The organism is Agrococcus casei LMG 22410 (assembly GCF_900163565.1).
Lineage (GTDB): Bacteria > Actinomycetota > Actinomycetes > Actinomycetales > Microbacteriaceae > Agrococcus > Agrococcus casei.
Map to the genome: position 1 here is coordinate 1 of NZ_FUHU01000010.1, position 56,442 is coordinate 56,442.

Genomic DNA, 56,442 nt, shown 5'->3' on the forward strand with positions numbered 1-56,442 from the left:
CAATTGAATACGCAAAAATGAACAAGCAACTGTCCGCCTAACTAGGGCAAGTCCAAAGCACACCACATCAAACACTGGTCACACGGAGGCACAACCGACCTCGACAACGGCATCAACCTCTGCAATTTTCATCATCACCAAGTCCATCTCGAGCACCTGAAACTGACCCGCGACTCCCGAACCCAGAAATGGAAAGCAACCAGGAACATCCGAAGATGATGCCCGCGCTGCAGTGCATTGCTTCACGCATTCGCCCCGCGACCGCTTCACAGTGCTGGATGGCCCGGGAGCTCTGTCTGCAGACTTCAGCGCCGGCGGGTTCAGCCCCCTGCCGCACCCACCACGCCATGCATGTGCTCGGCAACAGAATCTGGGGCCTCATCTCTGAAGCGTGCGGCGAGGACTACGAGTTCAACTGCGCCCTTGACCTCATCAGCCGTCAGCCCCGAGGTTGCCGCTGAGGCGTCCGTGCAGGGCGGAAGCCGTGGGATTCAGACCCTCGATCCGCACGTCCTTCTCAAAGCGGCCGTATTTGGTGACCACCGCATCCAGCGCCGCGACAGTCGAGGCATCCCACACATGCGACGCACTCATGTCGATGACCACCCGGTCGGGGTCATCGGTGTACCCGAACTGCGTCGTCAGATCATTGCTCGACGCAAAGAACAGCTCGCCGTCGACCGCATAGTGCGCAACCGCATCCTCGCCCACACCCTTCACAGTGCGCTTCACGGTCACGAAGTGCGCAACCCGGCGAGCGAACATCACCATCGCAGTGATGACGCCGAGCCCCACGCCGATTGCGAGATTGTCAGTCCACACCGTGGCAATCACCGTGATCAGCATCACGGCAGTCTCGCTCTTCGGCATGCGACGCAGCGTGCTGGGCTTGATGCTGTGCCAGTCGAAGGTGCCGACAGACACGATGATCATGACCGCCACCAGAGCAGCCATCGGAATCACCGCAACGATGTCGCCCAGCACCAGAACGAGCACCAGCAGAAACGCACCCGCCAAGAACGTCGAGATGCGAGTGCGCGCACCCGACACCTTCACGTTGATCATCGTCTGGCCGATCATCGCGCAGCCGCCCATGCCGCCGAATGCTCCCGAGAGCACGTTCGCAACACCCAGGCCGAACGCCTCACGCGTCTTGCGCGAATGCGTGTCGGTGATGTCATCGACGAGCTTCGCCGTCATGAGCGACTCGAGCAGACCGACGGCAGCCATGCCGAGGGCAAACGGAGCAATGATCTGCAGCGTCTCGAGCGTGAACGGAACATTCGGAATGAACAGCCCCGGCAGCGTCTCGGGCAGCTCGCCCTGGTCCCCGACTGTCGGCACCGTCCACCCGAACGCGACAACGGCAGCAGTCAGCAGCACAATCGCAATCAGCGGCGCGGGAACCGCCTTCGTCAGCTTCGGAAACAGCACGATCACCAGCAGCCCGACAGCGACGAGCGGATACACGAGCCACGGAACACCGATCAGCTGCGGCACCTGCGACACAAAGATCAGAATCGCGAGCGCATTCACAAACCCGACCATGACCGACCGGGGAATGAAGCGCATCAGCTTCGCGACACCGAGCAGCGCAAAGACGATCTGCAGCAGTCCGGCAAGCAGAACCGTGGCGATCAGGTAATCCATGCCGTATTCGCGCACGAGCGGCGCAATCACGAGCGCCACAGCCCCCGTGGCAGCAGTGATCATCGCAGGACGGCCGCCGAGAAACGCAATCGAGACTGCCATCACGAACGACGAGAACAGCCCCACACGAGGGTCGACCCCGGCAATGATCGAGAACGCAATCGCCTCGGGAATCAGCGCAAGAGCCACGACGAGCCCCGCCAGCACTTCACGACTCAGCAGCCGCGGGCTGCGCAGAGCCTGCAGCACCGTCGGCTCGATCCGATACCGAGAGGGTCTCAAGGGCGCGGATGCGGGAGTCGGCTGAGTCATGGGGCCTCCGTGGCTGAGTCGGCGCCAGACAGGGCGCCCCATAGACTCTACGCGAGCATCAGCTGGCGACCGCCTTGCGAACGAGCGCGCGCAACTGCTGCTCCACCGCATCCGTCACTTCGAGAACGGCATACGAGATCGGCCACCACTCGCCGTCGTCGACATTCGCCTTCTCGCTGAAGTTCACAGTCGCGTACCGTGTGCCGAACTTCGCAGCGGGTTGCACAAACAGCACGACCTCGCCATCGGAAGCATACGACGGGAATCCGTACCAGGTCTTCGGCTCGAGGTCGGGCGCCTCTTCGCTCACGATCACATGAAAGCGCTCGGCAACCTGCCGGTCAGACCCTGCAAGCTCTGCGATCGCATCGAGGCACGCCTGAAACTCGCGCTGACGCTTGGCGACACCCTTCACACCCTTCATCGACTTGAGCTCTTCAGCGGGCTGCTGCATCGCAGCACGCTCTGCGTCGCTGAAACCTGACTTCGTGTCCTTGGTCATGACAGCCCCCTTTTGCTATGCAACGATCGTGGCACAGGCGTACCCTGTTCGCATGAGCACTTCACTGAAGACTCAGCAGGTTGTATTCGCACTCGACTGTCCCGACGCCCGAGCGCTCGCAGACTTCTACGCTCGACTGCTCGGCTGGCAGATCGGGCCGGCCAGCGAAGACTGGGTGAACGTCGTCCCGCCCGAAGGCACGACAGCCGGCTTCCACATCGCATGCCAGCAGATCGACGACTACCGGGCACCCGAGTGGCCGACCGGCAGCACACCCCAGCAGGCGCACATGGACTTCTACGTCAATTCGATCGCAGAAGCCGAGCCGCTGGCAATCGCCAGCGGGGCCATCAAGCACACGGTGCAGCCGAGCGACGACGGGCAGTTCGCCGTGTTCACCGACCCTGCCGGCCATCCGTTCTGCCTCTGTGAGCACTGACTCTTGAGCCCCATGAGAATTGGTTTGCCCGCCAATGCTTTGAAGAGTCATGCAATAATCAGCCAGTGAAATCCTTGCTGCACAGGGACGCCCTCATGCCGTGGGCACGTTCAGGCGGCCTCGCAATTCTGCTGATCATCACCGTTGTCGCCTGGGCACTGCTGTTTCGGTCGCACAGCATCGCCCCGGAAGCCACGCACACACCGGCGCCGAGCATCCAGCCACCTTCGTCATCGCCGACCGAAGCAGCTGCCGACAGCAGACCGTCGTCAGACACCGACGAAGACTTGCCGGTCGCAGTGTTCGTCGGCGCCTCATACGCAACCGGTGCCGGCGCAACATTCCCCGAGAGCCGCTGGACAGCCTTGCTCGCAGAGCAGCAGGGCTGGGATGAAGTCAACCTCGCTCAGGGAGGCACTGGCTACCTCGCCTCCCCAGTCGTCGACGGCGCCGAGCGTCTTGCATACGGCGACCTTGTCGACCAGATCATCGCTGCTGAACCTGACGTCGTCGTGATCTCCGGCGGCCGTGACGACGTGGGCGAGCCTCCCTTCGAGATCCAGCAGGCCGCGACAAGCTTGTTCGGACAGCTGACGCAAGCGCTGCCGAACGCCCAGATCTTCGTTGTGAACCCCTGGTGGGACGCCACCGAGCAGCCGATCGGACTCGCTGAAGTGGCAGGAGCCGTCGAGGCAGCAGCGTCGCAGACTGGCGTCACCTACATCGACACTGGGCAGCCCCTGTCTGACCCGGCTCTGCTCTCTGAGAACATCGTCGACCCCAACGACCAGGGCCACCTCGCTCTCGCAGAAGCGGTCGCTCAGGCCATCTCGGGTTAGCAGCTCAGAACTTCAGAGCGCTCTCGTCGCGCATGCGCGGTTCGGTGCGGTATTCCGGTCGCACACCCGTCTTGTCTGCGTAGAACTCCCGAATGCGATCCATGTCCGATGACACATCGCCAGTCAGTCGGATGGTCGGTCCGAGTCCCGCAGACTTCGTGCTGCCGTCTGCGAAGCCGAGGGTGACCGGCAGGTCTGCCCCCATCGCAATGCGGTAGAAGCCGCTTCGCCACCCCTTGCCGCTTCGCGTGCCCTCAGGCGTCACGACCAGCAGGAACCGCGCATCCTCCCGTGCCCGCTCGACGACCTCTTCAACAACCCCCGCTGCATTCTTGCGGTCGACGGGAATGCCGCCGAGTCCGCGCATGATCGGGCCCGCAATGCCTTTGAACAGCTCTTTCTTGCCGAGCCAGTGGATGTTCATGCGAGCGTCCCAGGCGATGCCGAGCATCAGCACGAAGTCGAAGTTCGACGTGTGCGGTGCACCGAGCAGAATGCGCGGCCCCTCGACCGGCTTGTCTTCGCGAACGAGCTTCCATGGCGACAGCTTCCAGAATGCGCTGGCAACGCCCTTGCGAACACGTACGAGGATCATGTCCACACTGTACTGGCCCGAACTTGGACGCAGGAGCCACAGGCTTGCGCTTGACGCGGCGTCAACCTGTAGACCTGAATCATGACACACACGCAATGGACGATTCAGGAGGTCGCACAGGCCACCGGCATCTCGTCGCGCACCCTCAGGCACTACGACCAGACCGGGTTGCTGGAGCCGACCGACACGATCGCCGGCGGGATGCGCACCTACGACCAGCGCGCCCTGCTGCGCCTGCAGCGCATCCTGCTGCTCCGTGACACCGGAATGCGTCTCACGACCATTGCCGACGTGCTCGACGGCAGCACCGATGACGCCGAGGCGCTGCGCGAACACCGCACGCACCTCGTGCGGGAGCGCACCCGCGTCGACGACCAGCTGGCCGCAGTCGACGCAACCATCAAGGCCATAGAAAAAGGAGACACAATCATGCCGAACCAGATGTTCGACGGATTCGACCACACGAAGTACGACGCCGAAGTGCGAGAGCGCTGGGGCGGCGAGGCAGCAGACCGCAGCGACAGTTGGTGGAGCGACCTGGGAACGGATGGGCAGCACGACTTCCGCAAGCAGCTCGACGAGCTCAACGCTCAGTGGGATGCCGTGATCACCGAAGGGGTCGACCCCGCGTCAGACCGGGCGCAAGAGGTTGCGAAGCGGCACGTCGGCTGGATGACAGCATCATGGCAGGGCCAGCAGCTCGAAGCCGACATGCTCAAGGGCATCTCACAGATGTACGTCGACGACGAGCGATTTGCCGCCAACTACAACCGAGTCTCGCCCGAAGGACCTGCGTTCGTGCGCGACGCTCTGCACGTCTACGCCGATCGCAACATATAGACGGGCCCTGTGACACGTCCTGTCGACACGCCGGGAGTCTCAGATTGCACTGAGTGCATCGTTGCACTTAGTATACCCAAGTGACCGCTGAGACTCCCGCACCCGATCGCCGCCTGGCGCAGAAGCAGCGCACCCGCGAGCAGATCCTGGCCGCGGCTGCCGCACTCATTGAGGGCGATCTCCCCGGCCGGTTCTCGGTCGACGAGCTCGTCGAGCAGGCCGATGTCTCGCGCCGCACGATCTTCAACCACTTCGAGTCGCTCGACGAGATTCTGATCCACGTGGGCGTCGAGCGGCTCTTTGTCTTCAGCGACGCACTCGAGACCTCGCTCGCCAACGCAGCCGAGCCGCTCGATCGCAGCGCAGTGCTGGCGATCTTCGCAGACGTGCTCGACACCGACGTGCTTCCAGAAGTCATCGCCTACTTCATGAGCACAATGGGCATGAAGCCGAGCTACACGGCACACTCCCACCAGCTCTTCCACGGAGCCTTCACACACATGAGCGAAGAGATCGTCGAGCAGATCGTCAGCGCAAGCGACGTGCTCGACCGCTTCGACGCCGACCTCATCATCGCCACAGTCATCGCAGGAATGGAGACCGTCGCAAAGCACTGGCTCAACGCAGAGCCCCTGCTGCACACCGACGGCGCTTCGATCACACCCGAATCGCGCATCCGGTTTCACGCGCTGTTCGCTCGCCTCGCCGCCACCTGGCGCGCAGGCGAACCTCCTCACTTGCACGAACACTGACTCCATTCAAGAGAAAGAGACACTGTGGCAGAACTGCTCTACAAGCTCGGCCGCTTCTCCGCGAAGCGCGCCTGGGTTGTCATCGCCTCATGGCTGATCCTGCTCGGACTGGGCGTGGGTGCATTCCTCGCATTCGGCGGAACACTCGTATCGACGGTGAACATTCCCGGCACCGAGACGTCGAAGGTCACCGACAAGCTGGCAGAAGAGATTCCAGACACATCGGGAGCCACCGGCTCGATCGTCTTCCAGACCGAAGACGGCAGCGAGTTCACGCAGGAGCAGAGGGATGCGCTCGGCACGCTGCTGGCAGACGTTGAAGAACTCGACGGGGTCGAGCAGGGCATCGACCCGTTCGACACGCAGGCGCAGCTCGAAGACCAGCGCACACAGCTTGAAGACGGTCGCGGCGAGCTCGCCGACGCCCGCGAACAGCTCGACAGCGGTCGCGAAGAGCTCGAAAGCGGTCAGGAGCAGCTCGACGACGCACGCCAGCAGCTCGAAGACGGACAATCCCAGCTCGACGATGCGAAAGCTCAGGCTGAGGCCGCCGGCATCGACCCCGCGATGGTGCCTGAACTCGCAGCTCAGCAGGAGCAGCTCGACCAGGGGCTCGCTGAGCTCGAGTCGCAGCAGGAGCAACTTGACCAGGGCCTCAAGGAGATCGAAGACGGCGAAGCCGACTACGAGACAGGACTGCAGCAGCTCGAAGACGGCAGCGCACTGCTCGACCTCGCCTCCGAGATCCGTCAGGTATCTGAAGACGGATCCACAGCAGTCGGCTCGGTCATGTTCACCGACTCGCTCTTTGACATCACTCCCGAGACCAAGGAACCCGTTGTCGAGATGATCGAGAACGGTCTTCCCGAGGGCGTCACCGCTGAGTTCTCGAACGAGCTCACGATGGCGATCCCTGAAATCCTCGGTCCGGGTGAGGCAGTCGGCGTGGTCATCGCCCTCATCGCCCTGCTGGTGCTGATGCGCGCGATCCTCCCCGCAGTGGTGCCCATCCTCTCGGCAATCGTCGGAGTCGGCATCGGCACGACCGCAGCGCTCGCACTCTCTGGAACCATCGAGATGATGTCGGTCACACCGGTGCTCGGCGTCATGCTTGGGCTGGCAGTAGGCATCGACTACTCGCTGTTCATCATCAACCGCCACCGAAAGCAGCTGAAGGACGGCTACGACCTGCACGAGTCGATCGGCCTCGCCAACGGCACTTCGGGCAACGCAGTCGTCTTCGCCGGTGCGACCGTTCTGGTGGCATTGCTTGCCCTCAACGTGTCAGGCATCGGGTTCCTCGGCCTGATGGGCAACGTCGGCGCACTCTGCGTCGCAGTGGCCGTGCTCATCGCAATCACCCTCACCCCGGCCATCATGGGACTGATCGGGATTCGCGCACTCAGCCGCAAGGAGCGTCGCGCAGTCGAGGCGGGCACCATCGAACGCGTGTCGTCGGCTTCGGTGAAGCCGATGCGCACCGGCCGCGCCGTGCTCACAGGCGTGCTCAGCGTCATCCTACTGCTGGTCATCGCGATCCCAGCGCTCTCCATGCGCCTCGGTATGCCCACTGGCGCAGCCGAGCCCGCAGACTCGACGCAGTACAAGGCGTACACGGCAATTGACGAGAACTTCGGCGCCGGCATGAACGGCACGCTGTTGGTCGTGGCCGATACCCATGAAGCGGTGAGCGACGACGACCTGGTATCGCAGCAACTCGAGATCGCGCAGCAGCTCGGCGACCTCGACGACGTGCGCGCAGTCGCACCGATCGCCACCAACGACGACCAGTCGGTCATCGCCTTCCAGGTGATTCCTGAAGAGGGGCCGTCGGCAGAGTCGACCGAGCAGCTCGTGCACACGCTGCGAGACATGTCGCCGCTCGACGGTGACATCGAGATCGGCGTCGCTGGCACAGCAAGCGGCAACATCGATGTGTCAGAGAAGCTGGCGGATGCGCTTCCCGGCTACCTGGCACTGGTCGTGGGGCTCTCGTTCGTGATCATGGTGTTCGTGTTCCGCTCGCTGCTGGTGCCGCTGACTGCGACGATCGGATTCATCTTGTCGCTGTTCGCATCGTTCGGCGCCATCACCGCGATTTATCAGTGGGGCTGGCTGGCGGATCTGTTCGGGGTGCACGCTCCTGGCCCGGTGCTGAGCTTCCTGCCGACGATCCTCATCGGTATCCTCTTCGGACTCGCGATGGACTACCAGCTGTTCGTCGCATCCGGAATGCGTGAGGCGTACGCCCACGGCAACGACGCACGCAAGTCGGTGCAGCTGGGCTTGCGCAACGGACGCGCTGTCGTGATCACCGCGGCGATCATCATGATCTCGGTCTTCGGCGCGTTCATCTTCAGCGATGCGTCGATGATCAAGCCCATGGGCTTCGGTCTCGCGGTCGGTGTGCTGTTCGACGCCTTCGTGGTGCGACTGCTGCTGATTCCGGCGGTCATGCACCTGCTGGGCAAGTCAGCCTGGTGGATTCCGAAGTGGCTCGACCGCATCCTGCCGAACGTCGACGTCGAGGGAGCAAAGCTCGAGCTGCGCCACCCCGGCACCGGTCCGGTCGAGACTGTGGATTCTGAGGATGGCGAGAAGGCAGACACAGCCGACGCGAAGAGTTGACCGGCTGCAACTCCAAAAGGAGTTCAGCAGGACGACGGATGCGCTGTGCGGGTTCTAGAACTCCTCGTGCGTCGCCGGGTCCCACTCGGGATGCACGGGCTTTGCCAGCGTGGCGACGCTCGCGAAGTCCTGCTCGGTCAGGTCGAAGCCGAACACATCGAGGTTCTGCTTCTGTCGTTCAGGGCTGCTCGACCGGGGGATCGGCAGGATGCCCTGCTGGGTGTGCCAGCGCAGCATCGCCTGTCCGAAGCTGACGCCGTGCTCTTCGGCGATGACGCCGAACACCTGGCGAGTGTCGTCACCCAGGCCGTGCAGACCGCCGATAGGACTCCACGCCTGGGTGAGCACACCCATCCGCTCGTGCTCTGCACGCCATTCGTCGCGCGGCAGATCGGGTGAGACCTGAATCTGGTTGAGAGCAGGCGTCACGCCTGTCTCGTCGATGACCCGCTGCAGGTGCTCGGGCATGAAGTTCGACGTGCCGACCGACCGCAGCTGGCCATCAGCCCTGGCGTCGATCATGGCCCTGAACGACTCGACGTACTTGTCGATGCGCGGCAGCGGCCAGTGGATCACGTAGAGGTCGATCTGCTCGAGGCCGAGGCGCTCGAGCGACCCTTCGATCGAGCGCCTTGTCTCGTCGTAGCCGTGATCGCGACCGGGCAGCTTCGTCTGCAGCGTGATCTCGTCGCGGCGCACGGCACCCGACTGCACGGCATCGCGAATCGCGCGGCCGACAGGCTCTTCGTTGTCGTAGCGCATCGCGGTGTCGAACAGGCGATAGCCCATCGCGATCGCACTGGTCACCGCGTTGTACGCATCGTCGCCGAGCAATTCGGCAGTGCCGAAGCCGACAGCGGGAATCTCGAAGTCGTCGTTGAGTCGATATACGGGAATGCTCATGCCGCCAGGCTATCTGGCAGCAGCATCCGTCCGCTGTCGCCCGTACGTCAGTCTGCGCAACAGCACCTCAGCCGGGCCGCGAGCGCCGCGCGACTCGAGCAGCACTGCCAGCAGCACCGAGACGATCCAGACGAGCACTGCGATCCCGAGCGCCCCTGCAGTGCCAACCGAGCCTCCCAGCCCGAACCCCCACGCCGAGAACAGCGGCGCGAACACCAGCGACTGCAGCAGGTAGAAGGTTAGCGACCGCTTGCCGACCGCAGCGATCCAAAGCGCGACAGCAGGCGGCGCACTCTGCCAGCGGGCCGCGATCAGCCCAAACAGCGCGACATAGCCGAGCGCTCCGGCTGCCCCGAGCACGAAGTCGACACCAGAGAACGCCCACGAAGGCAGCCCAAACACCCCAAGATGCGTCAGCGCCGTCGGCATGCCGCCGAGCAGCCCGACAGGGATGCCGACTACGGCGACGCGCGTCAGCAGACGACGATGACGGGCAGGGTCGTCGAGCACACCGTGACGCGCAGCCAGCCAGCCGAGCAGAATGCAGAGCGGAACAGCACTGAAGAAGCCCTGCACGACTCCGATCGACGCCCACATCATGAGCCTGCCGCCGATGCTCGCGAGGTAGCTCTCTGTCGCAACCGTGAGATCGCGTGAGACGTCCGCAGACTCGAGTGCTCCGGTCGGCATGAATACCGCAGCGGCAATCCCGCCAACCAGACTGAAGACCGCAAACAGCGCCATGAGACCGGCCAGCACCCACACGCAGATCGTCAGCGTGCGATCGGTGCGATCGAAGAATATGCCGACCAGCACGAGTCCAACCAGTCCGTACGCGCCGACGATGTCACCCATGAACAGCAGCGCAGCGTGGGGCAAGCCGAACGCTAGCAGCATCGCCCAGTGACGACGTCGCAGCATCCGCCGCACTTCGCGATACTCAATGCCGCGCGCAATCCTCGAGCGTGTGAACTGCACCATGCCGTAGCCGAAGAGAAACGCGAAGAGCGGATACGCCCTTCCGTCGACAGCGATCATCATGAAGGCTTGCAGCGCCCGGTCGAGCGCCGTGCCATCCAGCGGATGCGCGCCGGCCATGCCGAAGTCGCGTCCGTACAGAAACCAAGACACGTTGGCCATCGCGATGAGCAGCAGCATGAACCCGCGAGCGAGATCAGGCGCAAAGGCACGGGCGACGGGTGCAGGAGTGTTCATCACGAGTTCACGTCCCTCGGAGGGTCTCGACATCTCAACAGAGAATGCTTGGGTCGTCCCATATTCTGCCCCATCAGGAGGATCCACCGTGCTTGCATCCGCATCCAAGTGGCGTCGTACAGCGCAGGTCGCGCTGGCCGGTGCCTTGGCTGTCGGTCTGGCCGCACCGCTGACTGGCATGGCATCGACGGGCGCAGCAGCGCTCACACCGACGCCCGCCCTCGACGTGCCGACCGACCAGACATCGCTCGTTCTCAACTACTTCAACGACTTCACGCTCAACAACGTGCGCGACGCCGACGACCCCATCCCCACAAGCACTCGCGTCTACGTGCAGGATGCAGAAGGCACGCTCTGGAACACCGCAGCAGGCTCGAACGAGCTGGTCGTGTTTCCCGACATGGCACCCGGCGAAGCCAAGATCCTCTACTCGGGCGGCGCAGTCTCGGGCAAGGTCGCAACCGATGCCGACGGCAACCGCCTCGCGGTCGAGGCAGGTCCAGGCCAGGTCGAGACCCACAAGATCGACGAGGAGACCGGCGAGGTCGTCGTCAGCAACCTGAACCTGACGGGCAACTACTACACCGCATCGGTCACCCTCGCAGAGGGCCAGGTCACCGAGCACCAGGCCGCCGTCTCGACCACCAAGAGCCAGGCGACCGTCTCGATCGTCGACGCTGAGGGCACCGTCATCGACGCCGACCCGAGCATTGACTTCTCGTTCACCAACGGCGCCGCAGAGCTTGCAGCCGAGCGCTGGGCCAACAACTCCCCCGGTCGCTACAACGCGGTCGACGCATCGGGCAGCGCCTCAGGCATCTCAGCACCTGCCCTGACCGTGCATGCACCCGAGGGGTACGCGATCCACTCGGCCACCGCATCCGCCGGCAACACGCAGCTGCCCGTCACGACTGACGGCACATCGGCAACCGTGCAGGCGGCAGACCTGCCCCGTCGCACCGGCACGATCGCCTGGACGGTCGCGTTCACCGAGCAAACTGAGCCGGTCGCCTCGACCGAGCTCAACGTTCGATACTGGGCCGACCGCGTCGTCGACGGTGTCTACGACACCTCGGTCACCGACGAGTCCGGGCGCACGGACGAACTGCCCGCCACGAGCGGAATCGTCTACGTCATCGACGCAGACGGCGAGTACTGGAGCACCACGGCAGGCGAAGACGGCCTGCTCTCGTTCCCCGGTATCGCAGCCGGCGAGGCGAAGGTGCTCATGGGTGTGAGCAACGAGCAGATGACGGTGCAGGACGCCGCGTCTGACCGCAACCTGCCTGTGACCCGCGAGCATTACACACACCCCGTGACCTACATCGACCCCGCGACGGGCGAGCACCGCGAGTCGCGCGTTGGCGGACAGCTGCTGTTCGAGGGCACCGCATTCGTGGCCGAAGAGGCCGTTGAGGGCGAGACCGCTGACTTCCGCACGAGCCTCGTGCGCACCAACGCCGAGATCACGCTCGACGGCGAGGCTGTCGGCAGCGACTACGCATCGGTCGAGTTCGCGAACAACGACGAGTGGTTCGCAACCGGCATCGGCGGCAACGGCACCTACATCTACCCGCTGCACGGCACTGACGATAGCCGCGCTCAGTCGCTCGGCGCCCACACAGTGAGCGTGAAGGTCGAGGCAGCCGAGGGCTATCGAGTCGATTCGGTCACCCCGGCCAACGGCGGCGATGAGATGACCGTCACAGAGGCCAACGGCGTCTACACGGTGCAGACGACTGAGCTGACGACAAGCTTCGACATCATCAAGTGGAACATCGTCATCGCAGAGCAGCCCGCAGGCGCCGAGGCGACCGTGCAGTTCTGGAACGACCGCGTCGTCGACGGCGTCTTCGACACCTCGGTCACCGACGAAGACGGACGCACGGATGCGCCCAGCACCGGATACGTCTACCTGCAGGATGCAGACGGCAAGTGGTGGAGCACCACCGCTGACGACAACGGCGAGTTCGGCTTCGCAGGCATCGCCGAGGGCGAGGCACGCGTGTTCTTCACACTGTCGAACGACCGCGGCACCGTGCAGAACGCCGACGACCAGCACCTGGCTCGCACCACCGAGCCTCGTGGGACGACCGGCGTGACGTACATCAGCCCGTCGACCGGCGTGCTCATCGAGAACACCCGCATCCCCCAGTCGGGCACCTTCTTCGAGGGCACCGTGACGGCTGGCGCAGATGCTGATGCATTCGAGTTCCGCAGCGCGATGGTCATGACCAACGCAACCGTGACTGTCGACGGCGAGACGGCCGACGCCGACCTCGCTGAGGTGTCGTTCTTCAACAACGGCGACGCATTCGAAGCTGTTCGCAACAGCAGGGGACTGCACTACCCGAAGCAGAGTGCCTCAGAGACGGCACAGCAGGCATTCGGCGCCCACGACTTCGGCCTCTCGGTCGCAGTCGCCGAAGGCTACGAAGTCGTCTCGATCACCGCATCCGACCGTGACGACGCCGTTGCATTCACCGAGGCAGACGGCACCTACACGGTGTCGACGACCGACCTCGGCTCGAACTTCGACGTCGTGCGCTGGAACATCGAGATCGCACCCGTGCCGCCGGTCACCGAACTGACCGTGCAGTACTGGAACGACCGCGTCGTCGACGGCGTCTTCGGTGAGGGCGACCGCCTGAACGACTCGGGCTACGTCTACCTGCAGGATGCAGACGGACAGTGGTTCAGCACGAGCGCCGACGAGAACGGCCAGTTCACGTTCACCGGCGCAGCCGAGGGCGAGGCGAAGGTGTTCTTCACCCTGGCCAACACCCGCGGCACCGTCCAGAACGCTGACGACCAGCACCTCGCACGCACGACCGAGCACGGCGGACAGCCCGTGACCTACGTCGACCCCGCAACGGGCGAGACGACGGATGCGCGCATCCCGTCGTCCACTCCCCTGCTGCAGGGCACGGCCACAGTGTCAGAGGCTGGCGTCGAGACCGACGTCGAGCAGTTCCGCTCGACGATGATCCACACCAACGCCACCGTGTCGGTCGACGGCGAGACTGCGGCTCCCGATGCTGCACAGCTCGTGTTCGCCAACAACGGCGACGTCTTCGAGACCGCATCGAACGCATCCGGCACTCAGTACCCCGTGCACCCCGGTTCGTCGAGCCAGCAGGCATTCGGCGCACACGCGTTCAGCCTGACGGTCACACCGGCCGCCGGGTACGAGATTGCATCGGTCACTGCCACCAGCAGCGGCAAGCCGGTCGACCTCGCCGCGTCGGGCAGCACCTACAACGTGCAGACCGAGCCCCTCGGCTCGAGCTTCGCCGTGGTGAGCTGGTCGGTCGAGCTGGTCGAGATCCAGACCGAGGCAAGCGTCGAGTTCTGGAGCGACCGCGTCGTCGACGGCGTCTACGACACTTCGGTTCGCGACGTCTACGGATACACGGATGCGCACAACACCGGATACGTCTACCTGCGTGATGCAGACGGCAGCTGGTTCAGCACCACGCTGAACGCAGACGGCCTGCACACCTTCACCGGTGTCGCTGCAGGACCGGCGGATGTGTTCTTCACGGTTCCCGGCGGCGGCGCAACCGTGCAGGGTGCTGACGACCAGCACCTGCCGACGACTCGCGAGCACCGCGGCCAGACCGATGTGACCTACATCGATCCGGTCACGGGCGAGCAGACGCCCGGCGGCGTGATCCCCGCGATCGACCTGTACGCAGGAGCCATCACCGTGGCCGAGGCCGGCGAGAGCTCGGCTGCAGCCGAGTTCCGCAGCTCGACGGTCGAGGTGATCGCCGAGATCACGGGCAAGGGTCGCGGCAAGGCGAGCGTCGCCTTCTTCAACAACGACGAGGTCTTCGCAGCCGAGCGCGGCAAGGGCCAGGTCTTCACTCCCGTGAGCGACAGCGGTGACGCCGTCTTCGGCGCCCACACCGTCGGCATCGCGGTGCAGGTGAAGAAGGGCCACGAGGTCTCGTCGGTCACTGCCGTCAACGCAGGCGTGGGCGTCGAGGTCACCGACCTCGGCAATGGCGTCTACGCAGTGCAGACCGCCGACCTGAACTCGAGCTTCGACAGCGTCGAGTTCGAGGTCGAGATCGACAAGCAGCGCTCTGGCGGCTTCTTCGGCTGGATCGGCGGTCTCTTCGAGACCGTCACAGGCTGGCTCGGAGACTTCTTCGGTGACCTGGGCGACTGGCTCGGCCAGTTCTTCGGACGCCGCTGACTCGTCAGCGCATGACAGAAGGGGGAGCGAATCATCGCTCCCCCTTCTTCACGCCCCGGGGCTTCAGCTGGCGGCAGCCACTTCCTTGGCACGCGCCTTCTCCTCGGCCTTGGCCTTGGCACGCAGCTCCTTCTCGGTGACCGGAAGATCGCCCGATTCGCGCAGCTCGCTGTAGTGCGCCATCGCCTCGGCCTGACGCTTTCCTTCGGCCTGCGTTGCGATCGGAGCCCGCAGGATGTCGTCGCCGTAGCCAAACGCGTCGACCAGGTCTTCTGCGTGCGGACGGATGCGCTGCAGCAGGCGTTCGATGGTCGAGGTGACCGCCTTCGCACGCTGACCCGAGAGCAGCCCGTTCGCCTGGTACCAGCCGGAGTGCGACTCGATCATGGTCATCGCGAACAGGTCGCGAACGTAGGTCATGATCTTGCGCGTCGCCTCAGGCATGCGCTCGAGAGCAGCGTTGAAGGCGTTCAGCTGCTGCAGCTCAGCCCATGCGCGAGCAACCTCGAGCAGCTGGTTCTGCTCGTCATTGAACATCGCAGCGGCCTTGGCCTTGTCATCGCGCGGCGCCTTGCGCAGGCGTCCGGCGATGTCAGCGACCATAACCTCGATGCGATCCTCGAAGAGCTCGGTCTGCCACTTGGTGTTGCGCAGCTCACGAGCAGCCCTGGCAGGGTTCCCCATGTCATGCATGTCCTGGCGCACGACATGCAGACCGACCTGCGCCGCAGCACGTCCGGCAAACTCCTTGGCTGCGAACTGTGCCAGCGAAGCGGCAGAAGCACCCTTGAACTGCTTCGAGAAGTCGCCCAGCAGGCGCTTGCCGACAAGCTGCAGCAGCACCGTGTTGTCGCCCTCGAAGGTCGTGTAGATGTCGAGATCCTCGTACCAGGAGCCGAACCGGTTCTCGCCCATGTAGCCAGCGCCGCCACAGGCTTCGCGAGCCTCCTGCAGCGTGTCGAGCCCATGCCATGTCGACAGCGACTTCAGACCGGCGGCGAGCGTCTCGAGATCCTCGCGGCTCTCAGGCGTGTCTTCCGCACCCGAGAAGACACCGTCGAACTTGCGCAGCAGCACCTCGTGCGAATAGCTCATCGCATAGGTCTTCGCGAGACGCGTGAACAGACGACGCTGGTGGCTGCGGTAATCGAGCAGCAGCTCTTCCTTCTCGTCGCTCGACTGGTTGAACTGGCGACGCTGCAGCGCATAGCGGATGGCGATCGACAGCGCCGCCTTCGACGCCACGACAGCAGAGCCGTCGAGCGAGACGCGACCCTGCACGAGCGTGCCGAGCATCGTGAAGAAGCGACGGCCGGGGCTGTCGATGGTGCTCGAGTATGTTCCGTCGGCGTCGACAGCGCCGTAGCGGTTCAGGAGGTCGTGGCGCGGGATGCGCACGTTCGTGAACGTGAAGCCTCCGTTGTCGATGCCGTTCAGGCCGTTCTTGAAGCCGTCGTCGTGTGCGACGATGCCGTCGAGCAGCTCGCCCTCCGGCGTGCGCACGGGCACGTAGAAGGCGTGCACACCGTGGTTGACGCCCTGGGTGATGAGCTGCGCGAAGACGACAGCGGCCTGACCGTGCAGGGCTGCGTTTCCGAGGAACTCCTTCTTCGCACCCGGGTACGGCGTGTGGATGACGAACTCCTGCGCATCCGCGTCGTACGTCGCAGTGGTGCCGATGGCCGCAACGTCAGAGCCGTGGCCCTTCTCAGTCATGGCGAACGCGCCGGGGATCTTGAAGCTCGCGACATCGGGCAGCAGGCGCTCGTGGTGGTCAGCGGTGCCGAGGTGCAGGATCGCCGCACCGAAGAGGCCGTACTGCACGCCCGCTTTGATCTGCAGGCTCGGGTCTGCGAGGAAGAGCTCTGCGAACGCGGCGATATTGCCGCCGTGGTTGCTGTCTCCGCCTGCCGACTCCGGGAACGCTGCGCGCACCGCACCGTCGGCGGCGAGCTCGTGCATCTGACCCATGACGCGGTCTCGGTGGTCTTCCATCGTCTGGTTGAGGATGCGCTGGTATTTCGGGTCGGCTGCCTTCGCTCGGCCTCCCAGACGTTCATCAGCCCACTTGCCCAGCAAGTCACGGCCGAGCCATTCAACATCTATACGCGACACTTCGCCTCCATCATCGATGTCTTCAGGCTATGCGGGCTTTGGCCAGCGCGACAGAACGTTGTCACACGGCACAACGCCCGCGAAGACGCCTCTTGCACTCCTTGTGCGACCTGCACAACTCGGAGCGTGCGAGACAGTGGCGAACACACCAGAATGGAGTCATGAAGCCACGCACCAGCATGCTGATCGGAGTCGGCCTCGTGCTGATCTCGGTCTGCTGCGTGCAGCTGGGCTCTGTGGTCGGAAAGTCGACGTTCGACAGAGCCGACCCGGCATCCGTCACCTTCGGCCGCCTCGCGATCGCAGCCGCTGTGCTGCTGCTCGTCGCGCGGCCGAACCTGCTGGCGTTCAGAGGCCGCACCTGGGCGTGGATGCTGCTGCTCGGAGCCACGATGGCCGGCATGAACTTCACGTTCTATCTCGCCATCGAGCGCATCCCGGTCGGGGTCGCGGTCACGATCGAGCTGATCGGCCCGCTGACCGTCTCGCTCGTGCAGTCGAAGCGCTTCAGGGAGCTGATCTGGGTGCTCATCGCACTGCTCGGCATCGTCCTGATCGGGCTGCAATCGTTTCGCGGGGTCATCGATCCCGTCGGCATCCTGCTGGCTGCCTTCGCGGGCGTCTGCTGGGGCGCCTACATCATCGCGTCGAAGCAGGTCGGCCAGCGCGTCGCCGGTTTGAAGGGCCTGGCCATCGCGCTGATGGTCAGCGCCATAGTCGTGCTGCCGTTCGCGATCGTGCCGTTCGTTCGCGACGTGTCGGCCGATCCGACGGTGCTGCTGCCGATGGGCCTCATCGCACTGCTGTCAAGCCTGCTCGCCTATGGCGTCGAGCTCGTGGCGCTTCGGCGCATCCCGACGCGCGTGTTCGGCGTCATGATGGCACTCGAGCCCGCTGTCGCCGCAGCATTCGCAGTTCTGCTGCTGCATGAGGCGGTCGGCGGACTCGAGATCGTGGCGATCGCTCTGGTCATGATCGCCTCCGCAGGAGTCGCATACACTGCTGCACCGAAGGCGGACCCGATCGTCACGGGAACCTTCGGTACCATCGTGCCGGCCCACGAATCGTTTGATGTAGCAACCTGCCCGATCGACATCATCGAGCAGTTCGACGATGACGATCCGCAGAACATTGACCCGAACGACGAGCTGACATGACCTACGACCGAGATGACGAGCGTCGCGCGCACATCGAGCGGGTTCGCCGAGGCGAACTGCGTGCCCCCGCGCAGGTTCCGCTTCCCGAACGCGTCGCCCCCGAGGCCGAGGACGAATCCTCCAGGCCAGAGGCCGACATGTCACGCCGCCCCTGGGCCGCCGTCGCCGGATCGCTCGCGCTCGCCGTCTTGGCGTGCATCCCGCACTGGGTCGCCATCTTCGTGGCAGTCGCCGTAGCGTGTGTCGGCGTGCCGATCGCGTGGGGATTCCGGCGCATCACCACCGGCCGCGAGCAGCGCATGTACATCGCCATCACGACGACGCTGCTGCTGACGCTCGCGCTTGCTGCAGCGTCGATCGTGATCTGGATGAACCTCGGGGTGCTGACAATTCCCACCCTCCCGTAATGTGCGAAAAACGCACCGGTTTGACAGTCAAACCGGTGCGTTTTTCGCACATTCCTAGGGGACGCGCTTGAGCCAGGCCTTCGTCGAGAACTTCGACTCGATCAGCTCGCGCATCTCGTCAAGCTCGCCGTCAGAGACCAGCTCGTCGCGGCCGCCGTACAGCTTGCGGAACGTCGCGATCAGCGATGCCTGGATGTCTTCGCGCGACATGCCCGTCTGCGTGCGCAGCGGGTCGACACGCTTGTCGGCGCTCGTGGTGCCCTTGTCGCTCATCTTCTCGCGGCCGACGCGCAGCACCTCGAGCATCTTCTTGGCGTCGATGTCGTACGACATGGTGGCGTGGTGCAGCACCGCGCCCGAGCCGAGACGCTTCTGCGCGGCCCCGCCGATCTTGCCCTGGGGTGACGTGATGTCATTGAGCGGTGCGTAGTGCGCATCGATGCCGAGTTCGCGAAGACCCTCGAGCACCCACGAGTCGAGGAACTCGTAGGAGTCCTGGAAGCTCATGCCCTGCACCAGCTCGCCCGGAACATACAGCGAGTACGTGATGACCTTGTCGGGCTCGGAGAACATGCCGCCGCCGCCAGTGATGCGGCGCACGACCTGCACGTCGTGTGCTTCAACGCCGCGCATGTCGACTTCGTTGCGGAACGACTGGAACGAGCCGATGTACAGGCCGGTCTTGTTGACGCGCCAGAATCGCAGCGTGGGCCCGCGGCGGCCCGCTGCGACCTCGTGGGTCAGCACTTCGTCGAGCGCGACGTTCTCGATCGGCTCGCGCGCGACGTCGTCAATGATCGTCCAGTCGTAGTCGGAGAACGAGCTCGCATGCTTCAGCCCGCGTCGAATCGCAACCCCCACTGACTCAGGCGTGAAGCCGAGCAGCTCGACCTCAGGCGGCAGCGCGGCACGAACGGCATCGCCGATGGCCGTTGCCGGAGTGGATGTGCTGAGCCCGTTGACGGCGTCGTTGATGGCCTGCAGCGCCTCGTCAGGCTCGAGAAAGAAGTCGCCTGCCAGCTGAAAGTTCGCGATCTTTCCGTCGATCTCTTCGAGATCGACGACAACGAGCTTCCCTCCGGGAACTTTGTACTCACCGTGCACAGTTCTGCCTCTCTTCTCGAAGACCCATGCGAGCCTCCATGCCTTTCAGAATACGCGGTGGGTCACACCTGCGACAGTCCGAGTCGATCTGTCAGCCACGTCTCGATGTACGCAAGCACCTCGACACGATTGGTCTCGTTCAGGATCTCGTGCCGTGCGCCCGGGAACACCTTGACCGTCACGTCGGTCAGGCCCGAGCGGTTTCGGTAGTCATCGCCGAGCTGCTGCAGCGAGCTCGGTTCGCCGATCGCGTCATCGGATCCGGATGCGATCAGCAGCGGCAGGTCTTGAGAAAGTTCTCGAGCGGGTCGCCCGAGCAGCTTGAGCGACTCGATGGGTCCGAGCAGCTTCAGCACAGTCACCTCGATCGTGAGAGGGTCAGCGAGCCAGGCTGCGACCATCTCCTCGTCGCGAGTGAGCCACTCGCCTCCTGTGGTGCCGAGGTGGGCGTGGCGCTTGTTGAGATCACCGGAGTTCATCCGGCCGAACCGCCGCCATGCTGTGCCGGTGAGCACCGCGGCGTCAGCGAGCTTTGCGTCATCGTTGATGAGCGTCTGGGCCGTGAGCGAACCCCACGAGTGAGCGATGATGCCGAGCGGCACATCGGGGTGCTCATCGCGCATCGATTCGAGCATCGTCTTGGCGTCGGCCACGACAGCGCGCTGACCGCCCGGCCCGACTCTGCCGAGACGACCGAAGTCTCCGCCCCACTGGCGCAGCCCTGTCGCTCCGTGTCCGCGCTGGTCGTAGGCGATGACTCGGTAGCCGTTGTGCACCAGGAACTGCGCCACGTGCTCGTAGCGCAGCGCATGCTCGCCGAAACCGTGCAACAGCAGCACCTGGCCCGCGAATCGACCGGGCTCCCACACGTACTTGTACAGCTCGGTGCCGTCGTTCGCGGTGACTGCAGTGTCTGAGCGAATCACTTCAAAGCTGGTCATCAGCACCCCCCTTCGCTCTCCAACATAGTGGCGCAGGAGTCAGTCGAGGGCGGCAAGCACGCGCAGGCCAGCGGCCTTTGCCCTGCCGATGTAGAGTTGCACGCAACGTGTACGCGGGCTCAGTGTTGCCCTTCAGATCGACATACTTTGCAGCGGGTGGATATGAGCAGCAGCGAGCAGACCGTACTGATCGTCGGCGGCGGCGGTGTTCCCAACTACGGAGACGAGCTCATTCTCGAGTCGTGGCTGCGCTGGTACACGCGCCAGTCTGGAGTGCCAACGCCTCGGGTTCGCATCGAGGGCGGCCACCACCGAGTGCTCTACTCGCTCTTCGGCGATCGCTACCCGGGCGTGAAGTTCTCGAGCCACGTGCGCCGAGCGCGAATCCGCCAGGACCCTGAGTTCTTCGACTCCGTTCGCCAGGGCTACGAGTTCCTCTCGCAGCCTGAGAACAGAGACCACCCTCTGGCGGGCATCATCAGCGGCCTCGAGGTCTACCACCTGCACGGCGGCGGATACCTCAACAACCGCTGGCCGACACACGGCTTCATGGTCGGACTCGGTCTCGCAGCCAAAGAGCTCACGGGGTGCCGGCTGGTGGCAACGGGCCTCGGCCTCGGCCCCCTCGAGGCGCCGGCATCCGACGACACGCTCTCGCGTCGCGCATTCGGCGAATTCGACCTGTTCGAGGTTCGCGACGACTGGTCCCACGAGTTCCTGCTGCAGAACGAGCTGCATGCGTCTCCCGCTCGCGGTCTCGACGACGTGTTCATGCAGCGCGTGCAGGCGCAGCCTTCATCGCACAAGACCCTGCATCTCTCGCTTCGGGCCGACGCAACCGGGCACGGCGTGGTCGATGCCCTGTCCGCCGGATTCGTCGGAGACTTCGACAGGCACGTGTTCTGGACGGGAACCAGCCGCGACCTGCTCGCATTCGAGCGCCTGTCGCAGCGCTTTCCGTTCTTCGAGCCGAGGGGCGTGAGCCAGCTCATGACCGGATTCCCGTCGGGGCCAGGGGACTACATGGTCACACAGCGGTTCCACCCGCACCTGATCGGCGCACGCGCCGGCATGCAGGGCATGTACTCCTCGGGCTCTGACTACTACGACGTCAAACACGGCTCTGTTGTGCAGCTGGGCTCGCCGTTCGTAGCGCTCGATCATGACCTGCTGCAGAAGCCTCGTGCCACAGGCGGGTCGAACGTGCTCGCCGAACGCGACGCCGCACTGGTCAACCAGAAGCGCTCCCTGGTCGCGGGGATCGCAGCCGCCGCTGCCACATCGACCCCTCGAGCCATCGCCCAGCGCACCGCCCGCCGAATCGGTCAGGTCGCTTCGCGCCTTCGACGGGAATAGTTTCGCCGCCCTCCCGTTATCTATTTCAGATTTGAAGCAAATGCGCTAGGCTAGCGAAACGGGAGGCACACAATGTCAAGCATGCAGTTCGGAATCTTCTCGGTCAGCGACATCACGACCGATCCGACTACGGGGAAGACCCCCACTGAGAACGACCGCATCAAAGCGGCAACCGCCATGGCCCTCAAGGCAGAAGAGGTCGGCCTCGATGTCTTCGCTATCGGCGAGCACCACAACCCGCCCTTCTTCTCGTCGAGCCCCACCACGACACTCGCCTACATCGCAGCGCAGACCGAGAAGCTCATCCTCTCGACCGCTACGACGCTGATCACCACGAACGACCCCGTGAAGATCGCAGAAGACTACGCGATGCTGCAGCACCTCTCAGACGGCCGCATGGATCTCACACTCGGCCGCGGCAACACCGGCCCCGTCTATCCGTGGTTCGGCTACGACATCCGCGACGGCATCTCCCTCGCAGTCGATCACTACGCTCTGCTGCGCGAGCTCTGGGACAAAGAGGTCGTCAACTGGACTGGCAAGCACCGCTCGCCGCTGACCGGCTTCACATCGACGCCCGCTCCGCTCGACGGCATCGCGCCGTTCGTGTGGCACGGCTCGATCCGCTCGCCCCAGATCGCCGAACAGGCCGCCTACTACGGCGACGGATTCCTGCACAACAACATCTTCTGGAACCCCGAGCACACAGCTCAGATGATCCAGCTCTACCGCAAGCGCTTCGCGCACTACGGTCACGGCGAACCCGAGCAGGCGATCGTCGGCCTAGGGGGCCAGGCGTTCATGGCCGAGACCGAAGCAGAAGCGAAGAAGCTCTTCCGGCCCTACTTCGACAAGGCACCGGTGTACGGCAACGGCCCCAGCCTCGAAGACTTCTCCACGCTGACGCCGCTCACAGTCGGCACCCCCGAGATGGTGATCGAGCGCACGCTCGGCTTCCAGAAGTGGGCAGGCGACTACCAGCGCCAGATGTTCCTGATGGACCACGCCGGCCTGCCGCTCGAGATGGTGCTCGACCAGATCGAGATGCTCGGCAAGGAGGTCGTGCCCGTCCTTCGCCAGGAGTTCGACCGGATGCGCGCCCCGGGCGTGCCTGACGCACCGACGCACGCAGCACGCGTCGAGGCGAAGCAGGCCGAGAGCACACGAGCGGGTGAGCAGCAGGTGCGCGATGATGTTGACACAGGTGCGGCAATCTCGCGCCAGAACGGAGAGTGAGCACATGCCCCATTACAGCCTCGCTGTCATCGCAGCCGGTCTGAGCGAGCCGTCGTCGACCAGAATGCTGGCCGACCGGCTCGCTGAGGGCACCGCAAAGGCACTCGAGAGCAAGGGTCACACCGTGACCGTCAAGGTGGTCGAGCTGCGCGAGTTCGCGGCCGACATCGCCAACGTGATGGTCACGCAAGTCGAGACCGACGCCGTGAAGCAGGCAGTCGCAGACGTGACGGGCGCAGACGGCATCATCGCCGTATCGCCGACTTTCACGATGTCGTACTCGGGCCTGTTCAAGTCGTTCATCGACATCATCGACAACGACGCTCTGGTCAACATCCCCGTGCTGCTCGGCGCCACCGGCGGCTCGATCCGCCACTCGATGGTGCTCGACACCGCCATGCGACCGCTCTTCGCCTACCTCAAGGGCCACGTCATCCCGACCGGCGTCTATGCGGCGAGCGAAGACTGGGGCAACGACTCCGGCCTGCAGAGCCGCGTCGACCGCGCGGGCGCCGAACTGGCAGACACGATGATCCTGATGCCGCATCAGCGCAAGAGCGACCCCTTCGACCCGACCGGCAGCGACTTCGAGTCGTTCGAGACACTGCTGGGCAGCTGACATGGGCGACAGCGAGAACGACCGAGCATTCATCCTGAAGGCGTGGCGTGCGTACATCGAGTCATCGGGGCGCCTCGTCGCCGAGCTCGAGCACCGCATGAAGACCGCGAGCGGCCTCGACATGGGCGACTTCAACATGCTGCTGCTGCTCTCAGAGGCGCCGGACGAGCGGATGCGGATGGGCGAGCTGGCACGCGAACTCGCGTTCGCGCCCGGACGGCTCACCTACCGCGCGACGAACCTGGCCAAGCGCGGCTGGATCGAGCGCAAGGCATCGGGCAGCGACAAGCGCGGCATCTGGGCGATCCTGACGACCGACGGAAGACGCGTGCTGCGCAAGGCACGCCCGCTGCATGCACGCCTGGTCGACGAGCTGATGATCGACCACCTCGATCGCAGTCAGGCAGAGGTCATGCTCGAGGTCTTCACCTCGCTGAACAATCGAATGCGCGGCCTCTCCGACGAACCCGCGCAGAAATCGCGCATTTCCGGTTGAATGGTGGGGTGATTGCTGACCCTGCCCTGCCAGAGCTCGAGCATCTGACGACCCCGGAGGGCGCGGCAGAGGCGCTCGCAGCCTTCGGCTACCGGCCTCCCGTCGATGTCACGGTGCTGGCTCATCGACGGGGCCGCCGTGCGGTCGTGCGCATGACGCACGCCGATGGCGACGTGTTCTGCAAGCTCATGCAGCCCGAGGTCGCGCATCCGCTCGCCCAGCACCACCGCGCACTCCGCAAGTCCGGCCTGCCCGTGCCCCGCGTCATCGGCTACACCGACGGCGGTGCGCTGTTCATCGCGACCAGCGAGGGCACCCCCGGCCCCGACGCCGTCATGGCAGCCGAGCCCGAGGTGATCCTCGACGCGATCGACGCCCTCAGGGAGCAGTTCGCCGAAGCCGGTCTGACCGGCCCTGCCCGCGCATCCGTCGCGACTCGCATCGACTGGTTCCTCGAGCAGCTGATGGTCGCGCTGCCGCAGCACCGCGCCGAGCTCGAAGACCTGTCGCTCACGCTCGGCCCCGTGCAGCACGCGCCCACGTCGCGGCTGCAGGGCATCCACGGAGACCTGCACATCGGCCAGCTGTTCTTCGAAGACGGCCGCGTCTCGGGCGTGATCGACGTCGACACCGCCGGCCTCGGCGAGCCCGAGAACGACGCCGCGAACTTCATCGGCCATGCCATCGCCAGCGCGCTCATCAATGACGAGGCGGGCTACTCCGACGCCGCTCAGGCACTCGGGCTGCTCGCAGACGCTGCCGACCGCCGCTGGATCCACTCGTCGCGCGCTCGTGCGCTGACCGCGGTGCACCTGATCGGCCACGCCCACCGCGCCGTGATGATCGAGAACGCCGAGCGCGCGCTCAAGCTGATCCGCATGGCTCAGCGAGCAGCACGCGGTCGCGGCTGAATCTCAGCCGCTGACCGCCGACTCACACCATGCGGTAGCCCATGCCTCGAACGGTCTCGATGCGGTCGACGCCGATCTTGTTGCGCAGATACCGCACGTAGACGTCGACGACATTCGAGCCCGGGTCGAAGTCGTAGCCCCAGACGCGTGAGAGCAGCTGCTCGCGAGAGAGCACCTGGCCCGCGTGCCTGATCAGCTCTTCTGCGAGCATGAACTCGCGCCCCGAGAGGTCGATCTCGGTGCCGTCGATCTTCGCGCGACGCGTTCGCACATCGAGCTCGAGCCCGCGGTGCACGAGCTCGCCTTCAGTGGTCTTCGCCTGCGTGGTCTGCATGCGAAGACGGATGCGCGCCAGCAGCTCGTCAAACCTGAACGGCTTGGCCATGTAGTCGTCGGCGCCGCCTTCGAGGCCCGCGACCGTGTCGGCTCCGCCGCCGCGTGCGGTCAGCACGATCACCGGAAGATTTGAGCCCTGGCCGCGGATGCTGCGCAGCACTTCGAAGCCGTCCATGCCCGGCAGCCCGATGTCGAGCACGAGCAGATCGAACTCGTCGCTGAGCGCGAGCTCGAGCGCCTCAGGACCGGTCGCCGCAACGCGCGTCGCGTAGCCGGCCGACTTGAGTCCCTTCTCGACGAACGAGGCGATGCGATCCTCGTCCTCTGCGATCAGGATTGAAGCCATGGTGCCCCCTTGTGATGAATTGCATGCTGCTCTGGAACCGCGATCGGCAGGGTGAGCACGAACTCGGCGCCAGGATGCGCGTCTCGCACCCAGGCTCCGCCCCGATGTCGCTCGGCGATCGCGCGCACGATCGAGAGACCGAGACCCGACCCGGATGCACGCTCGCCGCTGGTGCCGCGGTTGAACCGCTCGAACACCGCATCCTTCAGCTCGTCGGCGACACCCTCGCCGCTGTCGCGCACGAACAGGTCGATGTATCCGGGCTCGCCGAAGCGCGCGCCGATCGTCACGTCGCCGGGTGCGTACTTGGCAGCGTTGGCCGCGTACTGCAGCATGCCCTGCGTCAGCTTGGCCTCGTCGCCGATCACGCCGACCTGCGGCACCTGTGGGCCATCGTGCAGGTTGATGCCCTGCACGGCACGCGCCTTCGACTGCAGGCTGGCGACCAGGACGGGAATGTTCACGAGGTCGAAGTCGAACTGCTTCGGGTCCTGCAGCTTGGCAGCGAGGCGGATGTCGTCGACGAGTCCGGCCATGCGATCGAGCTCGTCCATCGAGATCTCGCGGGCCTCTTCGACCTCTGCGGCATCGTTCACATCGAGCAGCTCGAGGTGGCCGCGCACGATCGTGATCGGGGTGTTGAGCTCGTGCCCGACGTCCTGCATCAGCTGGCGCTGCGAGATCAGGCCAGCATCGAGCCGGTCGAGCATCTCATTGACGGTCTGCGCCATCCGCGAGACGTCGTCGCGACCCGTGACGGGAATCCGCTCATCGAGATTCGCCGTCGAGATTCGCTGGGCCAGCGCGCTCATCTCGCCGATCGGCCGCAGCAGGCGACCCGAGATCCACATGCCGATCACCACGATCAGCAGCACGACGATCACCGACGCGATCATGAAGATGCCGGCCGCATCGTTGAGCTCGGTCAGCTCGCGCTCGAGGTCGTAGGCGATCACGTAGATCACGGGCCCGCTCACGTTGCCGTCGGCATCGGTGACCGAGATCGGCACCGCGAGATAGCGCAGCGAGCCCTTCTCGTTCGAGAATGTTCCGAGCACGGAGTTCTGCCCGTCGACTTCGGCGACGACTCGATCGACAAAGCCTTCGAAGGTCTCGAGCTGCACGTCGAGCGGCAGGCCGGGCACGATGGCGGCGGTGTCGTTCACGATGCCGAGGATGCCCGTGTTGTCATCGAGCGACGGCCGCGACACGACCGCTTCGAGGGCCTCGTCGGCGCTGCGCCAGGTGCTGTCGCCGACCGCGAACTGCACCGCTTCGAGGGCTGAGTAGAGGTTGCCGTCAATCTGGTCGAACTGCCGCTGGCGGTCGATGAAGTACGCAGAGCCGCCAGCCATGAGCATGCCGACAAGCGACAGCAGCGCGACGACGCCCACGATGCGCGCTCGCACTGAGATCGCCGGCATCGTGCGGCGACGCCGGGTGGCTGCTTGTTCGGTCACCTGTCCATTGTCGCCTGTCTGTGTGATCGATGCCTGACAGGTGAGAAGATCCTCACCTGCCCCGCGCGCTGGTGCGAAGTCTGGTGTGATCGTACTGTGCAGATGAAACCCACCGAGCGCGAGCTGCTCGACGACGCCCTGGGCGACCGCTTTCTCGACGAGCCGCAGCTGATCAGCTCTGAGCCCTACGGCGACGGCGCGATCGCCGGCTTCTCGGTGCTCGAGTCGGCGGCCACCGCGTTCGACGACCCCAATGCCGAGGGCACGACCACCACGAACTGGTACGTCGACACCTCCGGCCGCAGCGTCGAGCAGGAGACCGGGCTCGTCCTGGGCGACCCCGACAAGCCCGAGGCGCGCATCTGGCTGCACCCTGCCGATCCGCGCCTCCCCGCACTCGCGCCCGCGAGCTTCGACCACTCGGCGGCAGTGCTGCTCGAGCGCATGGGACTGCAGCTGACGGGCTCGCCGCACCTGCTGGCGTACCGCGCGGGCAAGCGAGCAGTCTTTCGGATGCGCGGCACCGAGAGCGACACCTTCCTGAAGGTCGTGCGCCCCAAGGTCGTCGAAGAGCTTGCCCGCGTGCACACCGCCCTGGCCGATGCCGGCCTTCCGGTGCCCCGCATCATCGCGTGGGGCCAGTTCGGACTCATCGCGATGGAGTCGGCCGCAGGCGTCGCACTGTCGAAGACCGTCAACGACATGTCTGCTGACGCAGTGCTCGACGAGATCGACCTGGTTCGCACGCGCCTTGCGGGAGTCGACCTGCAGCGGGATGCGCGCGCATCCCTGGCACGTCGCGTCGACTGGTACTCGGCTCGGCTGCGTGCTGCGGCTGCCGGCGACGAGGCCTTCGCGGCGCTCGTGGAAGCGCTGATCGCCGAGCTCGGCGAGCCCATGCCCCAGCAGCGAACGGCAACAGTGCACGGCGACCTGCACATCGGGCAGCTGTTCATGAGCGAAGGCTCGATCTCAGGACTCATCGACGTCGACACGACCGGCACCGGCAATCCCGTCGACGACGAAGCCGCGTTCATCGGGCACCTGGTCGCAACCGTCGCGCTGCGGGAGGCTGCTGGGTTCGATGCCTCGGGCATCCGTGCGACTGCATTCGACGCACTCGAGCGGTGGCGCACCGACGAGCTGCGACACGTGCTCGGGGTGCACATCATGGGGCACGCGATTCTGCCAGCCGGACGCGGCAATGTCGAGACGGCTCTGGCGATGGTGCGGATGGGGATCGAGCTGCTCGCACGGCTCTGACGCTCGGCCGCACAGATGAGAAGTCTCTCATCTGGTTCTCCCCCGCTGTTCACCTGCGTTCGCGAGACTTGTCGTCATGCAGAGCAAATGGGTCATCGGAGCAGCCGTGTCGACACTGTCGATCGGCGTCATCGGCGTATCTGCCGCATTCGCGGCGAGCTCGGCTCACCTCAGTGATCAGTCTGGCGTGACCATCTCGGCAGGCATCCAGGGCGAGAGCATTACGCCCATCGCGAATCCCATCGACGCGATGCAGCGTGCGGGCGAGCCCGGCACGAGCGACTCGAAGAACCAAGCTGACAACAAGAACCAGGCCGACGACAAGAACTCGCAGCACAACGGCAATCAGCAGACGCAGCAGAAGCCGCCCCAGCAGACGCAGGCGCCGCAGCCCGAGGCACCCGTCGTGGCTCCCCCGCCCCAGCCGCAGTCGGTGTCGTCGGTCTCGGTGGAGTCGTTCGACTGAGCTGAGTGAGCCTACCTGATCGTTAGTCAGAATAATTAGTCTGGCAAATTTGCTAGACTAACGATTTGTGCCTGAATTCGGTCCTCTCCCCAACTCCCTCCGCCGTGCGGTGACGCGACTCTCGCGACAGCTGCGACGCAACAACGACTTCACAGAGCTCAGCTTTCCGCAGGTGTCGGCACTCGGCATCCTGCTCGCGCACGGCTCGATGACCCTGCAGGAGCTCGCCGAGCGCGAGGGCATCACCCCGCCGAGCATGCTGAAGTCGGTGCAGCGGCTGATCGAGCTCGAGTACGTGGGCAAAGCGCCGCACGAGACCGACGGACGCAAGCAGCTGCTGACCATCACCGAGCGCGGCCACGAGGTCATCGACGACATCCGCGAGCGCCGCAACGAGTGGCTGCGGGCGCGCCTCGATGCGCTCAGCCCCGAAGAGATCGACGTGCTCGAGCAGGCGCTGCCGATTCTCTTCCGACTGGCAGAGCGCGATGTTTAGGTCGCTCACACTCTTCAACTACCGCGCCTGGTTCTTCGGAGCCCTGATCTCGAACATCGGCGCCTGGATGCAGTCGACGGCACTGGCATGGATCGTGCTGACCGTGCTGACCGAGAACGACGCCGGAGCCGTCGGCATCAACATGGCGCTGCAGTTCGGCCCGCAGCTGCTGCTCGTGCCGATCAGCGGTCTCATCGCCGACAAGTTCGACCGCCGCAAGATCCTGCTGATGACGCAGACGTCGCTGGGGCTGCTCGCCGTGGCGCTGGCGGCGATCACCGTCACCGGCGTCGTCGAGCTCTGGATGGTGCAGATCTTCGCGTTCGCATTCGGTGTGACGCAGGCCATCGACGCACCCGCTCGCCAGGCGTTCGTGTCGCAGCTGGTGGGTCGCAAGTTTCTGCCCAATGCCGTCGCGCTGAACTCGGCGTCCTTCCACGGTGCGCGCCTCATCGGCCCCGCTGTCGCCGGTGTCTCGATTGCGATCGTCGGCCCCGGCTGGGTGTTCGCGCTCAACGCGCTGACCTTTGCGGCGATGATCATCGCCCTGCTCGCGATGCGCACCGACGAGCTCGAGCCGAGCCCTCGCGGCGCGAAGGGCTTTGGCGACATCGTGCAGGGTCTCAAATATGTGCGGCGGCGCGACGACATTCTGATCGTCATGCTGATGGCCGTGCTGCTGGGCACGTTCGGGCTCAACTTTCAGATTTTCATCTCGACCATGACGCTCGAATTCGGCTCCGACGCCGAAGTGTTCGGCCTGCTGTCGAGCGCTATGGCGATCGGTTCGGTGACCGGTGCACTGCTGTCGGCGAGGTCAGAGCGCCCGAAGTACTCGGTCATCATCGGAGGACTCGGGCTCTTCGCAATCGGCACCGCAGCTGCGGCGTGGGCTCCGGGCCTGATCTTCTTCGCGGTGACGCTGGCTGCTGTCGGGTTCTTCGCGCAGCTGTTCATGACCAACGCCAACTCCATGGTGCAGCTCTCGACCGCACCCGAGATGCGTGGTCGCGTCATGGCGCTCTACTCAGCGGTCTTCATGGGCGGAACCCCCATCGGCGCCCCGCTGGTCGGCTTCGTCGCCAACGGCCTGGGCGCCCGCTGGGGCGTGATGGTCGCGAGCATCGCGACGCTGATCGCGTTCGGCATCGGACTCGCGTGGTGGATCAAGGCTCGTCGAGCAGAGCGGATGACGCGGACCGGAACCCTGACAGTCGCCCCCGTCGTCGACCAGGACACCCGCAACTAGCGTCGCGCATCCGCTGAACTCCTTCCGCAGTTATGCACACCACAGTTGTCCACAAGTCTGTGGATAACCCGCCACAAAGCCCGGTTTCCTGTGGACAACTGTGGATAACTCTCGCCAAGAGGTGGAGAATCAGTCGTCGGCAGCACCTTCACGGCCAGCTTCTGACCTGCGCAGCAGCGGGTACGTCACAGCCGAAACGCCCATGCCGACGACCACGCCGATGACGGTTTCGATGAGCCGATCGATCATGAGGGACTCGATCGGCACGGGAAACGCCAAGTAGGTCAGCACGATCGCAAGCGGCGTGATGAAGATGCAGGCCATCGCGTAGTTGCGCCCCACGACGAACTCAACCGCAAACTGCAGCAGTGGCAGCAGGATCAGCAGTGACCACGGCGGGATCTCGCCAAGCAGAATCACCGCCGAGAGCCCGAGGCCCAGGAGCGTGCCCACTACGCGGTGTGAAGAACGCACGACCTGATGGCGGATGCGGTGCATCGAGATCCGCACGACGGCGGCGATCATCGCCCAGAACGGGTATCCGATGCCGGCTGCCGTTGCGATCGTTCCGGCAAGCAGCACCGCGACGACAGCGCGCAGCGACATGACCAGCGGATGCTTGGGCTGGGCAGGAGGGGAAGGCTGCGGCTGGGTTGGCATCAGCCACGACTCCAGAGCGCCGAGCAGCACAGCGACGGATGCGGTGGCGAACGTCACGAAGAAGGCCCAGAGGAATCGTCTCGATCTGGGTCGGCACCGACGAGATGGTCGCAAACGAGAACACCATGAACATCGGCCCCGCTGGCCGCCAGGAGGCGACCTCGCTTCGCCACCCCGCGAATCCGGCCCATGCTGCTGCAACCGGAATCGCAACCCAAGCACGCGCATCGAGCGTAGCGACAAGTGCGCCTGTCGTTGCCGAGGCTGTGAGCAGCAGGCCCATTCCAACCTGCGTGCGCCAGCGGGTCGGTGAAGTCAGACGCCCGCCGTACAGTGTCGTGAAGACGCCAAAGCACGCGTAGAGGGCGAGGTCCATGCGGTCTGTCGTGAGCAGCACGACGAGCGCGCCCAAGATGAGCAGGCCAGCACGCACGCCGACGCGCCACGAGCCGGGAGCGGGCGCAAGCGAGACGAGGTCTCGGCCGACGACTGTGACTATGCCGGTGCGTGGCGGTTTCGACACTGCTACGCCGCGAGCGCCGTTTCGATGTCGGCGGCGATGTCGGCCGGATCGACGTTCGATGCGTAGCGCTTGACGACCTGGCCGTCACGTCCGATGAGGAACTTCGTGAAGTTCCACTTGATGGCGTCGCCGAGGATGCCACCCTTCTCAGTCTTCAGCCACTGATAGAGGGGGTGGGCGTTCTTGCCATTGACCTTGATCTTCTCGAACATCGGAAACGAGACGCCGTAGTTGACCTGGCAGAACTCTTCGATGTCGCCGCTGGCGCCAGGCTCCTGGCCCGCGAACTCGTTCGACGGAAAGCCCAGGACGGTGAAGCCCTTGTCGCGGTAGCTGTCGAAGAGCTGCTGCAGCCCGGCGTACTGGGGCGTGAATCCGCACTTCGATGCGGTGTTGACGACGAGCGCGACGCTGCCGTCGAAGTCTGCGAGCGAACGCTCTTCGCCTGCGAGTGTGGTGGCCGAGAAATCTGCGAGCTTCGTCATGCATCCATTGTCTCACTGCCTTAAGTTGCGAAAAACGCACCAGTTTGACGGTCAAACCGGTGCGTTTTTCGCAACATCTGGCGCAGAGGGGCGCACGTGTGTATATTGATTATCGGTATATCGATTGGCGATATACAGCTAGAGAAGGAGACGCCGTGAGCGTCAATCGAATCGTCAGGGTCAGCATCTCCCGCACCCTCCTCATCGCAGTCATCGTGTTCGCCAGCCTGGGCGCACTGGCATCCCTCGTCTACGGTGGTCTGGCGCACACGGCAACTGTGCGCGTTTCACAAGTCGAAGTCAGTGTTGCAAGCACAAGCACTCCACAGCTTGACCTGCCCGGGGGCGCCTGGTCTGAGTACTCGACCGCCTACGTGTCGATAGCTTTCGACCAGAACCCGGCACTCGCGCTGCTCGAAGCCGCGACCGTGCTGCCCTACATCACCGGCGGCGTCACATCCCTGATGGTGCTGATGCTCGCCATCCAGCTGCTGCGCCGCCGCCCCTTCGGCATCGTCGCCGGAGTCGCGATGCTCGTGAACGCGGTCGTGGCAATCGGCAGCGGAATCGTGGTTCCCGCGCTGAAGGCTGAAGCTGAGCAGATCATGGTCGCCTACCTCAACCTCCCGCGGCACGGTCCCGCACCCGACTGGGTGACGCCCGCATCCCACGACTGGACCGATACCGACTGGACTCTCGTGCTGCTGGGGCTGATGATCGGGCTGGGAGGCTGGCTGGTGCTCAGAGGGAGGGCACTGCAGCACGACCTGGAAGGGACCATCTGATGGCCCGCAAGGAGGAGCCCGCCGGCGACGCCCCCATCCACTGCCGCCTCGACGAGCTGCTGGCCGAGCGCGATATGACGTTGACCGAACTCACAAAGCGCGTCGACATCACCTACGCCAACCTGTCGGTGCTGAAGAACGATCGCGGACGCGCGATCAGGTTCTCGACGCTCGCGGCGATTTGCGAAGCGCTCGACTGCACGGTCGGCGAACTCCTCGAAGTTTCGACAAACGCACCGGTTTGACGGTCAAACCGGTGCGTTTCTCGCAACAGATCAGTAGCCGGAGGTGTCGGCACCTTCGTCTTCGAGAATGCCGCGCGCCGATGAGACACCGAGACGCGTAGCACCGGCCTCGATCATCTCGAGCGCAGCAGCACGGGTGCGGATGCCGCCAGAGGCCTTCACGCCGAGCTTGCCCTCGACCGCATCCGCCATCAGGCGCACTGCGTGCACGGATGCTCCACCCGCCGGGTGGAAGCCCGTGGACGTCTTGACGAAGTCGGCGCCAGCGCGTGCGGCAGCCTTCGATGCGCCGACGATTCCCTCGTCGTCGAGAGCTGCAGACTCGATGATCACCTTGAGCACCGTGGGCGCCGGAGCAGCCGCGCGAACCGCTGCGACATCCGCCTCTATGTCATCGAACCGGTGCTCTACGGCGGCGGCGACATCGATCACCATGTCGATCTCATGGGCACCGCGTGCCACTGCGAACTCTGCCTCGAGGGCCTTGACCTGCGAGAGGTGCTTGCCGCTCGGAAAGCCGGTGACGACCGCGACTTTCACGTCGCTGCCTGCCGGGATCTCGACCGGCAGCATGCTCGGCGAGACGCACACGGAGTACGTGCCGAACTCGACCGCGTCGGCCACGAGTGCGGCGACGTCAGCGCTGGTGGCCTCGGGCTTCAGCAGGGTTGCGTCCATGTACTTTGCGAGTGTGGGGTTGTCCATGGCTCCATTGTGGCACCACCGCACAGAAAAACGGGGCCGCCCCAGTGGGGCGACCCCGCGTCAGCCGCGATCATCGCAGCGGATTCATTCGGAGTGCATCGAGTTCGAAGCGCTCACGATCGGCAGCCGCCTGCTCGTAGGCTTCGGCTTCGCGACGCTGTTGCACTCGGCAGGGCTCTTCGAGAGCCCAGCGTTCGAGAACGCGCGACGCACTCAGCGCGAACCGGCGCGCGGCCGGCATGGCGAGTGTCGGATTCGACATGGTGTTCTTCTTTCTGGCATGGCCGTATCGCCCGTTCGAGGACGCGATACGGCACGGTGAAACGATGCAGCGCACAGGGCAATGGGCAAAGTGCGACAGCAGGAGCAGGGCGGATGCGCGACGACAGGAAGGTCGTTCGGGTCAGTGCCCAGAGGTGACGTCTGACGACATCAGGAGAGCCGACGGCTCGGGTTCAGACTCGAAGTGTCTGTTAGGCCCGATCAAGAAGGAGGACTCCAGCGGTAGTTGTCATTTCGATGTTCATCGCGAGTTCCTCCTTTCATGCTTAGCGGTCAGACGTACGAGTTTGAACGTACACGAAGAGCACACTGCGCACAAGAGGCATCTGCAGACTGGCAAGGGGGTTGTGTCGAGAGTGAATACTCGAAACGCTTGCTTTGGACCCGACAGGAGGCGTTCGATGGATGATCGACAGGCCACAGACACCGACACCCGACTCAGCGCATACCTCAACGAGCACCTGCTCGCGTCGGAGGGAGGGCTGTCTGCGTTCGACGCTGCAAGCCGCACATGGGCTGGCACACAGCATGAGGCCCCGCTGAAAGCACTGCGAGACGAGATCGGCCGCGATCGACGAGACCTCGCGCTCATTATCCAACGCCTCGGCTTTCGTCCTTCCAAGCTCAAGCGGCTGTTCACAGGTCTCATGCGTGCAGGCGGCGAGGTGAACCCCATCAACCTGCTGCGGATACGCGGAGGGTCCATGGCCCAGCTCGAGCTCGACGTGCTCACGGGCATGGTTCGGGCGAAGCTGTCGATGTGGCGCACGCTGATGGAGGTCAGCGAGCACTGGGAACGGCTCGATGCAGATCTGCTGCAGGACCTCGCGGATCGAGCCGGGCAGCAGATTGCAGAGCTGGAGCGAATCAGCATCGAGACGTGCCATGAGCGGTTTGTCGAGGAGTCACAGTGAAGGCGGTCATCGTCGGCGCCGGCCCCAACGGCCTCACCGCGGCGGCGGTGCTGGCACGAGCGGGTCTCGCTGTCTCTGTGCTCGAGCGCCTGCCGACGGTCGGGGGCGCTGCATCGAGCGTGACCGCTTTCGGGGATCGAGCCGTCATCGATCAAGGTGCCGCCGCGCATCCTTTCGGAGTCATCAGCCCGGCCTTCGACGACCTCAATCTCGAGCGCCATGGGCTCGAATGGGTCCACCCCGAGTACCCGGTCGCGCATCCGCTTCCCGGAGGCAGAGCGGCCTTCCTGCAGCAGGACGCCGATCTGACGGCAATGGGCCTCGGCGTGGATCGAGCGGCATGGCTGCGCCTGCACCAGCCAGCGACCGACAACCCCCGGGCCACCGCATCCAGCATCCTCTCCCCCCTCGTCCGCCTGCCCGAGCATCCGCTCCTCCTCGCGCGCCTGGGCCTTCGGGGAGCATGGCCAGCGTCGGCTCTGGCTCGCACCGTGTTCCGCTCGGGCGCAGCCCAAGCACTCTTCGCCGGCAGCGCGACACATGCGACCCTCCCCCTCGGGCATCCGCTCACCAGTGCCTTCGGGATCGCGTTCGGCGGCGTCGGGCACTCCACAGGGTGGCCGTTCGCGCGCGGAGGTACACAGGAGATCTCGAACGCCCTTCGCCGTGCGGCCGAAGAGGCAGGCGCGAAGATTCAGACCGAGCACCACGTCGCGGATGTTCGCGAGCTGTCATCAGCTGACATCGTGCTGCTCGACCTGACCCCCAGGCAGATCGTCCAGATCGCAGGTGAGCGGCTTCATCCGCTGTACGGTCGACGCCTCCGCACCTGGCACTACGGGCCTGCGGTGGCAAAGCTCGATCTGCTTCTCGACGGACCGGTTCCTTGGCAGGACACGCGTGTCGAGAGAGCAGGCACTGTGCATGTCGGAGGCACCATCGCCGAGATAGCAGCTGCCGAGCGTGCGGTGGCTCACGGACGCATGCCCGAGCGACCGTTCGTGCTCGTCACCCAGCCTTCGTCTGCCGACCCGACACGGGCAGCCGACGGCAGTCACGTGATCTGGGCGTACGCTCACGTGCCTCACGCATGGCGGGGCGACACCGCTGCCGTCATCGAATCGCGCATTGAGCAGTTTGCTCCGGGCTTCCGCGATCGCATCATTGCCAGGCGCGTGAACTCACCCAGCGATCTCGAGCAGTGGAACCCGAACCTCGTCGGGGGCGCGATCGGCGGCGGCTCCCTCACCGGGACACAGCAGCTGGCACGGCCGAGACTGTTCAACCCCTACCGGGTTCCTCTGCGATCGAGCGCCGAGAAGGAGCAGCCGCTGTACGTCTGCTCGTCATCGACTCCCCCAGGGGGCGGCGTACACGGCATGAACGGCTGGCACGCAGCCGCGGCAGTGCTTCTCGACCTGGGCCGCTGACAGGCGTCAGCTCTCGCGCGTGATCTCGACCTTGACGAACAGCTTGCTCTCGCCACTGGCGGCGAACACGCCTCGCAGCGGCGGGATGTCGTTGTAGTCGCGGCCGTAGCCGATCTTCACGTGACGCTCGCCGATGTCGATGAGGTTCGTCGGATCCCAGGCAAACCAGTCGCCGGCAAACCACTCGACCCACGCGTGCGACTCGCCCGTGATCGTCTCGCCGATCTCAGCGTTCGGCCGCGGGTGCAGGTAGCCCGACACGTAGCGCGCCGGAATCCCGACGGCACGCAGGGCACCGATCGTGATGTGCGCGATGTCCTGGCAGACGCCCTTCTTGTTCGTCCACGCCTCGCGAGCGAGCGTGTGCACGTGGGTCACACCCGACATGTACTCGATCTGCTCGCCGACCCGGCGCGCAATCGCAGCCGCAGCGATGCCGGGCGTCTCTGACTCTTCGGCGATGCCCTTCGCAAGCTCGACGAGGTCGTCGGTCGGCTCGGTGCGCGGCGTCTGGTCGAGGTGCTCGACGTAGTGGATCGAGCGCTGCGTCACGCGACCCAGCTGCTCCCACGAGATGTCGTGACCAGAGGGGATGCGCGGCCGCACTTCGACAAGCGACTCTGCCGTGAGCTGCAGCTCGGTGTGCGGGCTGAGCACATCGAACGAGGTCACGCGCGTGCCCCAGTAGTCGTCGTACTGGTTCACCGAAGTGTTCGGCTGGATGTCGAGATTCGAGTAGATGACGAACTGGCCGTCGGTCGACACCGGCAGCATGCGAGCCTCGTTGTACGACGCCTTCGCGGGTTCCTCGTAGCGGTATCCGGTCGTGTGCCGAATGTGGATGCGACTCATGACTGGCCTCCCATCCATGCAGGCAGATTGTGCGTCGGGAAGTAGCGCTCGCGCACTGCCTCCGACACGTTCGTGGTCGTCGACTGCACGTGATCCATCATGATCGGCAGCTCCTCGATGACCTGCGAAATCGGCCGGAACTCGAGCTCTGCACGAATGTGCCCGAGCATCCGCACTGCCGAGTCGCCGTAGCCGATGCGCTGCTGCGTCGGATCGATGTCGCGAAGGCACTGTTCCGCGAGTGTGAGCGAATGCATGATCGACCTCGGAAACAGGCGGTCGAGCAGCAGGAACTCCGCAGCATTCGTGCTCGAGGGCACGCCTCGATACGTTCGCAGATACGCCTCGTACGCACCGACGGAGCGCAGGATGGTCGTCCACGATGGCCCCGACGCCTCAGTGAGTGCGCGGGTCGCCAGCAGGCGTGCGGTCATGTCTGCTCGCTCGATCGATCTGCCGAGCGTGAAGAAGCTCCATGCGTCGTCACGGCTCGAGGTCGAGTCGGCGATGCCAGAGGCGAGCGCAGCCCGCTCGCGCGTCCAGGAGAACAGCTCGTGGATCTGGTCGCCCTTGGTCGACTTCGGCATGCCCGTGTGGGTGATGTTCAGCACCTCCCACAGCTCGCTCGAGATGATCTCGCGCGCACGGCGGCCGTTCTCGCGAGCAGCCCGCAGGCAGTACGCGATCGACGTGGTGCTCATCGGGTCGGTGGCCAGCGGCGTGATGACGTCCTGGCGCTTGAGCTTGCGGTCGGTGGGCGGCTCGCTGCCCATGACGCCGAGCAGCGCGCGGCAGGCTGTGTCTTCGTCGACGAAGATGTCTTCGAGCAGCAGCTGCAGGTAGACGTCGAGGATGCGCGCTGTTCCGTCGCCGCGCTCGATGTAGCGGCCGATCCAGAACAGTGATTCGGCAATGCGGCTCAGCATGATGCGCCTCCTGTCTGCTGCTGCTGTTCGTCTTGGTCGCGTCGCTCGTCCTGCGGCGACTGATCCTGCGTGTGCTCTTCTGGCACGATGATCGGAATCGACTCGGTCATCGGCTCTCCTGTCGCTCCGAACTCGGCTTCGATGTCACGCGTGGTCGGGATCGGGTCGCGCGGGTCGCCGAGCACCCAGGTGTCTTTCGAGCCGCCGCCCTGCGACGAATTCACGACGAGCTGTCCCTCGGGCAGTGCCACGCGGGTGAGGCCGCCGGGCAGCACCGAGATGTCCTCTCCGTCGTTGACGGCGAACGGACGCAGGTCGACGTGGCGCGGACGAACGCCGTCTTCGACCAGTGTCGGAATCGTCGACAGCTGCACGACGGGCTGCGCGATCCAGCCACGCGGATCGTCGATGAGCCGCTTCCGCAAGTCGTCGAGCTCGCTGCGCGACGCATCCGGCCCGATCACAAGACCCTTGCCGCCCGACCCGTCGACGGGCTTCACGACCAGCTCGTCGAGTCGGTCGATGACCTCTTCGAGCGCTTCTGGCTCGTCGAGGCGCCAGGTGTCGACGTTCTTCAGAATCGGCTCTTCGCCGAGGTAGTACTCGATCAGCTCGGGCACGTAGGTGTAGATCAGCTTGTCGTCGGCGACGCCGTTGCCGACTGCGTTCGCCAGCGTGACGTTGCCCAGGCGAGCGGCGAGCATGAGGCCCGGGCTGCCGAGCATGGAGTCTGCCCTGAACTGCAGCGGGTCGAGAAAGTCGTCATCGACCCGGCGGTAGATCACGTCGACGCGCTGCGGGCCCTCGGTGGTGCGCATATAGACGCGACCGCCGGAGGTGAAGAGGTCACGGCCTTCGACGAGCTCGACGCCCATGAGGCGAGCGAGCAGCGTGTGCTCGTAGTACGCCGAGTTGTAGACACCGGGAGTCAGTACGACGACAGTGGGGTCGTCGATGCCGGCGGGAGCAGCCGCGCGGAGGGCCTTCAGCAGCCGGTCGCAGTAGTCGCCGACCGGCCGAACGCGCATACGAGCGAACATCTCGGGCAGCGTCTGGGCGATCATGCGGCGGTTCGACATCACGTAACTGACGCCACTGGGGATGCGCACGTTGTCTTCAAGCACGCGCCAGTCGCCGACTTCGTCACGGATCAGGTCGATGCCCGAGACATGGATGCGCACGCCGTTGGCACCCGAGAATCCGGCGGCCTGGCGGTGGTAGTGCGCAGACGACGAGATGAGCTTGGCTGGGATGACGCCGTCGTCGATCGCTCGCTGCGGACCGTAGACGTCGGCCAGAAACGCCTCGAGCGCACGAACACGCTGCTTGACGCCCGATTCAACGTGGTTCCAGCTGTCAGCGGTGATGACCCGCGGCACCGCGTCCAGCGGGAAGGGCCGCTCTTCGCCTGCGAAGTCGAACGTGACGCCCTGTGCGAGGTACGACCGGGCCAGCGCATCCGCTCGTCCGCGCAGCTCGCCCTGGCTCATGCTGCTGAGGGCCTCGTAGATGTCGCGGTAGGGCGCCCTGGGCGTGCCCGTCGGGTCGAACATTTCGTCCCACGGCTCACTCTGCCGGTTCGGAGCATTCTTGATCGGGGCGTCGTAGTCCTGGAAAAGGTCTCCCATGGGGCGAGCCTACAGTCTGAGGGGGGCCGGTTGTCGAGTTGGGACAAGCGAAGCGGATGCGCGGGTCGACTCCCGTGTCGGACGTCGCGGCTAGGCTGTGGCAGTGAGCAGTGCACCTGGAATCCGGCAGACCCGCGCGGTCGCAAAGGCCCGTTTCGGCGCCAGTGTCGCGTTCGCGATCGTCGGCTTCCTGCTGGCCGTCTGGCTCGTGCACATCCCTGCTGTGCAGCAGGCCACGGGCATCTCGAAGGCCGAGCTCGGCACGACGCTGCTCGCCCTCGGCCTCGGCTCGCTCATCTCGATGCAGGCCGGCGGGCTGCTGATCTCGCGATTCGGCGCGCGCATGCCGCTGCTGGCCGGGCACCTGCTGCTTGCCGTGACGCTGCTCGCGCCGGCGTTCGCAACCGATGCCGTGACGCTCGGCATCGCCCTGTTCCTGTTCGGCCTCGGCAACGGGCTCGCAGACGTCTCCATGAACGCCGAGGCGGTCGAAGTCGAGCGCGACCGCGGCAAGGCGATCATGTCGTCGATGCACGCCTTCTTCTCGATCGGCACAGCGCTCGGTGCGGCGTACGGGTGGCTCGTGCAGACGGTGCAGCTCGCCGTGCTGCCGAGCTTCGTGATCGCTGCAGCCTTGGCCGTCGGGTTCGCGTTCGTCGCCATGGCACTGCTGCCGAAACGCGGCGCCGAGCCCGACGTCACCACATCCGAGCTGCTTGCCGTCAGTCGCGCATCCGGTGACTCGCGCCCCGGCAAGTCGACGAGAACCGTGCCGATCTCGCAGATCGTGCTGCTTGCGCTGCTCGCATTTGTGCTGATGCTGGCCGAGGGCGTCGCGAGCGACTGGAGTGCGCTGCATGCCGTCGACGTGCTCGGCGAATCAGAGGCGACGGGCGCGATCGCGTACGGAGCCTTTGCCGTCAGCATGACAGTGGCGAGGTTCATGGTCGACTTCGTCGTGCGCAGATTCGGCTCGGTCGCCGTGGTGCGGTTCGGCTCGCTGATCTCGGCCGTCGGCCTCGGCATCGTCGTGGTGTCGCCGGCGTTCTGGGTCGCACTCGTCGGCTGGACGGTCTTCGCACTCGGGGTCGCGGGGGTTGTTCCGCAGATCTTCACGGCAGCCGGCAACCTGCCGGTCAAGAAGCGGGCAGTCGTGCTGTCGCGCATCGTCAGTGCGGGCTATGTCGGCATGCTCGCGGGGCCCGCGGTGGTCGGCTGGGTCGCCGGATTCACTGACCTCAGCATCGCGCTCACGGTGCCGCTGGTGCTGTGCCTTCTGGGGCTTGTGGGGGCATCCAGCGTGCGAGCAGCTGCTGGTGGCTCGAGTGCGAAGCCGACGTCTGGTGATGCAGAGGGCACAGCAGCACGACCTGGGTCATAGGCGACTGCACCGGGGCCGGCACGCTCGGCACGGGCCATGTTCGCGGACGCAGCCAGTGAGCGAACAGCCGCATGGCGACTGCTCCGAGGACCGCGTTCGCGCCTGCCATCAGCACTGCTGAGACGATGCTGGCAATGACCATGCCTATGAGCACGGGCGTGGTTCGGTAGCCGATCACGTCGACGACGATCTGCCAGAATCCGATGCCGAGCAGCCCTGCGACCACGAACGGCAGAAGCCAGCTCGCAAGCCCCGAGAGCATCGTGATCGCGAGCGCCCGGCGCCATCCGAATGGCAGCAGGCGGCGTGTTCCGATGACGGTGGCTGCGACCACCGCGGCTGTCGCCAGCAGCAGCACGGCGATGCAGAACATTGCCACTGCGATGTCGTCGTCGAAGAAGTCGTCGTAGAGGCTTGCGAGGTCGCCGAACACCGAGCCGCGTGGGCTGAACAGGCTGAAGACGATCGTGACGACGGTTGCGATAGCGACGGCGCCGCCCACGGGCGCGGCGAACCCCATGAGGAGCCCTGCGCCGCCGTGCACCAGCAGACCGGTGCGCGTCACACCGCGACTGACGGTGTGCGGAACGGATGGGCGGGTCGACATGGCAGGCGGCTCCTGAGGCGAGAGGTTGCTCGTCAAGGTAGCCGCGCGGCCTGGTCAGGGGCTGGCGGGCAGCTGTGTCTCAGCCGAGTGGGTGGGGGTCAGAACCGCAGCTGCTCACGCGGCCGCATCGCATTGGCGAACAGCCAGCTGCAGAGCATCCCGAGCAGCCCGTGGACGACGGCATTGATCACACCGAAGACCGCCGTGATGACCAGCACACTGACCGGGAGCTCCCCCGTCAGAGGTGATGGCGCATCCGTCATCGACATGAACAGCGCCGTGACGAATGTGCCTATGCCCATCACGACCGGGAAGATCAGAATGTGCGGGATCAGGCCCGAGAGCACCGTGATCCAGAACGCTCTGCCACCGCCCCAGCGGCGGAACGCTGCGATACCCGCGATGAGCGAGACGACTGCGAACACCGCACATGCGATCGCGACCGACCACAGGTAGAGCGAGAACCCCGGTGCCGAACCGATGTCGCCCATCATCTCGGCGCTGACGTCTTGGAGTGTCTGGCCGTCGGCGTCGGCCGGTATCGCGCCGAACACGAGGAAGAAGAGCGAGATGATGCCGAGCATCCAGGCGAGCGGGGCCGTGAGCCCCCAGCCGAACCCGGAAATGGCGTGCACCCAGAATCCGGCACGCCTCGCGTAGCGTGTGCCCTCTCTGCCGAGGGGCGGGCGAACTGCTGAGTGCGTCATGGGCGGCGCCTCAGCCGAGCAGCGCGCGAATGGTGAGCCGCTCATCCGCTGTGATCGTAACGTCTTGAAGCCTCGCACCCGCGATCTCGAAGTCTGCCAGCTCGATGGGATCGATCTCGAGCTTCGACTGCAGCACCTTCAGGCCTGCGAGGATGACCGGGTTGCGACTCGAGAGCGCGATGTCAGACACGTGCAGCACGAGATCGCGGTCGATCGAGAGGGTCGCATCGGCCGTGGCTCGAGCACCCAGGAAGCCCTTCGAAACCTTCGCGATCGCCTCGGCACGAACTGATCGCGCGTCGATCTGCGTGAGGCGAAGCTGCTGCACCTCGACCTTGAACGGCGCGTTCTCTGAAGCGAGGAGCGCGTCGGCGACCTTCTGCAGAGCATCGACTGCCTCGTTCTGGCCGACCGAGACGACGGCGCTGCCTGCCATGCCGGAGTCGCGGCGTTCCTCGTCGACGGTGACGCCGAGGCGCCCTTCGACGTCTTCCATCCACACGATCGGAACCTGCTGCAGCTCGAGCTTCATCGAGACATCAGCACCGAACAGGGTGATGGGCTCTGCGCGCACATCGAGACTCCGGAGCAGCCCGGCGTTCGCGTGCATGCTGTCGAAGTGCTCGGTGACGTCGACGCCATCGGCTTCGAAGCCCTTGATCGACTCGATGTCGTCGACCGCGCATCCGGTCAGATCGATGGTGACTGACGGAAGGTCGGCGCCGTCGAGCGGCGCAACCTCGACGGCCCGGGCAGGGCGCAGATCAGCGGCTGCGAGGACGCGCTCTGCGGTCGCCTGCAGCTGGGCGCTGGGATCGATTCGTCCGGCCTCGCCGAGCACGAGTACCTGTTGCGAGTTGCTCATGCCCCAAGCCTAAAGCGGTTGCCTATGGTTCGGCTGGAGCTTGCAGGCGCAGCGCAGCTCTCCACAGATTTTCTTTTCCACAGGGGCCGATTCTTGGATCTCGTGTCAGTAGTGGGTAGTAGATTCGTTCTAACGAAGGAGGTGAGCATGAGCACCGCAACCGCGATTCAGCAACTGACCGCTGAGGCCGCCCAGGTGTTCGATGCCGCCTTCGATGACTTCACGTCGTGCTCGACCGGTGACCGTTTTGCGACGCTCAACGCGATGACCGAGTTCGCCCTGCAGCACCAGGCGCATCTGGCCAGGTTTGCGCAGGTGCTCGAGCACTCCGGGTCGGCCCTGTCAAGTGTCGCGAAAGATCTCCGATACTCATCGACCGCGACACTGTTGCAGCACGAGGTGGGCTTCGCCAAGGGGCAGGCAGACGCCTACGTGCGGCTCGGCAAGCTGTTGCAGCACCGCGAATACCCCGTGCTGGCTGCAGCGATCGAAGCAGGCACGATCTCATCCCAGCAGGCCATCATCATCACGCGCGAGTTCGACCGACAGCGCAATCACTACGACGCCGAATTCATCGCCGTCGCTGACCGCAGCGCGGTCTCCTTCGCCGAGGGACAAAATTCGAGCCAGCCCTGGAGCCCAGAGGATCTGCGCGACAGCATCCGCGGATGGTTCGCCCAACACGACCCCGAGCAGGTCGAACTGCACACCGAACAGCAGCATGCCCGACGGTTGTGCAAAGCGTGGGCGCAAGAAGACGGCATGATCTCCGTCATTGCAGTGCTGTCGGCAACGGATGGTGCCGCGGTGATGCAGTTCCTTGACGCGAACGCGTCGCCGCGCACGCGCCTTTCGGCGCCCGATGGTGACCCCGAGATCGACATGCGCACCCGTGAGCAGAAGATGGCCGACGCATTCGTCCAGGCTTTCACCACCGCCGCCAAGTCGAAGCACACCAGCACCCAGGGCGGCGCCGCGCCGACGCTGCTGGTCACGGTGCCGATGAGCGAGATCAACAAGCACGCCAACGGCACGCCCGCACTCGCACGCGTCAGCCGCACCCAGGAGTTCGTACCGGTCGCAGAGGTCTCGCGCATCATCTGCGACGGAGCCGTACAGGCGGCCATCACCGACGACTCCGGCAATGTGTTGAAGCTCGGCCGGTCACAGCGACTCTTCTCCCCCACACAGCGCAAAGCACTGAACGTCGCCTACCCCACCTGCGCAACAGACGGATGCGGCATACCTGCCGTGTGGGCAGAAGCACACCACATCAAACACTGGTCACGAGGCGGCAGAACCGACCTCGACAACGGAGTCAACCTCTGCAGCTTTCACCACCATCAGGTGCACCTGGAACACCTCAAGATGACCCAGGATCCCCAAACCCAGAAATGGAAAGCAATCAGGGCAATCCGAAGATGATGCCCGACAGTTGATGCCACGCTTGACGCCCGACCGCGTCACGAGAAACCGCGATGTCACCAGAAACCGCACAACCTGCGGCTTCTGGTGCACGGATGCGCCAATTGCGGTTTCTGGTGCCCCCACCATTCGCGCAGAGGCGAGCAATGCGTGACCGTCACCCGCCTGCTGTCAGAGGCACACGAACATCGCGAACAGAGCCAGACTCAGCCAAGTAGGCTGGAGCCATGAGCGTCACAGACGATGCGATCAGCCGCATCAAGCAGATGATCCAATCCGGCGAACTCTCTCCCGGCGATCGCCTGCCTCCCGAACAGGAGCTCTCAGAACGCCTCGGCCTCTCCCGCTCATCCATGCGCGAAGCCGTCAAAGCACTCGCAACCATGCGCGTGCTCGACGTTCGTCGCGGCGACGGAACCTACGTCACCAGCCTCCGACCGAGCCTGCTCATCGAGACGATGTCGTTCATTCTCGACTACCACTCCGACTCCGCCGTCATGGAGGTCTTCGAAGCACGCAGCCTGCTCGAACCCGGCATCGCCGTCCTCGCTGCCCAGCGCGCATCCGCCGATCAGATTGCCGAGATGGAAGCCCACCTCGACAAGATCGACGAGACTTCAGACACCGAAGACCTCGTCACACACGATCTCGAGTTCCACCGCATGCTCGCAGAGGCAACCGGCAACGACTACCTCGTCGGCCTCATCGAAGCGATCGGCAGCCAGACCTGGCGCGCACGCGTATGGCGCGGAGTGACCGAATCGAACGCCGTCGCACGCACACTCGGCGAACACCGGCAGATCCTGGCGAGCATCCGCGAACGCGACGAGACCGTCGCCCGCGCCGCCATGACACTGCACATCTCGGGCGCCGAACGCTGGATCAGCACCGAGCTCGACGAATCCGCCGACTAGCGACTGCTGGCCGACTGCCCCCTACTGCTCGGGGTCGCCGACAACGCCCTTGCGCAGCATGATGCAGCCGTACTTGCGCGTCTCGGCTGTGCGAATCACAGCAAACACCTCACGACCCCGCTCATAGAAGTCGAATCGATCGATCCACTCGACCCGCTCATCCAGTGACGTGTTCACTGCGTCACGAAGCTGCGCCTGCACCTCTTCGCCGACTCCCGGCTCTGCCGTCATGAACGTGACAGAAGCCTCGGCGTAGTAGTCGATCGGAAACACCGATCGCACAGCAGCCACGACATCAGGCGTCGTCGAAGCGACCTCGAGAACGGGCACTCCCATGCCATACGACGGGTAGTGCGCATCGGCGATGAGGATCACGTCGTTGTGACCCATGTGGTCGAGCACGCGAAGCAGGTCGCCGTTCAGCAGCGGGTTGATTCCAGTGAGCATTGGGGATTCCTTTCAGTCAAGCGGCACTGCCGCGAGTCCGTAGATGTCTTCAGCGTTCCGTGAGCCGACATAGTCGATCTCGAGAGGGCTCATCGTCTCTTCGAGCAGCTCGTCGACCTGTGCGGCGAGCGCGTTCACACCGTCGCCGAGTAGGGGCATCGGAAAATCCGAACCGAGCATGATGCGTGTGGTGCCGAACGCTTCAACGGCGACACTGCATGCTTCCAGCGCATGCGTGAACGGCAGCACCGCTCCGCCCTGGTGAAGACCCGAAAGCTTCGCATGAGTATTGTCGTGCGCTGCGAAGTCGCGGAGCTGCGAAGCCCACTCACGCAAGTCACCTACCGGCGGCTTGCCGAGGTGGTCGAGCACCATGCACAGGTCGGGCATGGCATCGGCGACACGGGATGCGGCGGCCAGCTGATCGGGGAACGCGTCGGGAATCTCGAACGCCAAGCCGCTCTCTGCGATCAGCCCCAGCGTCTCGCGCACCTCAGGACGATCGAGCAGTCGCGGATCAGGCTGATCGTGAATCAGCGCGCGAATTCCCACGAGCTGCTTGTCAGCAAGCTCTTCAAGGCGCTCCCCCGCAGCCTGCGGGTCGGTGAGCGGAACCCATCCGACCACTCCGAGAATCCAGTCGTGCGCATCGGCAAGCGACAAGAGGTAGTCGGTGTCGGCATCGGTGTCAGCAGCCTGCACCAGAACAGCCTGCTCAAACCCGAACAACGCCGAGGCATCACGCGCCTCGGCAACACCGATCGGCCTGTTGATCGGTGCCAGATCATCAGTCAGCCAGGCATACTCAGCCGGCTCACTCCAGATGTGCAGGTGCGTGTCGATGCGGCCCATGAGCAAACCCTACGGGATGAGCCCAGCCGCAGTGAGGTCACTCCACAGGGCATCCGGAACATCCACAGCAGCGCGCGCAGCAGTCTGCTCGACCTGCTCACTCGACGAAGCGCTGACCGCACACGCCACCATCGCCTCATGGCGCAACGGGTACGCGATCGCAGCAGTCGGCAGATCGACACCGTGCGCTTCACAGACATCGGCAATGCTGTGCGCTCGGGCCACGAGTTCAGCACTCGCAGACCCATAGTCGTAGCGGGCGTCGGATGCGGGGCGCGGCTTCGCCAGCAGGCCCGAGTTGAAGATCGACACGGCAACTCCCCGCACGCCCTGCTCGAGCATGAGCGGCAGCAGCCTCTCGCCAGCAGCCTGCTCGAGCAGCGTGTACTGCGCCGAGATCATGAGGGTGTCGGCAAAGCCGCTGACAGCAGCCTGAGACAGGGCATCGAGATCCTTCGAGCCGATGCCGACCCCACGGACGACACCCTGATCGCGCAGGGACGCAACCGCCGGCAGTCCAGCGGCGAGTGCCGCATCCGTGCCCTCTGCCGCCAGCTCGGGGTCATGCAGATAGAGCACGTCGACACGGTCGAGTCCGAGCCGCTCGAGGGAGTCATCGAGACTGCGACGGATGCCGTCAGCCGAGTAGTCGTAGCGGCGCACGTGAGTCTTCGGCACCGCGAAGTCGTGCTGCATGTCGTCGCCTTCGACAGGCGTCACAGGCTCGAGGATGCGTCCGACCTTGGTCGAGATGACGAATTCGTCGCGCGGCTTCGTCTGCAGAAATGCACCCAGGCGTCGCTCTGAGAGGCCGATGCCGTAGTGAGGCGCCGTGTCGAAGTGCCGAATGCCCGCCTGCCATGCCGCGTCGAGCACTGCCCAGGCACGCTCGTCACTGACTTCGCGATAGAGGTTGCCGACCGTTGCCGCACCGAACGCGAGCGGATGCTTCGCCAGCGGATGCTGTGCGGCACTGTTCATCGGGCGGCCTCCTCCTGAAAAGCGTACTCGCGCACGCTGGCTTCGAGCATCTCGGTTCCGGCGCCGGGAGCAGTGGGCGTCTGGTACGAGCCGCCCTCGATCACCGTCGGCGTCACGAAGTGCTCGTGCAGGTGGTCGACGAACTCGATCACACGGCCCTCCTTGGTGCCGGTGACAGCCACGAAGTCGAACATCGAGAAGTGCTGCACCGCCTCGCAGAGGCCGACGCCGCCGGCGTGCGGGCACACCTTCAGGCCGAACTTCGCAGCCAGCAGCAGAATCGCGATGATCTCGTTCGCACCGCCGACTCGCGTCGCATCGATCTGCACGTATTCGAGCGCCTCCGCCTGCATCATCTGCTTGAAGACGATGCGGTTCTGCACGTGTTCGCCAGTCGCAACGGGGATGGGCGCAATGCCGCGAGCGATCGCCGCATGACCCAGCACCTCGTCGGGACTCGTGGGCTCCTCGACCCAGTGGGGGTTGAACTCGGCAAGCGCATTGACCCATTCGATTGCGTCCGCTACACCCCAGCGCTGGTTGGCGTCGATGGCAATCGGAAAGTCGGGGCCGAGCACTTCGCGAGCCTTGCGGAAGCGGCGGATGTCGTCTTCGAGATCAGCACCGACCTTCAGCTTGATCTGCGTGAAGCCGTCGTCACGAGCCTCCTTGCAGAGACGCGTGAGCTTCTCGTCGGAGTATCCGAGCCAGCCGGGCGTGGTCGTGTACGCCGGGTAGCCCTCTGCCAGCAGCTGCTGCTCGCGGTCGGCACGACCGGGCTCGGCAGCGCGCAGGATCTCGAGTGCCTCTTCGCGAGTGAGCGCATCCGACAGGTAGCGGAAGTCGACCAGGTCGACGATCTCCTCGGGGCTCATGCGCGAGAGCAGCTGCCAGAGCGGCATGCCCGCACGCTTCGCCTTGAGATCCCACAGCGCATTGATGACAGCGCCGATCGCCATGTGCATGACGCCCTTCTCGGGCCCGAGCCAGCGCAGCTGCGAGTCGTGCAGCAGCAGACGGCTCGTGGCACCCATGTCTGCGAGCAGCTCTTCGACATCGCGGCCGACGATGTGCGATGCCGCGACATCGATCGCGACCTGCTGGATGTCGTTGCCGCGACCGATCGTGAACACGAAGCCGTGGCCCGAGAGGCCGTCGTCAGCATCGGTGTGTACAACCAGGTAGGCCGCGGAATAGTCTGGATCAGGATTCATTGCGTCAGAGCCATCGAGGCTCTGCGACGTCGGGAACCGCACGTCCTCAGTTGTGCAGGAAGTGACGATGCTCATGTTGTCTCCTAATCATCGGATGTTTCCGCGTGCTCAATGTATCGCATTGGGCGCGGTTTGCGGCAGTTCCTGTCTTTTGCGCAGTGTTTTCTTGGCGTAGACTGCCCAAGAGATCAGACCTATTGAGGAGCATCATGCGTTTTGCCCGGCTCGGCCCCATCGGCGAAGAGACCCCCGTCGTCCTCCACAACGGCACCGCCTACGACCTGCGAGCGATTGCACCCGACGTCGGTGCCGAACTCTTCGGCAAGCTCGACGCAGTCGTCGAAGCGCTCGACAAGGGAGCACTCCCCGAAGTCAATGGCGAGGGCCTGCGCATCGGTGCACCGATCGAGCGTCCGCAGGCAGTCGTCTGCATCGGCATGAACTACGCAGCCCACGCTGCTGAGTCGGGCGCCGAGCCTCCCGAGCAGCCCGTCATCTTCTTCAAGCACCCCAACACGGTCGTCGGCCCTGACGACGTGGTGCCCCTGCCCCCGCACGCGAAGAAGCTCGACTGGGAGGTCGAGCTCGCACTCGTCGTCGGCAAGCAGTCGTGGCTGCTCGACTCACCTGAGCAGGGCCTCGCGGCAGTCGCAGGCGTCACCGTCGCAGACGACCTGTCGGAGCGCACCTGGCAGATCGAGATCTCGGGCGGCCAGTGGTCGAAGGGCAAGGCAACCCCCGGCTCGACACCGCTCGGCCCCATTCTGGTCACTCCTGACGAGGTCGACCTGCGCAACCTGCGCCTCACGAGCGCCGTCAACGGTGAGCGCCGCCAGAACTCGACAACTGCCGACCTGATCTTCGACGTCGGCACGATCGTGTTCGAGCTCAGCCAGTTCATGCAGCTCGAACCCGGCGACCTCATCCTCACCGGAACCCCCGAGGGCGTCGCCCTCTCGGGCCGCTTCGACTACCTCAAGGACGGCGACGTCGTCGAGATCGGCATCGAGGGGCTCGGCGTGCAGCGCCACGCAGTCAAGGCATTCGCAGCACCCGCAGCCGAGTCAGCCGAGGCGACCGCATGAGCGAGTTCGCAGGCCTCAAGGCCATCGTCACGGGCGGTGCAAGCGGCATCGGCGCAGCCATCGTCGCGGAGCTCGAGCGGCAGGGAGCAGCTGTCGCAGTGCTCGACCTCAACGCTGACCAGGCGAAGCCGCTGCAGTTCACCTGCGACGTCGCCGACACCGGGAGCGTCAACGCAGCTGTCGCGGCCGCGGCGGATGCGCTCGGAGGCATCGACATCGTCGTAAACAACGCAGGCATCGGAGCAGCCGGTGACATCGCCGGCAACGACGACGCCGAGTGGGCACGCGTCTTCAGCATCAACGTCACCGGCATCTCGCGCGTGACCCGTGCTGCGCTGCCGCTGCTGCGCGCATCCGACCACGCTGCCGTCGTGAACACCAGCTCGATCGGTGCGACTGCGGGACTTCCGCAGCGTGCCCTGTACTCGGCGTCGAAGGGTGCAGTGCTGTCGCTGACCCGCGCGATGGCAGCCGACCATCTGCGCGAAGGCATTCGCGTCAACGCCGTCAGCCCCGGCACCGCCGACACCCCCTGGGTCGGCCGACTGCTCAGCGCAGCCGAAGACCCGGCATACGAGCGCGCGCAGCTCGAGGCGCGTCAGCCGCACGGCCGACTCGTCAGCGCCGACGAGGTCGCACACGCTGTGGCATACCTCGCGAGCCCCCGCGCCACCTCGACCACGGGCGTCAGCCTCGCAGTCGACGGCGGCATGCAAGAGCTGCGTCTGCGCAAGGAGTGAACATGAAGCGTCAGCTGCCCGACATCGAGACCCTCAGAAGCTTCATGAAGTTCTCGAATCCGCTGCAGAACCCGGCAGAGGCCAGACTCGAGAAGGCACAGACCATCTGGGATCTGCGCAAGATCGCCAAGAAGCGCACACCCAAGGGGCCCTTCGACTACACCGACGGCGCCGCTGAAGGCGAAGTCGGCCTGCGCCGCGCCTATGACGCGTTTCGCGACGTCGAATTTCACCCGTCGGTACTGAAGGACGTCACGAACGTCGACACCGGATGGGATGTGCTCGGCAAGCGCGTCTCACAGCCGTTCGGCATCGCACCGACCGGGTTCACGCGTCTCATGCACGCTGCCGGCGAGCGCGCGGGTGCCGCTGCCGCGAGCGCCTTCGGTGTTCCGTTCGCCCTGTCGACGCTCGGAACGACCGGCCCCGAAGAGGTTCGCAAGGCGGCTCCGGATGCGCGGCTGTGGTTCCAGCTCTACATGATGCGCGAGCGGCACAGGTCATATGAGCTCGTCGAACGCGCGCAGCAGCAAGGCTTCGACACGCTTCTTGTCACGGTCGACACCCCGGTCGCCGGTGCACGTCACCGCGACAAGCGCAACGGCATGGCGTTTCCGCCGCAGCTGACGCTCAAGACGGTGCTCGACGCGGCGCCCCGACCCGAGTGGTGGATCAACTTCCTCACGACTGAGCCGCTCGAGTTCGCTGCCGTGCGCAACTGGGACGGCACCGTGGGCGAGCTGCTCGACACGATGTTCGACCCTTCGATCACGTTCGACGACCTCGCCGAGATCCGCTCGCTGTGGAAGGGCAAGTTCGTCGTCAAGGGCGTGCAGTCGGTCGACGACGCTCGCAGGCTTGCAGACTTCGGCGTCGACGCAGTGCAGCTGTCGAACCACGGAGGCCGTCAGCTCGACCGCGCACCCGTGCCGTTCAGGCTGCTGCCCGAAGTCGTGCGCGAAGTCGGCAGCGACCTCGAGGTGCACGTCGACACCGGCATCATGTCTGGCGCCGACATCGTGGCAGCGGTTGCACACGGCGCCCGCTACACGCAGATCGGTCGTGCATACCTCTACGGCCTCATGGCCGGGGGTCGCGCAGGCGTCAACCGCACGCTCGCGATCCTGAGCGACGAGGTGGCTCGCGTCATGCGCCTGCTGGGCGTCGCGTCGCTCGACGAGCTCGAGCCCCGTCACGTGACGATGCTCGACGACCTGCGCGTTCGCAATCTGTCGCAGATTCGCGACGGCGAGGCCGGCACCGCTCAGTAGCGCCTCAGCTGTGATGCGCCCTGCCGATGCGGCTCACGCGTCGCTGCACAGACAGCACGATCATGAGCACGACGAGGGCTCCGGCGGCAGCGAACAGCGCTGTCTCGGAGCCCAGTCGGTATGCGCCTGCTCCCCCGACTGCTCCTGCGGCGAGGGCTCCCCAGAGCAGCAGCGGGCGTCGCCAAGCAGTCGTGGATGTGCGGGTCAGCAGTGCGCTGAGCGCGAGTCCCACGCTCACGAGCGTGCCAGTGGCGTAAGTGATCGCGACTCGGGCCCGGCCATCTGCGAGGTAAAGAGTGTTAAGCGCTCCCATCGCGGCGGCGATCAGCAGGAAGCGCCACGAGGAGTCGACACCGGCCAGCTGAAGGCCTGCGACTGCTGCGAGCGCTGCGGCAGACCCCAGTACGACCCAGCGACGCTGATCGCGCAGGTGGCCAGCCGCGAGCCCGCCGATGATCACGCCGATCACGAACGCGACGATGAGGCCCACTGCGACCATTGCGGTCTCGACGCCGCCGTCAAGCACTTCGATGCCGAGCTGCGTCGAGTTGCCGCTCATGAACGAGACGAAGAGGCCACCAGTCTCGATGAAGCCGACGGCGTCGACGTAGCCCGCGACGAATGCGAGCCCAGCCGAGATCCAGAGATCACGCCTCGTGACCGACCGCACGCCTGCCTCCTTGTTCTCAACGCAGAGCGCCGATCTCTTCAGTGATCGCGTCACGCAGTGCATCCTGGCGCCCATTGAGCATTGTCTCAGGGTTCTGCCAGGGCCCGCGCATCCGGATTCTCACCACGAGAGGCCGAGCGGATGCGGTCTTTTCGGATGTCGCTCACTGGGGCTCGTCGACCGCCCCGGGGACTGTCGCTGCAGTCTCTGCCTCTCGTGCATCCGCGAGACGCTTCAACGCATTGCCGATGCGAATGACCGCGACGATTGCCCAGACGATTATGGCGATCCAAATGCCGATGTAGAGGATTCGTGACCAGGCAGCAGGCCCAGCGACGAATCCGAAGTCGCTGCCCATCAGCGGTCGCCTCCTTCAGCCGTTGCCGCCGCGTAACGAAGCCTGCTGCGCCTGGTCTTGTCGTCGAGAATGCGAATCCAGTGCCTGACGATCCGCTCGGCAAGCAGCAACAGAGCAACCATGACCGCCGGCACCAGAAGTGTATAGAGTACTCCGTGTAAGAATAAAGTATTCACCTCTCAACTATGTCGGCACCGGCCCGGCGACACAAGGACGCGAACAAGAGTGAAGACGATCATCTGGGGAAATCTCGGCCTGCTGCTCGGCGCGCTCTATGCGCTGGGCGTTGGCTTTCTCGAGTTGCGAAGAATCGCCATCAACGGTGGCGCCATCGTGAGCTTCGACAACGAAGTCACCCGCCTCGTGTTGCCAACGCATGGCGCACCGCAGCTCATCGGCATCGCCGCAGCAAGTCTTCTGGCGATCATTGCGGCCTCCGCCGTGTTCCACATTCTGCCCCTCAGCGCTGCAATCGCCTATGGCGCAGGCTTCATCGTCACTGTCGTCGCCCTCGTCATCGTCGGGCTCAGTCGAGCTACAGCACAGTTCGCAACTCAGTGGTGGTCAGACGGATTCACCCCGGGGCCCCTCGGCTGGATCGAGAAGAGCGGCCTGAGCCCCGCGGTGCATCTCACGGTGCTGGTGATCGCGGCTGCCCTAGTGGCGATTCCGATGATGAAGCGCGCGGCAGACATCGGCCTCAAAGCCGAAGCAGCCAGAATCGCGGCCGATTGCGAACAGAAGGCAGAGGCCGAAGCCGCAGAGGCAGCTCAGAAGGACCCCTTCGACGCCGCGTGGGACGCCGCGAACTGAGCGGGGTCAGACGATCGAGCCAGCCGCATTGAAGTCAGAAGCCGACGCCTCAGTGGCCGGATGCGCGAGCAGCTCCCACAGCACCGTCGGGTTGGCCGTGATCGCAGTGATGCCGGCGTCGACCAGCTGCACGATGTCTTCGGGCGTCCGCACCGAAGCTGCGAAGACCTCAGTGCCACTCGAGCCGCACACACTCTGCATGCGCGCGAGTGTCTCGATGTCCCCGAGACCAGCGTCGCGCATCCGCCCCAAGTACGGCGCGATATAGCGAATGCCACTCGATGCCGCCGCGAGCGCCTGGCCCGGCGTGTAGACGGCAGTCAGCAGCACCGGATGCCCGGCACGAGCAAGGCGCGACCCCACCGCGAATCCCGCACGAGTCGCAGCGATCTTGACGACCATGTGCGCATCCAGCTCGAGAATGCCGCGCGCACGACGCTCGATGTCGTCTTCTGACTCGCCCCACGACTGCGCGAAGACCTCGCGTGCTCCGAGGTCTGTCCACTCCTTCGCCAGCACCGCGATGTCGTCGGTCGTGCGCCCAGCACGCTCGAGCAGCGTCGGATTCGTCGAGACCCCGTGCACAAGCGAGCCCTCGAGCAGCGGCCGCACCGCATCTGCATCAGCAGAGTCGGCAAACAGGCGAACAGAACGGTCGATCATCGGCGACTCCAATGGCTGAGAAGGGGGATGCCCGATAATGTAATGACAGGATCATCCCTCTGTCAATCAAAGATCGGAGCGCTCATGGCCAGCGGAGTCCAGAGCCCAGACCGCGGTGCGGTTCTCGTCGTCGGATCGGTGACGGCTGACGTCACCACGTTCTCATCCAGACTGCCCGAACCGGGAGAGACCTTCCTCGGCGACGCGTTCACTCTGGTGCTCGGCGGCAAGGGCGCGAACCAGGCAGTCGCAGCGGGGCGTGCGGGGGCGGATGCGCGATTCGTCGGGTGCGTCGGCACCGACCTCTTCCAGGACCTGGTGACCAGCGGCCTTCGAGACGCAGGCGTCGACATCACCCACCTTCGCGCTGTCGACGACCAGACCGGCATCGCGCACATCCGTGTCGACGCGGCCGGCGAGAACGACATCGTGATGGTGCCGCTCGCCAACGCTCACCTGTCAAAAGAGCAGATCGACACCGCCTTCGACGACTTCGCCGCCACCAGCGCAGTGATGCTGACCCAGCTCGAGATTCCGTTCACACTCACGATGCACGCAATTCGCCGTGCAAACGAGCGCGGCCTCACCGTGATCCTCGACCCAGCCCCCGCACACGAGCTCGACGACAGCATCTGGCCGCTGATCGACCTCGTCGTGCCGAACGAGACCGAGGCGACGCTGCTCACCGGCATCAAAGTGACCGACGCAGCAAGCGCCGAAACTGCTGGCCGGTGGTTCCTCGACCGCGGCGTGAAGCGCGCCCTCATCACACTGGCCGGCGCCGGCAGCCTGCTGGTCGAACCCGACTCGACCGAGTTCTTCGAGCCGCACAAGGTCGACGTGGTCGACACGACCGCCGCCGGTGACGCCTTCGCCGGATACCTCGCCGCCGGCCTCGCCGAAGGCGCCGACCTGCGCTCGGCCATCGAACGCGCAGGAGCCGCCGGAGCCCTTGCCGTCACCAAACGCGGCGCATCGCCGAGCCTGCCCGAGGCAGCCGAGGTCGATGCCTTCCGCACGAGCCGATGAGCGACTCATCCGGCAGCTGGGGCTCGACCGTCTCAGCGATCGACCGCGACAGCGAGCTGCCCTACTACGAGCAGATCCGCCGCACGATCATCGCCGCCGTCGAAGCCGGTGAGATCGTGCAGGGCGACGCGATTCCGGGTGAGTACGA

Annotated in this window: 57 protein-coding genes and 1 pseudogene (1 of these 58 only partly in view); 31 read left to right on the forward strand and 27 right to left on the reverse strand. The window is 65.0% G+C overall.

Translation table 11 applies throughout. The features are described 5' to 3' along the window. Positions 1-63: 63 nt before the first annotated feature. Positions 64-219 (forward strand): annotated as a pseudogene (locus CZ674_RS13900) (HNH endonuclease signature motif containing protein); the annotation flags it as partial. Between the two features lie 213 nt (positions 220-432). Here CZ674_RS13900 and CZ674_RS01925 read toward each other — a convergent pair. Both CZ674_RS01925 and CZ674_RS01930 read right to left on the reverse strand, forming a co-directional pair. Then, positions 433-1,962, reverse strand: coding sequence for a SulP family inorganic anion transporter (locus CZ674_RS01925; protein ID WP_086990730.1), 1,530 nt, complete (start codon positions 1,960-1,962; stop codon positions 433-435). Between the two features lie 58 nt (positions 1,963-2,020). Then, on the reverse strand, positions 2,021-2,464 hold the full coding sequence (locus CZ674_RS01930; protein WP_086990732.1) for a hypothetical protein: 444 nt from the start codon (positions 2,462-2,464) through the stop codon (positions 2,021-2,023). A gap of 52 nt (positions 2,465-2,516) precedes the next feature. On the opposite strand from CZ674_RS01930, the gene CZ674_RS01935 reads away from it, so the two are divergent. Continuing rightward, entirely contained in the window at positions 2,517-2,903 is a 387-nt protein-coding gene (locus tag CZ674_RS01935) for a VOC family protein (RefSeq protein WP_086990735.1), read from the forward strand. A gap of 65 nt (positions 2,904-2,968) precedes the next feature. Beyond that, complete coding sequence (locus tag CZ674_RS01940; RefSeq protein ID WP_143244593.1) at positions 2,969-3,742, forward strand: SGNH/GDSL hydrolase family protein; 774 nt, start codon at positions 2,969-2,971, stop codon at positions 3,740-3,742. Positions 3,743-3,746: 4 nt separating this feature from the next. On the opposite strand, the gene CZ674_RS01945 is transcribed toward CZ674_RS01940, so the two are convergent. Continuing rightward, the gene (locus CZ674_RS01945) at positions 3,747-4,337 is read right to left on the reverse strand and encodes a 1-acyl-sn-glycerol-3-phosphate acyltransferase (protein ID WP_086990870.1); all 591 of its coding nucleotides are present in this window, start codon (positions 4,335-4,337) and stop codon (positions 3,747-3,749) included. A gap of 81 nt (positions 4,338-4,418) precedes the next feature. Between CZ674_RS01945 and CZ674_RS01950 the strand changes: the two genes are divergently transcribed. The 3 genes from CZ674_RS01950 (at position 4,419) to CZ674_RS01960 (ending at position 8,557) form a co-directional block, all read left to right on the forward strand. Continuing rightward, complete coding sequence (locus tag CZ674_RS01950; RefSeq protein ID WP_086990740.1) at positions 4,419-5,177, forward strand: MerR family transcriptional regulator; 759 nt, start codon at positions 4,419-4,421, stop codon at positions 5,175-5,177. A gap of 80 nt (positions 5,178-5,257) precedes the next feature. Next, entirely contained in the window at positions 5,258-5,929 is a 672-nt protein-coding gene (locus CZ674_RS01955) for a TetR/AcrR family transcriptional regulator (RefSeq protein ID WP_086990742.1), read from the forward strand. Positions 5,930-5,953: 24 nt separating this feature from the next. Next, positions 5,954-8,557, forward strand: a complete 2,604-nt coding sequence (locus tag CZ674_RS01960) for an MMPL family transporter (protein WP_086990744.1) — start codon at positions 5,954-5,956, stop codon at positions 8,555-8,557. Positions 8,558-8,611: 54 nt separating this feature from the next. Here the strand turns inward: CZ674_RS01960 and CZ674_RS01965 are convergent, their stop codons facing one another. Both CZ674_RS01965 and CZ674_RS01970 read right to left on the reverse strand, forming a co-directional pair. Next, positions 8,612-9,460, reverse strand: a complete 849-nt coding sequence (locus tag CZ674_RS01965; RefSeq protein ID WP_086990746.1) for an aldo/keto reductase — start codon at positions 9,458-9,460, stop codon at positions 8,612-8,614. A 9-nt stretch (positions 9,461-9,469) separates the two neighbouring features. Further along, positions 9,470-10,675, reverse strand: coding sequence for a DUF418 domain-containing protein (locus CZ674_RS01970; RefSeq protein ID WP_234988379.1), 1,206 nt, complete (start codon positions 10,673-10,675; stop codon positions 9,470-9,472). 88 nt (positions 10,676-10,763) lie between these two features. On the opposite strand from CZ674_RS01970, the gene CZ674_RS01975 reads away from it, so the two are divergent. Then, on the forward strand, positions 10,764-14,879 hold the full coding sequence (locus CZ674_RS01975) for a hypothetical protein (RefSeq protein ID WP_086990748.1): 4,116 nt from the start codon (positions 10,764-10,766) through the stop codon (positions 14,877-14,879). A gap of 63 nt (positions 14,880-14,942) precedes the next feature. Here the strand turns inward: CZ674_RS01975 and CZ674_RS01980 are convergent, their stop codons facing one another. Beyond that, positions 14,943-16,994, reverse strand: a complete 2,052-nt coding sequence (locus tag CZ674_RS01980; RefSeq protein WP_234988380.1) for an acyl-CoA dehydrogenase family protein — start codon at positions 16,992-16,994, stop codon at positions 14,943-14,945. 161 nt (positions 16,995-17,155) lie between these two features. Between CZ674_RS01980 and CZ674_RS01985 the strand changes: the two genes are divergently transcribed. Further along, positions 17,156-18,151, forward strand: coding sequence for an EamA family transporter (locus CZ674_RS01985; protein WP_159456865.1), 996 nt, complete (start codon positions 17,156-17,158; stop codon positions 18,149-18,151). Then, the gene (locus tag CZ674_RS01990) at positions 18,148-18,558 is read left to right on the forward strand and encodes a hypothetical protein (protein WP_086990754.1); all 411 of its coding nucleotides are present in this window, start codon (positions 18,148-18,150) and stop codon (positions 18,556-18,558) included. Before CZ674_RS01985 ends, CZ674_RS01990 begins: the two co-directional genes overlap by 4 nt. Positions 18,559-18,612: 54 nt before the next feature. Here the strand turns inward: CZ674_RS01990 and CZ674_RS01995 are convergent, their stop codons facing one another. Further along, positions 18,613-19,662 (reverse strand): lipoate--protein ligase family protein, encoded by a 1,050-nt coding sequence (locus tag CZ674_RS01995; RefSeq protein ID WP_086990756.1) that lies wholly within the window; start codon positions 19,660-19,662, stop codon positions 18,613-18,615. Positions 19,663-19,724: 62 nt separating this feature from the next. Then, the gene (locus CZ674_RS02000; protein WP_143244594.1) at positions 19,725-20,603 is read right to left on the reverse strand and encodes an alpha/beta fold hydrolase; all 879 of its coding nucleotides are present in this window, start codon (positions 20,601-20,603) and stop codon (positions 19,725-19,727) included. Between the two features lie 162 nt (positions 20,604-20,765). Between CZ674_RS02000 and CZ674_RS02005 the strand changes: the two genes are divergently transcribed. The 5 genes from CZ674_RS02005 (at position 20,766) to CZ674_RS02025 (ending at position 25,221) form a co-directional block, all read left to right on the forward strand. Further along, positions 20,766-21,959, forward strand: coding sequence for a polysaccharide pyruvyl transferase family protein (locus CZ674_RS02005; RefSeq protein WP_086990760.1), 1,194 nt, complete (start codon positions 20,766-20,768; stop codon positions 21,957-21,959). A gap of 81 nt (positions 21,960-22,040) precedes the next feature. Continuing rightward, on the forward strand, positions 22,041-23,195 hold the full coding sequence (locus CZ674_RS02010) for an LLM class flavin-dependent oxidoreductase (protein ID WP_086990874.1): 1,155 nt from the start codon (positions 22,041-22,043) through the stop codon (positions 23,193-23,195). Between the two features lie 4 nt (positions 23,196-23,199). Then, the gene (locus CZ674_RS02015) at positions 23,200-23,814 is read left to right on the forward strand and encodes an FMN reductase (RefSeq protein ID WP_086990762.1); all 615 of its coding nucleotides are present in this window, start codon (positions 23,200-23,202) and stop codon (positions 23,812-23,814) included. Between the two features lies 1 nt (position 23,815). After that, entirely contained in the window at positions 23,816-24,310 is a 495-nt protein-coding gene (locus CZ674_RS02020; RefSeq protein WP_086990764.1) for a MarR family winged helix-turn-helix transcriptional regulator, read from the forward strand. Between the two features lie 8 nt (positions 24,311-24,318). Continuing rightward, entirely contained in the window at positions 24,319-25,221 is a 903-nt protein-coding gene (locus CZ674_RS02025; protein WP_086990766.1) for a phosphotransferase, read from the forward strand. Between the two features lie 22 nt (positions 25,222-25,243). Here CZ674_RS02025 and CZ674_RS02030 read toward each other — a convergent pair whose 3' ends face one another. Continuing rightward, entirely contained in the window at positions 25,244-25,903 is a 660-nt protein-coding gene (locus CZ674_RS02030; RefSeq protein WP_086990768.1) for a response regulator transcription factor, read from the reverse strand. Next, a complete protein-coding gene (locus CZ674_RS02035; RefSeq protein WP_143244595.1) occupies positions 25,888-27,363 on the reverse strand; it encodes a sensor histidine kinase in 1,476 nt (491 codons plus the stop codon). The genes CZ674_RS02030 and CZ674_RS02035 overlap by 16 nt, the downstream gene beginning before the upstream one ends. A 102-nt stretch (positions 27,364-27,465) precedes the next feature. Between CZ674_RS02035 and CZ674_RS02040 the strand changes: the two genes are divergently transcribed. The 4 genes from CZ674_RS02040 to CZ674_RS02055 all read left to right on the forward strand — a co-directional run bounded on the left by CZ674_RS02040 (position 27,466) and on the right by CZ674_RS02055 (position 30,837). After that, positions 27,466-28,626 (forward strand): phosphotransferase family protein, encoded by a 1,161-nt coding sequence (locus CZ674_RS02040; RefSeq protein ID WP_086990773.1) that lies wholly within the window; start codon positions 27,466-27,468, stop codon positions 28,624-28,626. A 76-nt stretch (positions 28,627-28,702) separates the two neighbouring features. Continuing rightward, complete coding sequence (locus CZ674_RS02045) at positions 28,703-29,092, forward strand: hypothetical protein (RefSeq protein WP_086990775.1); 390 nt, start codon at positions 28,703-28,705, stop codon at positions 29,090-29,092. 67 nt (positions 29,093-29,159) lie between these two features. Continuing rightward, positions 29,160-29,588: a MarR family winged helix-turn-helix transcriptional regulator gene (locus CZ674_RS02050; protein ID WP_086990777.1), complete on the forward strand. Its 429-nt coding sequence runs from the start codon at positions 29,160-29,162 to the stop codon at positions 29,586-29,588. After that, entirely contained in the window at positions 29,581-30,837 is a 1,257-nt protein-coding gene (locus tag CZ674_RS02055) for an MFS transporter (protein WP_159456866.1), read from the forward strand. Before CZ674_RS02050 ends, CZ674_RS02055 begins: the two co-directional genes overlap by 8 nt. A gap of 129 nt (positions 30,838-30,966) precedes the next feature. On the opposite strand, the gene CZ674_RS02060 is transcribed toward CZ674_RS02055, so the two are convergent. Both CZ674_RS02060 and CZ674_RS02065 read right to left on the reverse strand, forming a co-directional pair. Beyond that, positions 30,967-31,554, reverse strand: coding sequence for an FUSC family protein (locus tag CZ674_RS02060; protein ID WP_159456867.1), 588 nt, complete (start codon positions 31,552-31,554; stop codon positions 30,967-30,969). Positions 31,555-32,022: 468 nt separating this feature from the next. Continuing rightward, complete coding sequence (locus tag CZ674_RS02065) at positions 32,023-32,505, reverse strand: glutathione peroxidase (RefSeq protein ID WP_086990783.1); 483 nt, start codon at positions 32,503-32,505, stop codon at positions 32,023-32,025. Positions 32,506-32,660: 155 nt separating this feature from the next. Between CZ674_RS02065 and CZ674_RS02070 the strand changes: the two genes are divergently transcribed. Together CZ674_RS02070 and CZ674_RS02075 are read left to right on the forward strand one after the other, a co-directional pair. Further along, positions 32,661-33,290: a hypothetical protein gene (locus tag CZ674_RS02070; RefSeq protein ID WP_086990785.1), complete on the forward strand. Its 630-nt coding sequence runs from the start codon at positions 32,661-32,663 to the stop codon at positions 33,288-33,290. Further along, positions 33,290-33,535 carry a helix-turn-helix domain-containing protein gene (locus CZ674_RS02075; protein ID WP_086990787.1) on the forward strand — a complete coding sequence of 82 codons (246 nt, stop codon included), beginning with the start codon at positions 33,290-33,292 and terminating at the stop codon, positions 33,533-33,535. Before CZ674_RS02070 ends, CZ674_RS02075 begins: the two co-directional genes overlap by 1 nt. A 30-nt stretch (positions 33,536-33,565) precedes the next feature. Here the strand turns inward: CZ674_RS02075 and deoC are convergent, their stop codons facing one another. Further along, a complete protein-coding gene (deoC, locus tag CZ674_RS02080; RefSeq protein ID WP_086990789.1) occupies positions 33,566-34,240 on the reverse strand; it encodes a deoxyribose-phosphate aldolase in 675 nt (224 codons plus the stop codon). Positions 34,241-34,310: 70 nt separating this feature from the next. Next, on the reverse strand, positions 34,311-34,502 hold the full coding sequence (locus CZ674_RS02085; protein WP_086990791.1) for a hypothetical protein: 192 nt from the start codon (positions 34,500-34,502) through the stop codon (positions 34,311-34,313). A gap of 421 nt (positions 34,503-34,923) precedes the next feature. On the opposite strand from CZ674_RS02085, the gene CZ674_RS02090 reads away from it, so the two are divergent. Together CZ674_RS02090 and CZ674_RS02095 are read left to right on the forward strand one after the other, a co-directional pair. Continuing rightward, positions 34,924-35,436: a hypothetical protein gene (locus CZ674_RS02090; protein WP_086990793.1), complete on the forward strand. Its 513-nt coding sequence runs from the start codon at positions 34,924-34,926 to the stop codon at positions 35,434-35,436. Then, on the forward strand, positions 35,433-36,866 hold the full coding sequence (locus CZ674_RS02095) for a phytoene desaturase family protein (RefSeq protein ID WP_086990795.1): 1,434 nt from the start codon (positions 35,433-35,435) through the stop codon (positions 36,864-36,866). Before CZ674_RS02090 ends, CZ674_RS02095 begins: the two co-directional genes overlap by 4 nt. A 6-nt stretch (positions 36,867-36,872) precedes the next feature. Here CZ674_RS02095 and CZ674_RS02100 read toward each other — a convergent pair whose 3' ends face one another. From CZ674_RS02100 to CZ674_RS02110, 3 genes are read right to left on the reverse strand one after another with little or no spacing between them, the layout of a single operon-like run. Continuing rightward, positions 36,873-37,718 (reverse strand): transglutaminase family protein, encoded by an 846-nt coding sequence (locus CZ674_RS02100; RefSeq protein ID WP_086990797.1) that lies wholly within the window; start codon positions 37,716-37,718, stop codon positions 36,873-36,875. Next, on the reverse strand, positions 37,715-38,644 hold the full coding sequence (locus CZ674_RS02105; protein WP_086990800.1) for an alpha-E domain-containing protein: 930 nt from the start codon (positions 38,642-38,644) through the stop codon (positions 37,715-37,717). Before CZ674_RS02105 ends, CZ674_RS02100 begins: the two co-directional genes overlap by 4 nt. Continuing rightward, complete coding sequence (locus CZ674_RS02110) at positions 38,638-40,272, reverse strand: circularly permuted type 2 ATP-grasp protein (RefSeq protein WP_086990802.1); 1,635 nt, start codon at positions 40,270-40,272, stop codon at positions 38,638-38,640. The genes CZ674_RS02105 and CZ674_RS02110 overlap by 7 nt, the downstream gene beginning before the upstream one ends. A gap of 103 nt (positions 40,273-40,375) precedes the next feature. On the opposite strand from CZ674_RS02110, the gene CZ674_RS02115 reads away from it, so the two are divergent. Continuing rightward, complete coding sequence (locus CZ674_RS02115) at positions 40,376-41,653, forward strand: MFS transporter (RefSeq protein WP_159456868.1); 1,278 nt, start codon at positions 40,376-40,378, stop codon at positions 41,651-41,653. Between the two features lie 705 nt (positions 41,654-42,358). Here the strand turns inward: CZ674_RS02115 and CZ674_RS02125 are convergent. Continuing rightward, entirely contained in the window at positions 42,359-42,967 is a 609-nt protein-coding gene (locus CZ674_RS02125; protein ID WP_086990808.1) for a hypothetical protein, read from the reverse strand. 10 nt (positions 42,968-42,977) lie between these two features. Further along, a complete protein-coding gene (locus tag CZ674_RS02130) occupies positions 42,978-43,832 on the reverse strand; it encodes a hypothetical protein (protein ID WP_086990810.1) in 855 nt (284 codons plus the stop codon). 147 nt (positions 43,833-43,979) lie between these two features. On the opposite strand from CZ674_RS02130, the gene CZ674_RS02135 reads away from it, so the two are divergent. Continuing rightward, a complete protein-coding gene (locus CZ674_RS02135) occupies positions 43,980-45,257 on the forward strand; it encodes an HNH endonuclease signature motif containing protein (protein WP_159456869.1) in 1,278 nt (425 codons plus the stop codon). Positions 45,258-45,484: 227 nt separating this feature from the next. Further along, complete coding sequence (locus CZ674_RS02140) at positions 45,485-46,171, forward strand: FadR/GntR family transcriptional regulator (protein WP_086990814.1); 687 nt, start codon at positions 45,485-45,487, stop codon at positions 46,169-46,171. A 21-nt stretch (positions 46,172-46,192) separates the two neighbouring features. On the opposite strand, the gene CZ674_RS02145 is transcribed toward CZ674_RS02140, so the two are convergent. The 4 genes from CZ674_RS02145 to CZ674_RS02160 are packed head-to-tail and all read right to left on the reverse strand — an operon-like array spanning position 46,193 to position 49,740. Continuing rightward, positions 46,193-46,618, reverse strand: coding sequence for an RbsD/FucU family protein (locus tag CZ674_RS02145; protein WP_086990816.1), 426 nt, complete (start codon positions 46,616-46,618; stop codon positions 46,193-46,195). 12 nt (positions 46,619-46,630) lie between these two features. Further along, positions 46,631-47,470 (reverse strand): amidohydrolase family protein, encoded by an 840-nt coding sequence (locus tag CZ674_RS02150; protein WP_143244597.1) that lies wholly within the window; start codon positions 47,468-47,470, stop codon positions 46,631-46,633. Between the two features lie 9 nt (positions 47,471-47,479). Then, on the reverse strand, positions 47,480-48,451 hold the full coding sequence (locus CZ674_RS02155; protein WP_086990820.1) for an aldo/keto reductase: 972 nt from the start codon (positions 48,449-48,451) through the stop codon (positions 47,480-47,482). After that, entirely contained in the window at positions 48,448-49,740 is a 1,293-nt protein-coding gene (locus CZ674_RS02160; protein ID WP_086990822.1) for an L-fuconate dehydratase, read from the reverse strand. The genes CZ674_RS02155 and CZ674_RS02160 overlap by 4 nt, the downstream gene beginning before the upstream one ends. Before the next feature lie 134 nt (positions 49,741-49,874). Here CZ674_RS02160 and CZ674_RS02165 point away from each other — a divergent pair, with 134 nt between their 5' ends. The 3 genes from CZ674_RS02165 to CZ674_RS02175 are packed head-to-tail and all read left to right on the forward strand — an operon-like array spanning position 49,875 to position 52,761. Next, complete coding sequence (locus tag CZ674_RS02165; RefSeq protein ID WP_086990824.1) at positions 49,875-50,750, forward strand: fumarylacetoacetate hydrolase family protein; 876 nt, start codon at positions 49,875-49,877, stop codon at positions 50,748-50,750. Further along, positions 50,747-51,490: an SDR family NAD(P)-dependent oxidoreductase gene (locus CZ674_RS02170; RefSeq protein ID WP_086990826.1), complete on the forward strand. Its 744-nt coding sequence runs from the start codon at positions 50,747-50,749 to the stop codon at positions 51,488-51,490. Before CZ674_RS02165 ends, CZ674_RS02170 begins: the two co-directional genes overlap by 4 nt. 2 nt (positions 51,491-51,492) lie before the next feature. After that, complete coding sequence (locus tag CZ674_RS02175) at positions 51,493-52,761, forward strand: alpha-hydroxy acid oxidase (protein ID WP_086990828.1); 1,269 nt, start codon at positions 51,493-51,495, stop codon at positions 52,759-52,761. Between the two features lie 4 nt (positions 52,762-52,765). Here CZ674_RS02175 and CZ674_RS02180 read toward each other — a convergent pair whose 3' ends face one another. From CZ674_RS02180 to CZ674_RS14500, 3 genes are all read right to left on the reverse strand, one after another. After that, positions 52,766-53,485: a YoaK family protein gene (locus tag CZ674_RS02180; RefSeq protein WP_234988382.1), complete on the reverse strand. Its 720-nt coding sequence runs from the start codon at positions 53,483-53,485 to the stop codon at positions 52,766-52,768. A 109-nt stretch (positions 53,486-53,594) separates the two neighbouring features. Then, a complete protein-coding gene (locus CZ674_RS02185) occupies positions 53,595-53,789 on the reverse strand; it encodes a hypothetical protein (RefSeq protein WP_086990830.1) in 195 nt (64 codons plus the stop codon). After that, the gene (locus CZ674_RS14500) at positions 53,789-53,911 is read right to left on the reverse strand and encodes a hypothetical protein (RefSeq protein ID WP_268802377.1); all 123 of its coding nucleotides are present in this window, start codon (positions 53,909-53,911) and stop codon (positions 53,789-53,791) included. Before CZ674_RS14500 ends, CZ674_RS02185 begins: the two co-directional genes overlap by 1 nt. Positions 53,912-54,014: 103 nt before the next feature. Here CZ674_RS14500 and CZ674_RS02190 point away from each other — a divergent pair, with 103 nt between their 5' ends. Continuing rightward, entirely contained in the window at positions 54,015-54,602 is a 588-nt protein-coding gene (locus tag CZ674_RS02190; RefSeq protein ID WP_086990832.1) for a hypothetical protein, read from the forward strand. A gap of 6 nt (positions 54,603-54,608) precedes the next feature. Here CZ674_RS02190 and CZ674_RS02195 read toward each other — a convergent pair whose 3' ends face one another. After that, positions 54,609-55,265, reverse strand: coding sequence for a transaldolase family protein (locus tag CZ674_RS02195; protein WP_086990835.1), 657 nt, complete (start codon positions 55,263-55,265; stop codon positions 54,609-54,611). A gap of 84 nt (positions 55,266-55,349) precedes the next feature. On the opposite strand from CZ674_RS02195, the gene rbsK reads away from it, so the two are divergent. Together rbsK and CZ674_RS02205 are read left to right on the forward strand one after the other, a co-directional pair. Next, positions 55,350-56,294 carry a ribokinase gene (rbsK, locus tag CZ674_RS02200; RefSeq protein ID WP_086990837.1) on the forward strand — a complete coding sequence of 315 codons (945 nt, stop codon included), beginning with the start codon at positions 55,350-55,352 and terminating at the stop codon, positions 56,292-56,294. After that, on the forward strand, positions 56,291-56,442 hold the 5' portion of the coding sequence (locus CZ674_RS02205) for a GntR family transcriptional regulator (protein ID WP_086990840.1). Its footprint extends 655 nt past the window's final position; the window shows 152 of its 807 coding nt (coding positions 1-152); its start codon is at positions 56,291-56,293; the stop codon falls past the right edge of the window. The genes rbsK and CZ674_RS02205 overlap by 4 nt, the downstream gene beginning before the upstream one ends.

Bases quoted from the DNA above. Each gene is read 5' to 3' on its own strand.
- CZ674_RS02065 (WP_086990783.1), bottom strand. From the start codon at position 32,505: ATGACGAAGCTCGCAGATTTCTCGGCCACCACACTCGCAGGCGAAGAG.
- CZ674_RS02100 (WP_086990797.1), bottom strand. From the start codon at position 37,718: ATGAGTCGCATCCACATTCGGCACACGACCGGATACCGCTACGAGGAA.
- CZ674_RS01925 (WP_086990730.1), bottom strand. From the start codon at position 1,962: ATGACTCAGCCGACTCCCGCATCCGCGCCCTTGAGACCCTCTCGGTAT.
- CZ674_RS01965 (WP_086990746.1), bottom strand. From the start codon at position 9,460: ATGAGCATTCCCGTATATCGACTCAACGACGACTTCGAGATTCCCGCT.
- CZ674_RS02000 (WP_143244594.1), bottom strand. From the start codon at position 20,603: ATGACCAGCTTTGAAGTGATTCGCTCAGACACTGCAGTCACCGCGAAC.
- CZ674_RS02135 (WP_159456869.1), top strand. From the start codon at position 43,980: ATGAGCACCGCAACCGCGATTCAGCAACTGACCGCTGAGGCCGCCCAG.
- CZ674_RS02045 (WP_086990775.1), top strand. From the start codon at position 28,703: ATGCAGAGCAAATGGGTCATCGGAGCAGCCGTGTCGACACTGTCGATC.
- CZ674_RS02165 (WP_086990824.1), top strand. From the start codon at position 49,875: ATGCGTTTTGCCCGGCTCGGCCCCATCGGCGAAGAGACCCCCGTCGTC.
- CZ674_RS02140 (WP_086990814.1), top strand. From the start codon at position 45,485: ATGAGCGTCACAGACGATGCGATCAGCCGCATCAAGCAGATGATCCAA.
- CZ674_RS02170 (WP_086990826.1), top strand. From the start codon at position 50,747: ATGAGCGAGTTCGCAGGCCTCAAGGCCATCGTCACGGGCGGTGCAAGC.
- CZ674_RS02005 (WP_086990760.1), top strand. From the start codon at position 20,766: ATGAGCAGCAGCGAGCAGACCGTACTGATCGTCGGCGGCGGCGGTGTT.
- CZ674_RS02040 (WP_086990773.1), top strand. From the start codon at position 27,466: ATGAAACCCACCGAGCGCGAGCTGCTCGACGACGCCCTGGGCGACCGC.
- CZ674_RS14500 (WP_268802377.1), bottom strand. From the start codon at position 53,911: ATGGTTGCTCTGTTGCTGCTTGCCGAGCGGATCGTCAGGCACTGGATT.
- CZ674_RS02185 (WP_086990830.1), bottom strand. From the start codon at position 53,789: ATGGGCAGCGACTTCGGATTCGTCGCTGGGCCTGCTGCCTGGTCACGA.
- CZ674_RS02125 (WP_086990808.1), bottom strand. From the start codon at position 42,967: ATGACGCACTCAGCAGTTCGCCCGCCCCTCGGCAGAGAGGGCACACGC.
- CZ674_RS02030 (WP_086990768.1), bottom strand. From the start codon at position 25,903: ATGGCTTCAATCCTGATCGCAGAGGACGAGGATCGCATCGCCTCGTTC.
- CZ674_RS02075 (WP_086990787.1), top strand. From the start codon at position 33,290: ATGGCCCGCAAGGAGGAGCCCGCCGGCGACGCCCCCATCCACTGCCGC.
- CZ674_RS02175 (WP_086990828.1), top strand. From the start codon at position 51,493: ATGAAGCGTCAGCTGCCCGACATCGAGACCCTCAGAAGCTTCATGAAG.
- CZ674_RS02015 (WP_086990762.1), top strand. From the start codon at position 23,200: ATGCCCCATTACAGCCTCGCTGTCATCGCAGCCGGTCTGAGCGAGCCG.
- CZ674_RS02085 (WP_086990791.1), bottom strand. From the start codon at position 34,502: ATGTCGAATCCGACACTCGCCATGCCGGCCGCGCGCCGGTTCGCGCTG.
- CZ674_RS02020 (WP_086990764.1), top strand. From the start codon at position 23,816: ATGGGCGACAGCGAGAACGACCGAGCATTCATCCTGAAGGCGTGGCGT.
- CZ674_RS01930 (WP_086990732.1), bottom strand. From the start codon at position 2,464: ATGACCAAGGACACGAAGTCAGGTTTCAGCGACGCAGAGCGTGCTGCG.
- CZ674_RS02055 (WP_159456866.1), top strand. From the start codon at position 29,581: ATGTTTAGGTCGCTCACACTCTTCAACTACCGCGCCTGGTTCTTCGGA.
- CZ674_RS01990 (WP_086990754.1), top strand. From the start codon at position 18,148: ATGACCTACGACCGAGATGACGAGCGTCGCGCGCACATCGAGCGGGTT.
- rbsK (WP_086990837.1), top strand. From the start codon at position 55,350: ATGGCCAGCGGAGTCCAGAGCCCAGACCGCGGTGCGGTTCTCGTCGTC.
- CZ674_RS01935 (WP_086990735.1), top strand. From the start codon at position 2,517: ATGAGCACTTCACTGAAGACTCAGCAGGTTGTATTCGCACTCGACTGT.
- CZ674_RS02105 (WP_086990800.1), bottom strand. From the start codon at position 38,644: ATGCTGAGCCGCATTGCCGAATCACTGTTCTGGATCGGCCGCTACATC.
- CZ674_RS02150 (WP_143244597.1), bottom strand. From the start codon at position 47,470: ATGGGCCGCATCGACACGCACCTGCACATCTGGAGTGAGCCGGCTGAG.
- deoC (WP_086990789.1), bottom strand. From the start codon at position 34,240: ATGGACAACCCCACACTCGCAAAGTACATGGACGCAACCCTGCTGAAG.
- CZ674_RS02145 (WP_086990816.1), bottom strand. From the start codon at position 46,618: ATGCTCACTGGAATCAACCCGCTGCTGAACGGCGACCTGCTTCGCGTG.
- CZ674_RS01945 (WP_086990870.1), bottom strand. From the start codon at position 4,337: ATGATCCTCGTACGTGTTCGCAAGGGCGTTGCCAGCGCATTCTGGAAG.
- CZ674_RS02010 (WP_086990874.1), top strand. From the start codon at position 22,041: ATGCAGTTCGGAATCTTCTCGGTCAGCGACATCACGACCGATCCGACT.
- CZ674_RS01950 (WP_086990740.1), top strand. From the start codon at position 4,419: ATGACACACACGCAATGGACGATTCAGGAGGTCGCACAGGCCACCGGC.
- CZ674_RS01970 (WP_234988379.1), bottom strand. From the start codon at position 10,675: ATGAACACTCCTGCACCCGTCGCCCGTGCCTTTGCGCCTGATCTCGCT.
- CZ674_RS02195 (WP_086990835.1), bottom strand. From the start codon at position 55,265: ATGATCGACCGTTCTGTTCGCCTGTTTGCCGACTCTGCTGATGCAGAT.
- CZ674_RS02090 (WP_086990793.1), top strand. From the start codon at position 34,924: ATGGATGATCGACAGGCCACAGACACCGACACCCGACTCAGCGCATAC.
- CZ674_RS02155 (WP_086990820.1), bottom strand. From the start codon at position 48,451: ATGAACAGTGCCGCACAGCATCCGCTGGCGAAGCATCCGCTCGCGTTC.
- CZ674_RS02110 (WP_086990802.1), bottom strand. From the start codon at position 40,272: ATGGGAGACCTTTTCCAGGACTACGACGCCCCGATCAAGAATGCTCCG.
- CZ674_RS02130 (WP_086990810.1), bottom strand. From the start codon at position 43,832: ATGAGCAACTCGCAACAGGTACTCGTGCTCGGCGAGGCCGGACGAATC.
- CZ674_RS02160 (WP_086990822.1), bottom strand. From the start codon at position 49,740: ATGAGCATCGTCACTTCCTGCACAACTGAGGACGTGCGGTTCCCGACG.
- CZ674_RS01985 (WP_159456865.1), top strand. From the start codon at position 17,156: ATGAAGCCACGCACCAGCATGCTGATCGGAGTCGGCCTCGTGCTGATC.